This window comes from Propionivibrio sp., from assembly GCF_029255185.1.
GTDB lineage: Bacteria > Pseudomonadota > Gammaproteobacteria > Burkholderiales > Rhodocyclaceae > Propionivibrio.
Genome location: NZ_JAPUVO010000131.1, coordinates 1 through 55696, shown reverse-complemented (window position 1 = coordinate 55696; position 55696 = coordinate 1). Strand labels below are relative to the sequence as shown.

At 56.9% G+C, this 55696-nt stretch carries 57 protein-coding genes; 37 read left to right on the top strand and 20 right to left on the bottom strand.

Annotated features, from left to right (window positions below; all coding sequences use genetic code 11):
• The first annotated feature begins 39 nt into the window (after positions 1-39).
• Genes hscB through Q1J43_RS14120 form a run of 5 tightly spaced genes read left to right on the top strand, consistent with a single transcriptional unit; the run spans position 40 to position 3447 of the window.
• On the top strand, positions 40-567 hold the full coding sequence (gene hscB, locus Q1J43_RS14140; RefSeq protein ID WP_301103148.1) for a Fe-S protein assembly co-chaperone HscB: 528 nt from the start codon (positions 40-42) through the stop codon (positions 565-567).
• 31 nt (positions 568-598) lie between these two features.
• Positions 599-2503, top strand: a complete 1905-nt coding sequence (hscA, locus tag Q1J43_RS14135) for a Fe-S protein assembly chaperone HscA (RefSeq protein WP_301103147.1) — start codon at positions 599-601, stop codon at positions 2501-2503.
• Positions 2500-2841 (top strand): ISC system 2Fe-2S type ferredoxin, encoded by a 342-nt coding sequence (fdx, locus tag Q1J43_RS14130; protein ID WP_301103146.1) that lies wholly within the window; start codon positions 2500-2502, stop codon positions 2839-2841. Before hscA ends, fdx begins: the two co-directional genes overlap by 4 nt.
• Before the next feature lie 25 nt (positions 2842-2866).
• Positions 2867-3061, top strand: coding sequence for a Fe-S cluster assembly protein IscX (iscX, locus tag Q1J43_RS14125; protein ID WP_301103145.1), 195 nt, complete (start codon positions 2867-2869; stop codon positions 3059-3061).
• The gene (locus Q1J43_RS14120) at positions 3058-3447 is read left to right on the top strand and encodes a DUF2237 domain-containing protein (RefSeq protein ID WP_301103144.1); all 390 of its coding nucleotides are present in this window, start codon (positions 3058-3060) and stop codon (positions 3445-3447) included. The genes iscX and Q1J43_RS14120 overlap by 4 nt, the downstream gene beginning before the upstream one ends.
• A gap of 6 nt (positions 3448-3453) precedes the next feature.
• Here Q1J43_RS14120 and Q1J43_RS14115 read toward each other — a convergent pair whose 3' ends face one another.
• From Q1J43_RS14115 to Q1J43_RS14105, 3 genes are all read right to left on the bottom strand, one after another.
• A complete protein-coding gene (locus tag Q1J43_RS14115; protein ID WP_301103143.1) occupies positions 3454-4908 on the bottom strand; it encodes an HDOD domain-containing protein in 1455 nt (484 codons plus the stop codon).
• A 92-nt stretch (positions 4909-5000) separates the two neighbouring features.
• On the bottom strand, positions 5001-7181 hold the full coding sequence (locus Q1J43_RS14110) for an EAL domain-containing protein (RefSeq protein WP_301103142.1): 2181 nt from the start codon (positions 7179-7181) through the stop codon (positions 5001-5003).
• Positions 7165-8160 carry an HDOD domain-containing protein gene (locus Q1J43_RS14105; protein WP_301103141.1) on the bottom strand — a complete coding sequence of 332 codons (996 nt, stop codon included), beginning with the start codon at positions 8158-8160 and terminating at the stop codon, positions 7165-7167. Before Q1J43_RS14105 ends, Q1J43_RS14110 begins: the two co-directional genes overlap by 17 nt.
• Before the next feature lie 199 nt (positions 8161-8359).
• Between Q1J43_RS14105 and zapE the strand changes: the two genes are divergently transcribed.
• The gene (gene zapE, locus Q1J43_RS14100; RefSeq protein ID WP_301103140.1) at positions 8360-9472 is read left to right on the top strand and encodes a cell division protein ZapE; all 1113 of its coding nucleotides are present in this window, start codon (positions 8360-8362) and stop codon (positions 9470-9472) included.
• A gap of 16 nt (positions 9473-9488) precedes the next feature.
• On the opposite strand, the gene Q1J43_RS14095 is transcribed toward zapE, so the two are convergent.
• From Q1J43_RS14095 to Q1J43_RS14080, 4 genes are read right to left on the bottom strand one after another with little or no spacing between them, the layout of a single operon-like run.
• On the bottom strand, positions 9489-12623 hold the full coding sequence (locus Q1J43_RS14095; protein ID WP_301103139.1) for an efflux RND transporter permease subunit: 3135 nt from the start codon (positions 12621-12623) through the stop codon (positions 9489-9491).
• Between the two features lie 23 nt (positions 12624-12646).
• Positions 12647-14227, bottom strand: coding sequence for an efflux RND transporter periplasmic adaptor subunit (locus tag Q1J43_RS14090; RefSeq protein ID WP_301103138.1), 1581 nt, complete (start codon positions 14225-14227; stop codon positions 12647-12649).
• Positions 14224-15495: a TolC family protein gene (locus Q1J43_RS14085; protein WP_301103137.1), complete on the bottom strand. Its 1272-nt coding sequence runs from the start codon at positions 15493-15495 to the stop codon at positions 14224-14226. The genes Q1J43_RS14090 and Q1J43_RS14085 overlap by 4 nt, the downstream gene beginning before the upstream one ends.
• Positions 15496-15529: 34 nt before the next feature.
• Positions 15530-15856 carry a copper-binding protein gene (locus Q1J43_RS14080; RefSeq protein WP_301103136.1) on the bottom strand — a complete coding sequence of 109 codons (327 nt, stop codon included), beginning with the start codon at positions 15854-15856 and terminating at the stop codon, positions 15530-15532.
• 123 nt (positions 15857-15979) lie between these two features.
• On the opposite strand from Q1J43_RS14080, the gene Q1J43_RS14075 reads away from it, so the two are divergent.
• The 10 genes from Q1J43_RS14075 to Q1J43_RS14030 all read left to right on the top strand — a co-directional run bounded on the left by Q1J43_RS14075 (position 15980) and on the right by Q1J43_RS14030 (position 22759).
• The gene (locus Q1J43_RS14075; protein WP_301103135.1) at positions 15980-16663 is read left to right on the top strand and encodes a heavy metal response regulator transcription factor; all 684 of its coding nucleotides are present in this window, start codon (positions 15980-15982) and stop codon (positions 16661-16663) included.
• Entirely contained in the window at positions 16660-18060 is a 1401-nt protein-coding gene (locus Q1J43_RS14070; RefSeq protein ID WP_301103134.1) for a heavy metal sensor histidine kinase, read from the top strand. Before Q1J43_RS14075 ends, Q1J43_RS14070 begins: the two co-directional genes overlap by 4 nt.
• Before the next feature lie 144 nt (positions 18061-18204).
• A complete protein-coding gene (locus tag Q1J43_RS14065) occupies positions 18205-18453 on the top strand; it encodes a type II toxin-antitoxin system CcdA family antitoxin (RefSeq protein WP_301103133.1) in 249 nt (82 codons plus the stop codon).
• Positions 18453-18752: a CcdB family protein gene (locus Q1J43_RS14060; RefSeq protein WP_301103132.1), complete on the top strand. Its 300-nt coding sequence runs from the start codon at positions 18453-18455 to the stop codon at positions 18750-18752. The genes Q1J43_RS14065 and Q1J43_RS14060 overlap by 1 nt, the downstream gene beginning before the upstream one ends.
• A 71-nt stretch (positions 18753-18823) precedes the next feature.
• Positions 18824-19501: a tRNA (adenosine(37)-N6)-threonylcarbamoyltransferase complex dimerization subunit type 1 TsaB gene (gene tsaB, locus Q1J43_RS14055; RefSeq protein ID WP_301103131.1), complete on the top strand. Its 678-nt coding sequence runs from the start codon at positions 18824-18826 to the stop codon at positions 19499-19501.
• Positions 19501-19980, top strand: coding sequence for a ribosomal protein S18-alanine N-acetyltransferase (rimI, locus tag Q1J43_RS14050; protein WP_301103130.1), 480 nt, complete (start codon positions 19501-19503; stop codon positions 19978-19980). Before tsaB ends, rimI begins: the two co-directional genes overlap by 1 nt.
• Positions 19977-20723: a uracil-DNA glycosylase gene (locus Q1J43_RS14045; RefSeq protein WP_301103129.1), complete on the top strand. Its 747-nt coding sequence runs from the start codon at positions 19977-19979 to the stop codon at positions 20721-20723. Before rimI ends, Q1J43_RS14045 begins: the two co-directional genes overlap by 4 nt.
• 89 nt (positions 20724-20812) lie before the next feature.
• Positions 20813-21412, top strand: coding sequence for a LemA family protein (locus Q1J43_RS14040; RefSeq protein WP_301103128.1), 600 nt, complete (start codon positions 20813-20815; stop codon positions 21410-21412).
• A 13-nt stretch (positions 21413-21425) separates the two neighbouring features.
• Positions 21426-22262, top strand: a complete 837-nt coding sequence (locus tag Q1J43_RS14035) for a YgcG family protein (RefSeq protein ID WP_301103127.1) — start codon at positions 21426-21428, stop codon at positions 22260-22262.
• Complete coding sequence (locus tag Q1J43_RS14030; RefSeq protein ID WP_301103126.1) at positions 22262-22759, top strand: TPM domain-containing protein; 498 nt, start codon at positions 22262-22264, stop codon at positions 22757-22759. The genes Q1J43_RS14035 and Q1J43_RS14030 overlap by 1 nt, the downstream gene beginning before the upstream one ends.
• 19 nt (positions 22760-22778) lie before the next feature.
• Here the strand turns inward: Q1J43_RS14030 and lplT are convergent, their stop codons facing one another.
• Positions 22779-24044 (bottom strand): lysophospholipid transporter LplT, encoded by a 1266-nt coding sequence (lplT, locus tag Q1J43_RS14025; protein ID WP_301103125.1) that lies wholly within the window; start codon positions 24042-24044, stop codon positions 22779-22781.
• A 174-nt stretch (positions 24045-24218) separates the two neighbouring features.
• Here lplT and alr point away from each other — a divergent pair, with 174 nt between their 5' ends.
• The 5 genes from alr to Q1J43_RS14000 all read left to right on the top strand — a co-directional run bounded on the left by alr (position 24219) and on the right by Q1J43_RS14000 (position 27742).
• Entirely contained in the window at positions 24219-25307 is a 1089-nt protein-coding gene (alr, locus tag Q1J43_RS14020) for an alanine racemase (RefSeq protein ID WP_301103124.1), read from the top strand.
• Positions 25308-25737: 430 nt separating this feature from the next.
• Positions 25738-26055: a diacylglycerol kinase gene (locus Q1J43_RS14015; protein WP_301103169.1), complete on the top strand. Its 318-nt coding sequence runs from the start codon at positions 25738-25740 to the stop codon at positions 26053-26055.
• A gap of 335 nt (positions 26056-26390) precedes the next feature.
• On the top strand, positions 26391-26822 hold the full coding sequence (locus Q1J43_RS14010) for a hypothetical protein (RefSeq protein ID WP_301103123.1): 432 nt from the start codon (positions 26391-26393) through the stop codon (positions 26820-26822).
• Positions 26823-27161: 339 nt separating this feature from the next.
• A complete protein-coding gene (locus tag Q1J43_RS14005) occupies positions 27162-27419 on the top strand; it encodes an antitoxin (RefSeq protein ID WP_301103122.1) in 258 nt (85 codons plus the stop codon).
• Positions 27416-27742 (top strand): type II toxin-antitoxin system PemK/MazF family toxin, encoded by a 327-nt coding sequence (locus Q1J43_RS14000; protein WP_301103121.1) that lies wholly within the window; start codon positions 27416-27418, stop codon positions 27740-27742. Before Q1J43_RS14005 ends, Q1J43_RS14000 begins: the two co-directional genes overlap by 4 nt.
• Positions 27743-27764: 22 nt before the next feature.
• Here Q1J43_RS14000 and Q1J43_RS13995 read toward each other — a convergent pair whose 3' ends face one another.
• The gene (locus Q1J43_RS13995) at positions 27765-28325 is read right to left on the bottom strand and encodes a hypothetical protein (RefSeq protein ID WP_301103120.1); all 561 of its coding nucleotides are present in this window, start codon (positions 28323-28325) and stop codon (positions 27765-27767) included.
• Positions 28326-28446: 121 nt separating this feature from the next.
• On the opposite strand from Q1J43_RS13995, the gene Q1J43_RS13990 reads away from it, so the two are divergent.
• The 7 genes from Q1J43_RS13990 (at position 28447) to Q1J43_RS13960 (ending at position 33450) form a co-directional block, all read left to right on the top strand.
• A complete protein-coding gene (locus Q1J43_RS13990) occupies positions 28447-28749 on the top strand; it encodes a hypothetical protein (protein ID WP_301103119.1) in 303 nt (100 codons plus the stop codon).
• A 314-nt stretch (positions 28750-29063) separates the two neighbouring features.
• Entirely contained in the window at positions 29064-30221 is a 1158-nt protein-coding gene (locus tag Q1J43_RS13985; protein ID WP_301103118.1) for a phage/plasmid replication protein, read from the top strand.
• A 237-nt stretch (positions 30222-30458) separates the two neighbouring features.
• Positions 30459-30638, top strand: coding sequence for a major capsid protein (locus Q1J43_RS13980; protein ID WP_301103117.1), 180 nt, complete (start codon positions 30459-30461; stop codon positions 30636-30638).
• A 97-nt stretch (positions 30639-30735) separates the two neighbouring features.
• Complete coding sequence (locus Q1J43_RS13975) at positions 30736-31272, top strand: hypothetical protein (protein ID WP_301103116.1); 537 nt, start codon at positions 30736-30738, stop codon at positions 31270-31272.
• Positions 31269-32405: a zonular occludens toxin domain-containing protein gene (locus Q1J43_RS13970; protein ID WP_301103115.1), complete on the top strand. Its 1137-nt coding sequence runs from the start codon at positions 31269-31271 to the stop codon at positions 32403-32405. The genes Q1J43_RS13975 and Q1J43_RS13970 overlap by 4 nt, the downstream gene beginning before the upstream one ends.
• A gap of 344 nt (positions 32406-32749) precedes the next feature.
• A complete protein-coding gene (locus Q1J43_RS13965) occupies positions 32750-33046 on the top strand; it encodes a type II toxin-antitoxin system MqsR family toxin (RefSeq protein ID WP_301103114.1) in 297 nt (98 codons plus the stop codon).
• A 2-nt stretch (positions 33047-33048) separates the two neighbouring features.
• A complete protein-coding gene (locus Q1J43_RS13960; RefSeq protein WP_301103113.1) occupies positions 33049-33450 on the top strand; it encodes a type II toxin-antitoxin system MqsA family antitoxin in 402 nt (133 codons plus the stop codon).
• 325 nt (positions 33451-33775) lie between these two features.
• Here Q1J43_RS13960 and recN read toward each other — a convergent pair whose 3' ends face one another.
• Positions 33776-35431 (bottom strand): DNA repair protein RecN, encoded by a 1656-nt coding sequence (recN, locus tag Q1J43_RS13955; RefSeq protein WP_301103112.1) that lies wholly within the window; start codon positions 35429-35431, stop codon positions 33776-33778.
• Between the two features lie 33 nt (positions 35432-35464).
• Positions 35465-36391 (bottom strand): NAD kinase, encoded by a 927-nt coding sequence (locus Q1J43_RS13950; RefSeq protein WP_301103111.1) that lies wholly within the window; start codon positions 36389-36391, stop codon positions 35465-35467.
• 77 nt (positions 36392-36468) lie between these two features.
• On the opposite strand from Q1J43_RS13950, the gene hrcA reads away from it, so the two are divergent.
• Both hrcA and hemH read left to right on the top strand, forming a co-directional pair.
• Entirely contained in the window at positions 36469-37503 is a 1035-nt protein-coding gene (gene hrcA, locus Q1J43_RS13945; RefSeq protein ID WP_301103168.1) for a heat-inducible transcriptional repressor HrcA, read from the top strand.
• Positions 37503-38606 (top strand): ferrochelatase, encoded by a 1104-nt coding sequence (hemH, locus tag Q1J43_RS13940; RefSeq protein WP_301103110.1) that lies wholly within the window; start codon positions 37503-37505, stop codon positions 38604-38606. The genes hrcA and hemH overlap by 1 nt, the downstream gene beginning before the upstream one ends.
• Positions 38607-38627: 21 nt before the next feature.
• Here hemH and Q1J43_RS13935 read toward each other — a convergent pair whose 3' ends face one another.
• A complete protein-coding gene (locus Q1J43_RS13935) occupies positions 38628-42170 on the bottom strand; it encodes a PAS domain S-box protein (RefSeq protein ID WP_301103109.1) in 3543 nt (1180 codons plus the stop codon).
• Between the two features lie 174 nt (positions 42171-42344).
• The gene (locus Q1J43_RS13930) at positions 42345-44147 is read right to left on the bottom strand and encodes a GspE/PulE family protein (protein WP_301103108.1); all 1803 of its coding nucleotides are present in this window, start codon (positions 44145-44147) and stop codon (positions 42345-42347) included.
• A 204-nt stretch (positions 44148-44351) separates the two neighbouring features.
• Between Q1J43_RS13930 and Q1J43_RS13925 the strand changes: the two genes are divergently transcribed.
• Complete coding sequence (locus tag Q1J43_RS13925) at positions 44352-44789, top strand: hypothetical protein (RefSeq protein ID WP_301103107.1); 438 nt, start codon at positions 44352-44354, stop codon at positions 44787-44789.
• Here Q1J43_RS13925 and Q1J43_RS13920 read toward each other — a convergent pair.
• The gene (locus Q1J43_RS13920) at positions 44773-45942 is read right to left on the bottom strand and encodes a GNAT family N-acetyltransferase (protein WP_301103106.1); all 1170 of its coding nucleotides are present in this window, start codon (positions 45940-45942) and stop codon (positions 44773-44775) included. The two genes, Q1J43_RS13925 and Q1J43_RS13920, sit on opposite strands and share 17 nt — an antisense overlap.
• 25 nt (positions 45943-45967) lie before the next feature.
• On the opposite strand from Q1J43_RS13920, the gene Q1J43_RS13915 reads away from it, so the two are divergent.
• The 3 genes from Q1J43_RS13915 to Q1J43_RS13905 are packed head-to-tail and all read left to right on the top strand — an operon-like array spanning position 45968 to position 47881.
• Positions 45968-46531 carry an FxLYD domain-containing protein gene (locus Q1J43_RS13915; protein WP_301103105.1) on the top strand — a complete coding sequence of 188 codons (564 nt, stop codon included), beginning with the start codon at positions 45968-45970 and terminating at the stop codon, positions 46529-46531.
• A gap of 27 nt (positions 46532-46558) precedes the next feature.
• Positions 46559-47203, top strand: coding sequence for a class I SAM-dependent methyltransferase (locus Q1J43_RS13910; RefSeq protein WP_301103104.1), 645 nt, complete (start codon positions 46559-46561; stop codon positions 47201-47203).
• A 39-nt stretch (positions 47204-47242) separates the two neighbouring features.
• Entirely contained in the window at positions 47243-47881 is a 639-nt protein-coding gene (locus Q1J43_RS13905; protein ID WP_301103103.1) for a YceH family protein, read from the top strand.
• 80 nt (positions 47882-47961) lie between these two features.
• Here the strand turns inward: Q1J43_RS13905 and htpG are convergent, their stop codons facing one another.
• From htpG to Q1J43_RS13885, 4 genes are all read right to left on the bottom strand, one after another.
• A complete protein-coding gene (htpG, locus tag Q1J43_RS13900) occupies positions 47962-49872 on the bottom strand; it encodes a molecular chaperone HtpG (RefSeq protein ID WP_301103102.1) in 1911 nt (636 codons plus the stop codon).
• A gap of 120 nt (positions 49873-49992) precedes the next feature.
• Positions 49993-52176: a diguanylate cyclase gene (locus Q1J43_RS13895; protein WP_301103101.1), complete on the bottom strand. Its 2184-nt coding sequence runs from the start codon at positions 52174-52176 to the stop codon at positions 49993-49995.
• The gene (greB, locus tag Q1J43_RS13890; protein WP_301103100.1) at positions 52173-52736 is read right to left on the bottom strand and encodes a transcription elongation factor GreB; all 564 of its coding nucleotides are present in this window, start codon (positions 52734-52736) and stop codon (positions 52173-52175) included. Before greB ends, Q1J43_RS13895 begins: the two co-directional genes overlap by 4 nt.
• An 88-nt stretch (positions 52737-52824) precedes the next feature.
• Positions 52825-53145 (bottom strand): hypothetical protein, encoded by a 321-nt coding sequence (locus Q1J43_RS13885; RefSeq protein ID WP_301103099.1) that lies wholly within the window; start codon positions 53143-53145, stop codon positions 52825-52827.
• A gap of 198 nt (positions 53146-53343) precedes the next feature.
• Here Q1J43_RS13885 and Q1J43_RS13880 point away from each other — a divergent pair, with 198 nt between their 5' ends.
• Complete coding sequence (locus Q1J43_RS13880; protein WP_301103098.1) at positions 53344-53562, top strand: DUF465 domain-containing protein; 219 nt, start codon at positions 53344-53346, stop codon at positions 53560-53562.
• Positions 53563-53597: 35 nt separating this feature from the next.
• On the opposite strand, the gene Q1J43_RS13875 is transcribed toward Q1J43_RS13880, so the two are convergent.
• Complete coding sequence (locus Q1J43_RS13875) at positions 53598-54605, bottom strand: inorganic phosphate transporter (RefSeq protein WP_301103097.1); 1008 nt, start codon at positions 54603-54605, stop codon at positions 53598-53600.
• Positions 54606-54617: 12 nt separating this feature from the next.
• Complete coding sequence (locus Q1J43_RS13870) at positions 54618-55256, bottom strand: DUF47 domain-containing protein (RefSeq protein WP_301103096.1); 639 nt, start codon at positions 55254-55256, stop codon at positions 54618-54620.
• Positions 55257-55418: 162 nt separating this feature from the next.
• Between Q1J43_RS13870 and Q1J43_RS15945 the strand changes: the two genes are divergently transcribed.
• Both Q1J43_RS15945 and Q1J43_RS13865 read left to right on the top strand, forming a co-directional pair.
• The gene (locus tag Q1J43_RS15945; RefSeq protein WP_366141926.1) at positions 55419-55586 is read left to right on the top strand and encodes a hypothetical protein; all 168 of its coding nucleotides are present in this window, start codon (positions 55419-55421) and stop codon (positions 55584-55586) included.
• On the top strand, positions 55510-55696 hold a 187-nt coding region (locus Q1J43_RS13865), incomplete at its 3' end, for a calcium-binding protein (RefSeq protein ID WP_301103095.1). The genes Q1J43_RS15945 and Q1J43_RS13865, both read left to right, overlap by 77 nt.

Below are 55696 nucleotides of genomic sequence, written 5' to 3'. Positions count from 1 at the left end.
CCGCTCATAAGCGCGTGCAGCACAAGCGCCAGGACATGCATGGATTTCAACGACGATCACTATGCGCTGTTCGGACTGCCGCGCATTTTTCGGCTCGACACCTCGGCGCTCGACAGGCGCTATCGCGAGATTGCCGCTCAGGTCCATCCTGACCGATTCGCACAGGCCGGGGACGCCGAGCGTCGACTTTCTTTGCAGTGGGCGACGCGGGTCAATGAAGCGTATCAGACCTTGAAAAAACCCTTGTCACGGGCACAGTACCTCCTGCTCCTTGCCGGTCATGACGTGGGCGCCGAGAACAACACCGCCATGACGCCCGAGTTTTTGATGGAGCAGATGGAGTGGCGTGAAGCGGTTGCCGAAGCGCGTCTGGCCCGTGAGCAGGGCGAACTGGAGCAGTTGCATCATCGAGTCAAGCAGTGTATGAGCAGCCGCTATGAGCAACTTGCCGGCTTGCTTGATGATCAACATGACGACCTGCTGGCAACTGACCGTGTTCGACGCTTGATGTTTCTCGAAAAGCTGCTGTTTGATATCGACGACGCGATTGCCGCGCTTGAGGCGTGAGCCAAACGATAAACCAGGATCCAGGACTTTAATGGCACTTTTGCAGATTGCAGAACCCGGAGAATCGCTTGCACCGCACCAGCACAAGCTGGCGGTCGGCATCGATCTGGGCACCACGAATTCTCTCGTCGCCACGGTTCGTAGTGGCCTCTCGGTGGTTATCAGCGATGAATTGGGTCGCCCGCTGTTGCCCTCGGTGGCGCACTATCACGCCGACGGCAGGGTCGACGTGGGCTATGAGGCGCAGTCCAAGCAAGCTCTTGATCCGCGCAATGTGATTGCTTCGGTCAAGCGGTTCATGGGCCGCGGCATCAGGGACATCGCCCACCGCGAATCCTTGCCTTACGATTTTGAGGATGCCCCGGGCATGGTTCGCCTGCGTACGATCGCTGGCGTCAAAAGCCCGGTCGAGGTTTCGGCCGACATTCTCCGGACGCTGCGCTTGCGCGCCGAAGCGGCGCTTGGCGGGCAACTGGTCGGTGCCGTGATTACTGTTCCGGCCTACTTTGACGATGCTCAGCGGCAGGCGACCAAGGATGCGGCCAAACTGGCCGGGCTTTCCGTTCTGCGTTTGCTCAACGAGCCAACGGCGGCGGCCATTGCCTACGGCCTGGAAAACGCTTCCGAAGGTGTTTATGCCGTCTATGACCTGGGCGGCGGTACCTTTGATATCTCGATCCTCAATTTATCCAAGGGCGTTTTCGAGGTGCTGTCTACCGGTGGCGACTCGGCGCTCGGCGGCGACGATTTTGATCAGCGCATCTTTTGCTGGATTCTGGAGGCTGCCAAGCTCAAGCCCCTGTCCATCGAGGATGCTCGTCTGCTCTTGACGCGCGCGCGCGAAGCCAAGGAGTATCTGACGTCGCACGGGGTTGCACCGATCGCGGCGCGCCTCAACAGCGGCGAGGTGCTTGATCTCAAATTAACCACCGAAATCTTTACCGAGATTTCGCAAACCCTGGTCGCCAAGACGATTTCCCCGGTCAAGAAAGCACTGCGCGATGCCGGACTGTCGGTTGCTGACGTCAAGGGGGTCGTGATGGTTGGCGGCGCTACACGCATGCCACAGGTACAACACGCGGTTGGCGAATTTTTCAGGCAGGAACCGCTAAATAATCTTGATCCGGACAAGGTGGTTGCCCTCGGTGCTGCAACGCAGGCTAATCTCCTGGCTGGCAATCGTGCTGCTGGAGATGACTGGTTGTTGCTCGACGTTATCCCGCTTTCGCTCGGGCTGGAAACCATGGGTGGCCTGGTTGAAAAAATCATTCCGCGCAACTCAACGATCCCGGTGGCACGTGCACAGGAGTTCACAACCTTTCGTGATGGCCAGACGGCGCTGGCGGTACATGTTGTACAAGGCGAACGCGAACTGGTGAGCGACTGCCGTTCGCTGGCACGCTTTGAGTTGCGTGGCATCCCGCCAATGGTGGCTGGTGCGGCACGCATTCGCGTCACCTTTCAGGTCGATGCCGACGGTTTATTGGCCGTTGCAGCGCGTGAGTTGACCTCGGGCGTTGAAGCGAGCATCGTTGTCAAGCCTTCGTACGGCCTTTCTGACGAAGAGATCGCCAATATGCTTACGGAGTCCATGGTCCATACCCGGGACGATGCGCAAAGGCGTGCGTTGAAGGAAGCGCAGGTCGAGTCGCAACGCTTGATTGAGGCCGTTCAGTCGGCGCTCAAGAGCGACGGAGATCTTCTTTCCGCAGAACAAATGGCGGGGATTGAGGCGGGCATCGCAAAATTGCAGACCACGGCACTGGGCGATAATCGGCGGCATATAACGTTGGCCATGGACGATCTGGAAGCCCAGACCAAGGACTTTGCCGCCCGCCGCATGAATAAATCAATCCACCGCGCTTTTACCGGCATGAGCATTGATGAGCTTGAAAGCAGAACGGATTCATCGAAGAGTCTGGGAGAACCTGCATGACACAAATCATCGTTCTGCCGCATATCGAACTTTGCCCGGAAGGCGCGGTGGTCGATGCCAGGTCAGGTGAATCCATCTGCCAGAATCTGCTCGAAAACGGCATTGCCATTGAACATGCCTGCGAAATGTCTTGCGCCTGTACCACCTGTCACGTCATCGTTCGCGAAGGATTTTCCGCCCTTGAACCTTCCGAGGAGCTTGAAGACGATCTGCTCGACAAGGCGTGGGGGCTGGAACCGAATTCCCGTCTGTCGTGTCAGACCATTGTCAATGAAACACCCTTGGTGATCGAGATTCCGCGTTACTCGATCAACATGACCAAGGAAGGCAAAAGATAGAAAATCAGCGATAGGATATGACACCATGAAATGGACCGATATCAACGATCTCGCCATCGAGCTTGCTGAAGCGCATCCCGGAGTCGACCCGCTGAAAATCAATTTTGTCGATTTGATGAACTGGGTTATTGTGCTGCCCGGTTTTAGCGACGAGGCCAAGCACTGCGGCGAGAAAATTCTGGAGGCAATCCAGCAAGCCTGGATTGACGAAGTCGCATGAAGCCCGATGAATTCGGTGGCGTTCAGCGCAACGTGCTGGGCGGTCCCCTTGGCCGTTGCAGCGACAAACCCCTGACCGGGTTTTTTCGCGACGGCTGCTGCACGACGAGCGACGAAGATGTCGGCAGTCACACCGTCTGCGTCATACTGACTGCGGCTTTCCTGGAATTCTCCAAAGCGCGCGGCAACGATTTGTCAACGCCCCGTCCTGAGTTCGATTTTCCCGGGCTCAATTCTGGCGACCGTTGGTGCCTTTGCGCAGCGCGCTGGCAGGAGGCCCTGCTTTCCGGCAAGGCCCCGCACGTCGTGCTCAATGCAAGCAATGAACGCTCGCTGGAGATTATCGGGCTTGACGATCTGAAGCGTCATGCCATTGACTTGAACTGAAGCCGTCTAGGCAAGCTTTTCGCTTCCCGACTGTAGCGCCTGGATCAACAAATTGCGCCATTCCAGCATGCTGCCTTCGGCCAGCTCCTGCGGGGCGCTGGAGCGCAACTCGGAATAATCAGCGTAAATCATTCCCAGCAACTTTTCCTCGCTGAGCAGGGGTAGCATCACAAAAGACCGGGCTCCGATAACTTCGTGATACCACTCCGGGATAAGTTTGACGTAGGAAGGTTGGCAGATGTCGGCGATGAACATATCGGTTTTGCGCGCCATGATGGCGCGGAACAGATCAGGTTTCGGCCCATAACAGCGAAATTTGGCGGTAACCTGGCTGACGTTTTTTCCAACACCAGCAATCGCAATCAGGCCGGATGAACTGTCCGGCAGGCAGATCAGGGTGTGGTCGAAATTGTATTTGTCATGAATGAGGCGCAGCACCTGCTGAATGACTTCGACCGGGGTTCGTCCGCCGATGCTGTTGCTGTCCTTGGTCAGTCGATCACCAGAAGCGAGCATGTCCAGCACGCGCTCGGAGGCTTTGCGTAACAGAGTACGCGCCTGCTCAACATTGCCAGGGAAGGCTATTTCGGCGAGCAGCGTATCGGTTTCGAGCAGGCATTTGTCGATCAGTTCGCGGATCTCGACGTCCTTGAGGTGCAGGGCGCCGCGGAAAAATTCGATTTCGCGGGCGATCTCGATTTTCTCCCGGTTTTCCGGTAGGCGGAACAGCGCGTCAGTGACGCGGCGACAAAACGAGGAGCACAACTGGTGCCACACCTGCGCGTTGGCGGCAACACGCGGCGGAGCCTTGCCGATATCAGGCGCCAGGCTGTTTTGCAGAACATCCGGCAGGCACCAATGGTGGGCGATGGCCGCGCCAATTTTCTCGAAACTCATGCCCAGGACGTGCAGGATGGCTTCATCTTCGGTGATATTTTTTTCGGCCTGAAGGGCACGGCTGCGCTCGATGTCCGCATACAGATAATACGTCGCCATCATACGGCCAAGATTTTGCATGAGGCCGCACACCTGGGCTTCCTGAGCGCTGAAGCGCGGCGCGTTGAGCCGGGTAATCTCGCAAGCCAGAGTGCCGCAGAAATAGGCGGCGACAATCTCGGAGTGCAATTGGTTGGACTGGGGTTTGTGTGACAGGGAACCGAGCAGCGCCAAGGATAGGGCGACGGACTTAACGGTATTTAGCCCAAGGACCATCAAAGCCTGATCGATGGTGGACACATTGCGCCCGCCGCGCGCGTTGCGGCTTGAATTGGATATGCGCAACAGCTTTGAGGTGAGCGCAGCATCACGCAGGATGGTGGCGGTGATTTTGCGCGTGCCGCCGTCAAGATCATCGCCAAGACTGCTGATGGTCTGAACCGAAGCACCAAGTCCAGCGAAACCAGGACTGCTATCCATGATCTTCAATAGTCTTGCGATGGTGGATTGGTGTTCGCCGTCCATTTGCCAAACCTCTTTTTATCCGTGTTGAACTGAGTGAATTTGTCGCTGCCGCGATTATAAGCCGAAGGCTGATGTGCGGGCTCGACTTATGCTTAGTCGAGGTGCTGGCGCCGTTGCTCCCTGACCATCTGTTCGAAGGCTTCTGCCGCAATGGCTGGGCTGAATAGAAAGCCTTGCAGTTGGTCGCATCCCAGGTTGCGCATGAAAGTCATTTGCTGCATGGTTTCAACGCCCTCGGCGACGATCTCCTGGCGCAGTTGCTTACCCATGGTGACGATGGCCTGGGCGATGGCGCAATCGTTTTCGTCGTCCGGGACGCCGATCACGAAGGCGCGGTCAATCTTCAGCGTGGTAATCGGAAATTTCTTTAGATAAGCGAGGCTGGAATAACCGGTGCCAAAGTCGTCCAGTGAGAGACTAAAGCCCATGGCTACCAGTTCGTTCATGATCGGAATGACTTTGTCCTGGCCAAGGACAAGCAGGCTTTCGGTGATTTCCAGTTGCAGCAATCCGCAAGGGACGCCATGCCGTTCGGTTGCTGCCTGCAGACGCCCGGGAAGCTGGTGATTGAACTGTCGTGCCGAGAGGTTTATGGCGACCGGGATTATTTCGAGTCCCTTGTCCAGCCAGCTTCGGATCTGACGGCAAGCCTCTTCGAGTATCCAGTTACCAAGTTCGAAGATAAGGCCGGTTTCTTCTGCCAATGGAATGAATTTTCCTGGCGGGATCATGCCGTGTTCGGGGTGAGACCAGCGGATCAGTGCTTCGGCGCCAACGATATGCCCACTACGCAGGCTGACCTTGGGCTGGTAATGCAATAACAGTTCCTGACCGCTCAGTGCCTGACGCAGTTCGCCTTCAAGCTGCCATTGCTCCTTGGCCAACTGGTTCATTTCCGGGCTGTAGAAAAGGTAACTGGACTCGCTGTTACCCGCTACACGTTTCATTGCGATATCGGCAAAACGCAGTAGCACAGTAGTATCAAGGCCGTCTTCAGGGAAGATCGCGATGCCAATGCTGGCGCTGATGTGCAGGGCCTGCGCTTCGATCACAAAAGGCTTTTCGAGTGAGGCGAGCAATTTTTCTGCAACCAGACCGCTGTGCTCGCGTTTATGTACGCTAAGCAAGGCTACGACAAATTCGTCGCTGCCGATTCTGGCCAAAACGTCTTCGTCGCGCAGTGCTCGCCGGAAACGCTGGCCGACCTGATGCAGCAATGCATTGCCAACTTCATGGCCGAGTGTTTCATTGACCGAAGTGAAACGGTTAAGGTCGATAACCAGCAGGCTCGCATGATCGTTGTTGCGGCGTGCGCTGGTTAGCGCCTGTTCGACCAGTTGCTGGAACAACGTACGATTGGGCAGGCCAGTCAGGCTGTCGTAGTTAACGATCTGTTGCATGCGATCTTCGGCGGCACGCAACATACTGATATCGGAGAAGATGGAAAAGGCGTGGGTGATTTCGTCATTGCTGTCACGAACGACGCCAATCGTGACGGATTGAGGAAATAACTCGCCATTTTTTCGCCTGCCGATGATTTCACCATGCCAGGCGCCCGCGCCGTGCATGGCGCCGCGTACCTCCGACCTGAAGTCGGCGCTATGAACGCCGGAGCGGAGCAAATCAGGTGTTTCGCCGATTGCTTCCGCGGCCGAATAGCCGGTAATGCGGGTGAATGCCGAATTGACCGAGACAATACGCTCGTTGGTATCAATGATCAGGATGCCTTCGTCGCTATCTTCGATGATTCGCGTGTGCAGGCGCTGCTTTTCTTCGTCTGAGAGTCGATCGGCAATCTCCCAAAGATAGGCCACCATTCCGATCGGTTCTTTATCGTCGTCAAGAATGTGTGTCAGGGAAAGATTGGCGCGAAACGACTCGCCGGATTTCTTGCGCCGCCGGACTTCAATCAAGGGGCTGCCGTGATCGAGAAACATTTCCTGAATTTCGCAATCATGGTTACCCGGAACGTCATCGTAAAGAAACAGGATGTGCTGGCCAATCGCCTCCTCGGGCGTATAACCAAAGAGAATTTGGGCACCCCTGTTCCATCCGGTCAGGTAGCCGGCCATGTCCATCGTGATGACCGGTTCGCTCATCCAGTCAGCGCTGTCGGCTGCTGCAAGCTGAGCTGTTGGAGGCAATCCGGAGTTGTCATTCTGGAGCGATAGCAGTTCCTGCTGCAAATCACTCAGTGGTCGCCTAAGCTCCTCGCCGCCCAGGGCGCGCGCCCGGGCACAAAGCTCAAGGCAGCGATCAATGCGTGTAGACATCAGCAGCACCGTCGTGAACGACGTCCAACATCCATCGGTAGGCCTCAAGGCTTATCAGGTTGAAGTCAGCGTTGGACAAGCTCAGCTCGCCAAGCAGGCGGGTCAGCATGGCGTCGTCAGTCTCTTCTGCGCTTTCAACAGCGTGCAGCAGTCGTCCCAGTTCGCCTTCATGGTGCAGGACGGCACTGCTCAACGATTCGTTGAGTCTGAGCGGACTTAGAATTTCAGCCAACGGCATGCCGAACAGGATTCCCAGCAGCGAGAACATGCCGGCCAGGAATGCCCTTTCCTGGCCGGAGCGATCAAACCCGCAGGTCTTGGCCATTAATTCCATGCTGCGGGCGCGAACCGCCACACGCGCCAGCAACATGGCGGAACGATGGTCGTCACGACTTGCCGCGAACAGCATCAAGTTCAGCCAGCGTTTGAGTTGCTGGCGTCCAAGGATGAGGATTGCTTGCGAGAAGCTGGAAATGTGCCGGCCTGCACCGACTCCCAGGGAATTGACCAAGCGCAGAAGATGGTAGGCAAGTACCGGATCTTGTCGAAAAAAAGCCTCGATCTCATAGGTGTCGGCATCCGCCGCCACCCGTTGCAGTAGTTTGAGCGCCAGAGCCCGCGAGGCCGCCTGACGTACCGATGGTTTGGCCGGCGCGGCCAGATACCAGTTGCCGGCTAGCCACCGTCCCCCGGGCGGGGGCACGGGTTTTGTCTGTTCTGCGGAGTGATGGATCATTTCGCTTGCCAATAACTGGCACCCAGCCGACTGTAGCGCCTGCATGAACTCCGTGGGCAATTGGCCGGCAAGATCGGCATCGATCAGACAGGGGAAGTCTGCCGAGAAAATGCAGAAGCGCTCATCTTCAACCAGGGGGAGGAGGGTGTGCAGATCACCCTGACCAAAATGCAGTTTGACCGCCGCCGGCATCAGCTTTTGATCAGCCAGAAGGTCAAGAAAAAAAAGGGGCGTCAAGCTCATGACGGCTTTCTCAGGAAGTGGGGAAGCTTGGGCATTCTACCTGTAGTGAGTAGCATTATTGCATCAAATGCACGCTCACCATGCTCTCAATGTTTTAGAATTGAAGCAGCATACTGCGGCGTGCCTGACCTGCATGAAAGAGGGCGTGCCATGCCCGATAATCCAGCGGCGAAACTCACCGCACAGCCGAGTGTTACGTATGCCTCACAGAGTGCTAAAAGTTCCTGAGCGTGGAATGCTAGATGCCTACGAGTCCGTTTTGTCGGAACGTGGCTTTTCAGCGGATGCGGCGCAGCGTGCTGCTGCTGATCGGTTGCAACTGCTCTACTACCAGTTGCTGTCCTTCAAAGTCGGTCGTCGCAGCGCCTTGCGCCGGATCTTTTCTGCGCCGGATGTGCCGCGTGGCGTCTATTTCTGGGGCGGTGTCGGGCGTGGTAAAAGTTTCCTGATGGATTGCTTCTACGATGCGGTGCCCTATGTGCGCAAACGGCGCATTCATTTTCACGCCTTCATGCAGAATGTTCACAGCCAATTGAATGTTTTCAAGGGCGAGAGTGACCCGCTGGCAAAAGTCGCCGAGCGGATTGCCGAAGAGTGTCGACTGCTTTGCTTCGACGAATTCCATGTCTCCGATATTGCCGACGCGATGATTCTTCGTCGTCTGCTCGAAGCACTATTCGCCCGTGGCGTGGTCTTTGTGATGACTTCAAATTATCCGCCGGACGCGCTCTATCCGAATGGATTGCAACGTGACAATTTTCTGCCGGCCATTGCCTTGCTCAAGTTGAAGCTCGATGTGCTGGAGGTCGACTCCGGCGTTGATTACCGGCTGCGCACCCTTGAACAACTGGAGATATTCCATTTTCCAGTCGATGCCAAAGCCGAAGCGAGAATGGCCGATTACTTCACTGCCATGGCTGGCGGCGAAGGCGTCCCGGGCAGCAGCATCGAGGTTCTTGGGCGCGTCATTCCGACCCTGCGTCAAGGCAATGGCGTGATCTGGTTCGACTTCAAGTCACTCTGTGGCGGTCCACGCTCGCAAAATGACTACCTCGAACTGGCGCGCGCCTACCATACCGTTCTGCTCTCCGGCATTCCGAAGATGTTGGCCAGCATGTCCTCCGAGGCGCGACGTTTTACCTGGCTGGTCGATGTGCTTTATGACCACAGGGTCAAACTGATTGTCACTTCGGATTGTGCGCCCGAGCTGCTCTATACCGAAGGGACGCAGGCCAGTGAATTTGTCCGTACCGTCAGCCGCCTGACCGAGATGCGTTCCCGTGAGTACCTGGGATTGCCGCATCTATCCTGAGACGCGTCCAAGGCACTTATTTTTCGAATCCGTGATTGATTCGCCATTGCTTGACCAGCGCGTAGATGGCCGGAATTACGGCCAGGGTGAGCACCGTTGATGAGATCATGCCGCCGACCATCGGCGCCGCGATGCGGCTCATCACTTCGGAACCCGTCCCTGTTCCCCACAGGATCGGCAGCAGGCCGGCCATTATCGCAACGACGGTCATCATCTTCGGTCGCACGCGCTCGACGGCGCCTTCCATCACGGCTTCGTAAAGGTCGCTGACGTTTGGCGTGTGTCCAGATTCGTGACACTTGACCTTGACCGCTTCCCAGGCGTGATCGAGGTAGATCAGCATGATCACGCCGGTTTCTGCAGCCACCCCGGCCAGTGCAATGAAGCCTACCGCCACGGCCACCGAGAGGTTGTAGTCGAGCAGCCACATCAGCCAGACACCACCGACCAGGGCAAAAGGCACCGAGAGCATGACAATGAGTGTCTCGGTGACGCGTCTGAAATTCAGATACAGGAGCAGGAAAATGGACAGCAGCGTGAGCGGGATGACAATCTTCATTTTCTCGATCGCCCGTTCCATGTACTCAAACTGGCCGCTCCAGGTGACATAGTAGCCGGGCGGGAAGCTGATCTGTTCGGCCACCGCTTTTTTTGCGTCAACAACGTAGCCGCCGATGTCGCGCTCGCGGATGTCGACGTAGATGTAGGCGGAGAGCAATGCATTTTCGGTGCGGATGGCTGGAGCGCCCTTGGCGATTTCAACCCGGGCCACCTGTCCCAGTGGAATCATGGCCCCATCCATGGTCGGTATGAGCACCTCGCGCGCGATTTGCTGCGGGTCGGAACGCAATTCACGCGGATAGCGCACGGTGACGCCGAAGCGTTCGCGTCCTTCGACCGTGGTGGTCACCATCTCGCCGCCAAGGGCGGTAGAAATCACATCCTGCAATTCGCCGACAGCCAGCCCATAACGGGCAAGCTGCTCGCGGTCCGGTTCGATGTTGAGGTAGAAACCGCCGGTGATGCGTTCGGCAAACGCACTGCTCGTTCCCGGCACCGTCTTTACCACCGCCTCGATTTGCCTGGCCAGCTTCTCCATTGCGTTAAGATCCTTGCCGAAGACCTTGATGCCAATCGGCGTTCGGATGCCGGTCGACAGCATGTCAATGCGGGCTTTGATCGGCATGGTCCAGGCGTTCGAAATGCCGGGAAATTGCAGCGCCGTGTCAAGTTCGGCGATCAGTTTGTCGATCGTCATTCCGGCCCGCCATTCCGCTTCTGGCTTGAGGTTGATGATCGTCTCGAACATTTCGCTCGGTGCCGGGTCAGTCGCGGTGTTGGCGCGTCCGGCCTTGCCGTAGACCGATGCGACTTCGGGAAAACTCTTGATGATCTTGTTCTGTGTTTGCAGGATTTGCGCGGCCTTGGTAATCGACATGCCAGGCAATGATGAAGGCATATAAAACAGCGTTCCCTCGTTCAAGGTTGGCATGAATTCCGAGCCCAGTTGCGACGCCGGATAGAGCGAGAGGAGGAGGGTGAGCAGGGCGATGACGATGGTTGATTTCTTCCAGCGCATAACGCCAGTGATGATCGGCCGATAGACCCAGATGAGGAGGCGATTCACTGGGTTCCTGGCTTCCGGCATGATCCTGCCGCGGATGAAGAGCAGCATCAACACCGGTACCAGTGTCACCGAGAGCATGGCGGCGCCGGCCATGGCGAAGGTCTTGGTGTAGGCGAGCGGCGAGAACAGGCGGCCTTCCTGGCCTTCCAGACTAAATACCGGCAAGAAGGAAACGGTGATGATCAGTAGCGAGAAGAAGAGGGCCGGGCCGACTTCCTTGCACGCGGCGAGCATGGCCGCAGCGCGCTCACTGTTCGAATGACCCTCAGGCAGGCGTTCAAGGTGCTTGTGTGCGTTCTCGATCATGACAATGGCGGCGTCTATCATCGCGCCAATGGCAATGGCAATACCACCGAGGCTCATCAGGTTGGAGTTCATTCCCAGCGAGCGCATGGCGATAAAGGCGATCAGGATACCGACCGGCAGCATCAGGATGGCGACCAGCGCACTGCGCACATGCAAAAGGAATACGACGCAGACTGCGGCGACGATGATCGATTCCTCAAACAGGGTGCGCTTGAGCGTTTCGATGGCGCGGTGAATGAGTTCGGAGCGGTCATAAACGGTTGCGATGCTCACCCCTGCCGGCAGGCCGGGGCCGATTTCCTCGATCTTGGCCTTGAGGTTGTGGATCACCTCCAGGGCATTCTGGCCATAGCGGGCCATGGCGATACCCGACACCACCTCGCCTTCGCCGTTCAACTCGGTCAGGCCACGCCGCTCGTCCGGCGCCAGTTCTACCCGGGCGATGTCGCGAATCAGCACCGGCGTGCCCTTGTCGCTTTTGACAACGAGCATTTCGATGTCGCCCGTGCCGCGCAAATAGCCCTTGCCACGCACCATATATTCGGTTTCAGCCATTTCCACGGCGCGCCCGCCGACATCACGATTTGAGTCGCGGATCACCTGGGCGACTTTCATCAGGGGAATGCCGTAAGCGCGCAGTTTTACCGGGTCGACGGTCACCTGATAGGTCTGCACGAAGCCGCCGATCGACGCTACTTCGGCGACGCCATGCGCTTTGCTTAGCTGGTAGCGGACGTACCAATCCTGGATTGAACGCAATTCGGCCAGCGTCTTGTCTTTGGCCAGCAGGACGTACTGATAGACCCAGCCAACACCGGTGGCATCGGGTCCGATCTGCGGCGTCACGCCCTTGGGCATGCGCCCGGAAGCGAAGTTGAGGTATTCAAGAACGCGCGAACGCGCCCAGTAGATGTCCGTTCCGTCCTCGAAAATGATGTAGACAAAGGAGGCGCCGAAGAAAGAGAACCCACGCACCACCTTCGATTTGGGCACCGACAGCATGGCCGTGGTGAGCGGATAGGTTACCTGGTCCTCGACCACCTGCGGCGCCTGGCCGGGGTATTCGGTGTAGACAATGACCTGCACATCGGATAAATCGGGCAGAGCGTCGATCGGTGTTCTGAGAACCGCGAAGACGCCCCACAGAACAATAAACGCCGTCGCCAGCAGGACGAGAAAACGGTTGCGGCTCGACCACTCGATAATGCTGGACAACATGGCGCGCTTCTCCTCTGTGCCCGTTAATGGTCGGCGTGTGGCTTGGCGGCTGACGGCTTAAGACTCGTGATGACCCATTCACCTGCCTGCCGCTCGACGAACTCGAAGTCAATTGTCGCGCCGGGTTTCAGATCCCTCTGCAACGCCGGGTTGGCCAGCTTGAATTCCATGGTCATCGCCGGCCATTTGAGGCTGGCGACCGGGCCGTGTTCGATGCTGAGCGTAGCGTTTTTGGCGTCGATTTGCTCGATCTTGCCGGCAGCCTGGTGGCCGACCGCTCCTGGCGATCCCGCCGCACTCGTCGCGGCACCGCCGAATCCGCCAATGGCGGCTTTCAGATTGCTTTCGGCGTCGATCAGAAAGTTGGCGGCAACGACTACCAGCTCGCCGCCTTTGACGCCATCGATGACTTCAACATTGCTGTCGTTACGTGCGCCAAGTTTGACCTCGCGCGGTTCAAAACGGCCTTCACCCAGTTGTACCAGAACGATCTGGCGGGTGCCGCTGTCGATGACGGAGGACGTTGGTATGGTCACTACGGGTTCCTGGATCAATGCTGATGACATTTCTGACAATTCGACCTGGGCAAACATGGCGGGTTTCAACAGCAGTCCGGGGTTGGCAAGTTCGATGCGTACCGGCACGGTGCGCGTTGCCGCATTCAGGGTTGGGTAGACATAAGCGACACGGCCTGCGAACAGTTTGTCCGGATAGGCGTTGATCCTGACGTTTGCCTTGCCGCCTTGCTTGATCAGGCCAATGTCCTGCTCAAAGACGTCGGCGATAACCCACACGGATGACAGGTCGGCCACTTGATAAAGTGTCTCGCCCGGCATGAAGCGCATGCCCTGAATGGCTTTTTTATCGGTGACGATGCCCGATACCGGCGAGCGGAAGGTCAGGGTACGTTTGGCCTCGCCGGATGTGCTCAGTGTATGAATCTGTTCTTGCGAAATATCCCAGTTCTTCAGGCGTTGCAGGCTGGCGTCGGCCAATTGCTTCATTCCTGTCTGAGCTAAAGTGCCTGCGTCCTTTAGCGATTCAACGCCTTGTACGGCGAGGGCATATTCACGCTGCGCCGAAATGAGTTCCGGGCTATACACTTCGAACAAGGGCTGCCCCTTGCCGACGGCCTGACCCGTGACGTTCACATGCAGGCGCTCAACATAGCCTTCGAATTTTGGCGTAATAGCGTAGATTTTTCGCTCGTCTGCTTCGATGCGACCGGCAGCGCGAACCATTTTGTCCAGGCGGCGAAGCTGCGCGGCCTCGCTGCGAACGCCAAGCTTCTGAATTTTGTCGGTGCTGATCCTGACCTGCCTGGACGCCGACGGGTCGCTGGCATTTTCAACGTCGTCTTCACCTTCAAAGACAGCGATGTAGTCCATTCCCATCGGGTCTTTTTTTGGCGTTGGCGACGTGTCGGGCAAACCCATTGGATTGCGGTAAAAGAGAAGTTTCCGCGCCTTTTTGAGCGAACCGCTGGCAAGCGCTGTAGCGCCTTTGCCATGGGCTGGCGCTCCTTGGTTTCCAAGCCAGTAGCCACCACCCGCCGCAACACTGACGGCGAGCAGGCCAATGGCCAGTCCAACGCCTTGTTTCATAGGTCGTCTCCAACTATTCTTTCGATTTCTGCGAGGCGAATCTGCGCCTCGGTCTGTGCCTTGATCTGGCTTTGCCTGGCCTGCCTGATTTGCCGCTGGGCGTCAAGCAGGGTGGCGAAATCGACCTTGCCGTTTTCGTAGGCGGCCAAGGCCGAGTTGAAGGTCAATTCGGCCTGCGGCAGAAGGCTGGTTGTCGCCAGCATTTCGCTACGTCGTGCGGCTTCGATGGCGGAAAGATTCTCCGCGAGTTCAGCGAGTAACTGGTTCGCTGCGGCGTCCTTGCGTGACCTTGCAGCCAGCAGCATAGAGTCCGATTCACGCTCCTGCGCCCGGCGTGAGGATTGCTGAAGCGGAATATTGATCTCGACCATCACTTCCCACTCTTTGATGGCGCTCTGGTACTGGATCGGCGACAGACCCAGGGTGAAATCAGGGTAGCGATTCTTGTAGGTCAGCTCGCGGTTCTTTTCGGCTGATCTGATCTTTGCCTCTTCGACGAAAATCAGAGGGTTGCGCGAACGAACGCGCTCTTCAAGCACGTCGTAGTCGAGCTTGGCCGCCGCCGGGATCGGGCGCAGGCGATCTGCTTCGGCAAGCCTGGCCCCGGCAGGGCGGGCCAACAGGCCATTGATCCTGGCCCTGAGCTGGCTACGTTCGTTTTCCAAAGCGATCAGTTCATTGCGCATTCCGCTTTGCTCGATCTGCGCCCGGATCACGTCTTGCTGCACGGCCAGCCCCCCGGCATAGCGAAGCTGGGCGATTTTTTCCAGGCGGAGCATCAGGTCAAGAATCTCGCGCGCCAGTTGTTCGTTGCGCTGAACGTAGTAAAGCTGGGCATGCGCCGATTTGATGCGCGCAGCGAGTTCAGCCCAGGTGCCACGCGCCCGGCCTTGCGCGCCCTCGGCGTCGATTACGGCAATCTCCCGCTTCAAGTCGCGTTTGCCGTACCAGGGCAGGTCCTGCATCAGCAGATATTTTGTGCTGCCGACCCGAGACGGAGAAAGTGTGGCGCTTTGCTCCCCCATCCGGGTGAGATCGCGCAGCTCGGTTCTGAATTTCGGGTCGGGCAGGGCGCCCGCTGGATTGACTCGTTCGTCGGCGGCGTCTGCTTCGTAGCGCATCGCCGCGTATTCCGGATTTTTGCCTTTGGCGAAATCGAGAAGGCTGGCGACGCTTCCTCCCAGGGTATGTTCCTGGGATAACACCGGGGCGCTCAAGCCGGGAGCCAGCAATAAGACTAAGGCCAGCACAGGCAAAGTTTTTTGCATGGATGCTCCAAAGAGGCGGCTTGCAATGTCAGGTCTATTTAGCGGCTTCAAAACGCACGATGGTCAAGGTACCATTGACCGTGTCGGCGAGAAAACGAATCCTGTCGCCCTCCTTCATCTGCTCGATCCATGCCGCCTCCCTGACCCGGAAGACCATGCTCATTGCCGGCATGCCCAGATTGACCAGAGGGCCATGGGCAAGGGTCACCTTTCCGGCCGCGCGGTCCACCTTCTTCACCGTACCTTCGCTTAATGGCGATGTACTGGCCGCTTGAGCAGTCTTTGCGCCATGTCCTTCGTGTGCGCTGGCTGAAATCGGAAAAAGAATGGACAGGGCAATAAGGGTGGCGACAGTTTTCATGGGTTCTCCTGTTGTGGATTCGGCGAGATTTCTCGTACTGTAGCGAGAGCCAGGCGACGGGAAGCTGACTTGTAGATTACATTCCCGTAATCTTCGGGTGTTTTCGCTGTGAGGAGGGCTGGCTTGAAACTACTGATTGTCGAGGACGAACCCAAGACCGGCAACTATCTGCGGCAGGGCTTGCTCGAAGCCGGCTTCGTCGTTGATCTGGCGCGCGACGGGAGAGACGGGCTGCATGATGCACTGAGCATTGATTACGATCTGTTGATCCTTGATGTGATGCTCCCTGGAATCGATGGCTGGGAGGTTCTGCGAGGTATTCGCGCGGCGGGAAAAGAGTTGCCCGTGCTGTTCCTGACGGCGCGCGATCAGGTCGATGACCGAGTTCGCGGTCTTGAACTTGGCGCCGATGACTACCTCGTCAAACCCTTTGCTTTTGCCGAACTGCTGGCTCGTGTGCGCACCCTGCTGCGTCGGGGCGGTCGGGGCAAGGAGCCTGAATTCCTGCGCGTCGCTGATCTTGAAGTCGATCTGCTGCGCCGTCGCGTCACCCGCTGTGGCAAGCGTATTGAGCTGACCGCCAAGGAATTTGCGCTGCTTGAACTACTTTTACGCCGCCAGGGTGAGGTGCTGCCGCGTTCGCTGATTGCGTCCCAGCTTTGGGACATGAACTTCGACAGCGATACCAACGTCATCGAAGTTGCCGTGCGGCGGCTGCGCGCGAAGGTGGACGATGGCTTCGAGCCCAAACTCATTCGTACCGTCAGGGGCATGGGTTATGTCCTCGAGGAGTCAGCGTGCGAGTGAAGCGGCGCCTTTCGCTTACGTTGCGGCTGACGGTTCTCTTTGCGCTGGCCTCGACGGTCGTGCTGCTTCTGCTCGGTTACCTGATTGCCGGCGCCGTCGAGCAGCATTTTGTCGAGCAGGATATGGACGTCCTGACCGGCAAACTTGAGCTGACGCGGCATGCCCTGGAAAAAGTGCGTTCGGATCAGGATATGAACGCCATTCCCCAGCAACTCGACGATTCACTGGTCGGTCATCATGGTCTGGCCGTCGTGGTCAAAGCACCGGACGGCCAGATCCTGTTTGCAACGAGCGGCGCCGAATTTCCACAGACCCTGCTGGAGCACAAGGTCGATTCACTGCGCCCGATGGTGTGGACGACTGCCAACAACACCCCAATGCGCGGAATCGCCGCGCTTGCCGGAACCGGGCTGAAAATCGGACTGAAGGATGCGCCACCTGCCATCGTCGCTGTGGCCACCGATATTTCTCATCACGAACAATTCATGAGCTCGTTCCGCGTCACCCTGTGGTTTTTCGTTGTCCTGGCCGCCTTGATGACCGGTTTCCTCGGCTGGATCGCCGCCCAGCGGGGGCTTGCGCCCTTGCAGACGATACGTCGGGAAGCCGAAGGCATCACCGCGCATCGGCTCGATGCGCGCTTGGCCGTTGATGCGGTGCCTGCCGAGCTGGCCGATCTGGTCGAAACGCTCAATGCCATGCTGTCCCGTCTTAAAGATTCGTTCCGGCGCCTCTCGGACTTTTCCTCGGACCTGGCGCACGAACTGCGCACCCCGGTCAGCAACCTGCTGACGCAAACCCAGGTCATTCTTGCCCAGCCGCGAATGCTCGAAGACTACCGGGATGTGCTGGTGTCGAACACAGAAGAATTTGAGCGGCTTTCGCACATGATTGCGGACATGCTCTTTATTGCCAAAGCAGACGATGGGCAGATTGTTCCCACGCGAGAAGTGATTGCGCTCGACCAGATTGCTGAGGCGTTGATCGACTTCTTCCGCCTGATTGCCGACGAAAAAGGCGTGTCGCTGACAGTCTCGGGAAGGGGCCAAATGATGGGCGATTCGTCGATGATCCGGCGGGCGATCGGCAATCTGCTATCGAACGCCATACGGCATACGAACAGTGATGGCCAGGTCAGCATTGCGATTGATCCTTCGCCCGTGCGGGGCGTGAAAATCGTCGTCGCCAACAGCGGAGAGCCGATTCCGGCAAGCCATTTGCCGCGCCTGTTCGATCGTTTTTATCGGGTTGACCCGTCGCGGCATTGGGAGGGAATGCATTCCGGCCTGGGATTGGCGATCGTAAAATCGATTGTCGAAGCGCATGGCGGAAGCGTCTACGTTGAATCGGCAGCGGGAATGACCTCCTTCATCATGGCGATTCCGCTCGGTGATTGAAGGTTCTCTGCTCGGAGTGGGCGCAGGCGAGAACACCCGAGCGTCGCATTGTCGGAAACGTCCCGCTACAACATTGGGATAAACAAAATGTTGCAAATAATGCGCATTAATGGCAACATTTAAACGCATTCGATGGAGGTTTCTATGCGAACTACGATTTTGGCTACAAATAGCACGCGGAAAGCCGCCAACGTCACTCTGGCTGAATCGTTATTGTCCGAAGCTAAAGCGCTGCGTATCAACGTTTCAAAGGCGGCCGAAGAAGGTTTGACGCGCGCCGTCGCGCAGAAACGTGCCGCGTTGTGGCTGGAGGCCAATCGCTCGGCCATTGACAGTTCGAACCGGTTTGTTGAGCAGCACGGACTCCCCCTGTCTTCGTACCAGCAGTTCTGATGGCACGATTCGGCGTTTATAAGAATCCGGACGGCGAGGGGTATCTCCTTGATGTCCAGGCGGACCTGCTGAGCCATTTTAATACCCGTGTGGTCATCCCTCTGCTGCCCTTAAGCCAGGCGCCCGCGCCCGCCAAAACCTTAAATCCCGTCTTTGACGTCACCGGTACCGCCCACGTCATGGTCACTCAATTCCTGGCGGCCGTGCCGGAGTCCCTGCTCAAGACCTGTCTGTCGAGCCAGGATCACCGCCGGGACGAGATCATTGCGGCCCTGGATTTGCTGTTTCAGGGATTCTGATCGAGAACAGCCAGCTACACGTTTTGGCCTTTTGAGCGACGCCAGCGGAGACGACGGGTAGAATGCGCCTCATGAATATTCTTGCCCTTGAAACCGCCACCGACCCCGGTTCCGTTGCTCTCTGGCGTAGCGGGGCGGTTGTTGTGCGCAGTTGTCAGGACGGGTGTTCGAATTCTGAAACCTTGCTGCCGCTAGCTCAGACCGTCTTGCGCGAAGCCGGGCTGGGTTTTGCTGATCTTGACGGCATCGCTTTCGGCGCCGGTCCCGGCTCGTTTACCGGGCTGCGCGTCGCCTGTGGTGTTGCTCAGGGCTTGGCTGTCGCTCGTGATCTACCGCTGCTTGGCGTCGGAACGCTGGCGGCGATGGCGCTGGCCAGTGGCGGTGAACGCGTTTTGGTGGCACTCGATGCGCGCATGGGGGAGATTTACATCGGTTTTTTCGAACAGGGCGAGCAGCAGGGCGAAATCGGCGTTTATTCTCCGGCATCCGTCCCACTGCCTCAAAGCGGTGGCTGGCTGGCTTGCGGCAACGGGTTGGCGGCCTATCCGCTGTTGCGCGAGCGCTGGTCGCCCTTTGTCGATGTCTGGCAGCCTGAATTGATGCCCAGCGCTGAAGCCGTGGTCCGGCTCGCCGCGCCGCATCTGGAGCGTGGAGAGGGGATCGACGCGGCCGACGCCGTACCCCTCTATGTGCGCGACAAGGTGGCAAAGACCGTAGCCGAGCGCCTGGCAGAAGGCGGTAAAGCCTGATGGATACCGCACTCGAACTGGGCGTTGTTGAATTGTTGCCGATGCGGCAAGGCGATCTCGATGCGGTGCTGGCCATCGAGTGCCACGTTTGTTCTTTCCCCTGGGGGCGGATCAATTTCACGGATTCAATGGCCTGTGGCTACAGTTGCTGGGTATGCCGGGTAGATAACGTCGTGGTGGGTTATTTCGTTCTCATGCTGGCGGTTGATGATGCACATCTACTCACCATCGGCGTCGCCGAAAGCCATCAAAGACGGGGGCTTGGTGCGCGCCTCTTGCGCCAGGCCATGGTCGTCGGGTTGGCCGCTGGGGCCAAGACTTTGCTTCTGGAGGTGCGCCCCTCAAACACCAAGGCGCTGGCGATGTATCAGCATTTCGGTTTTGGGGAAATTGGCGTTCGTCGTGGCTATTATCCGGCCGACGGCGGTCGCGAGGATGCGCTGGTGCTGACCCATCCACTGGCCGAGGTGTCGGTATGAATTTGAGCCGTGATCAGGTGCTTGACGAAATGGGGCTGTCGCCACGGTGGGCGCTGCGCGAGCAGCCCTCGGTCGCCCGGGGCGCGAAGCCTACGCCTGTACCTCAGGCCAATGACGCCTTGGCTGCGCTCACTGTCTCCGCAGCCGAGCGTCCCGAACACATCGCCCGACTGGGTTGGGAGCAGTTGCGGCAAAGCATCGCCGTCTGTCGTTCCTGTGGCCTGTGTGCCGAGCGCAAGCAGGCTGTTCCCGGCGTTGGCGACGAGAACGCCGACTGGCTGTTCATCGGCGAAGGGCCGGGAGCGGAAGAAGATGAGCGCGGTGAACCTTTTGTCGGCCCGGCCGGCAAGCTGCTCGACGCCATGCTGGCGGCCATCGATCTTAAGCGCGGGAATGATGTTTATATCGCCAATGCCGTAAAGTGTCGTCCACCCGCCAACCGCACGCCTGAAGCCGTTGAAATGGCCGCCTGTGCGCCGTATTTGAAGCGCCAGATCGAGTTGCTGCAACCTAAGTTGATTGTTCTGCTTGGTCGCGCCGCCGTGCATGCGCTGCTTGGCGAAACGGGTTCTCTTGCCAGCCTGCGCGGAAAGCCGCTGGCCTACCGTGACGGGGAACGCGAGATCCCGGTGGTCGTGACCTACCACCCGGCGTATCTGCTCAGAACGCTGCCCGACAAGGCCAAGGCCTGGGAGGATCTGTGCCGGGCCCGTGCCTTGATGCGTCTGGAAAAAGCGGGATAAGTTGTCATCTGAGCCAGGCTTGTCTTGCAATCTGGCATAAGGTCACCACATAGCTGTTGTCTTGTTCGTTCCTTTGCGGAGAAAATGTCATGCGCATCAGAATTCTTGCCGTCCTTGCGGTGTTGCTCAGCCTGCTTTCCGGCTGCGGTTACAACAGCTTTCAGACCGGTGACGAGGCAGTCAAATCGGCGTGGTCGGAAGTGGTCAATCAGTACCAGCGGCGTGCCGATCTGGTTCCCAATCTGGTCAGTACCGTCCAGGGCTACGCCGCCCATGAAAAAGACGTTCTCACCCAGGTCACCCAGGCGCGCGCGCAGGTTGGCGGAATCCAGGCTACCCCGGAACTGATCAACAATCCTGAAGCCTTTGCCAAGTTCCAGCAGGCACAGGCCGGGCTTTCGAGCGCGTTGTCGCGCCTGCTGGTGGTTGCTGAAAACTACCCGAACCTGAAGGCCGATGCTTCGTTCCGCGATCTGCAGGCGCAACTGGAAGGTACCGAAAACCGTATCACCGTGGCGCGCAACCGCTATATCAAGTCGGTTGAAGCCTATAACGTCTCGGTACGCACCTTTCCGAACAATCTGACAGCGATGGTTTTCGGCTACCAGATCAAACCCAACTTCAGCGTTGAAAACGAGAAGGCTATTTCCGTGGCGCCGAAGGTTGATTTTGGCAGTACGAAGAAATAGTTTGCAAACCCCCATGCTGCGCACACTGATTGCGCTTTGCTTCCTGTGCTTCTCCAGCCTGGTCGGAGCGCAGCAGTTGCAGGCCGTTCCGAAGCTGAGCGCGCATGTCATTGACCAGACGGCAACACTCTCGGCGGATCAGCTTTCCCGGCTGGATGCGAAGCTGGCTGGTTTTGAGCGCCAGAAAGGCTCGCAGATCGCTGTGCTGATGGTGGCTACGGTGACTCCCGAGAGTGTCGCGGAATATGCGTTGCGGGTTGCTGAAACGTGGAAACTCGGGCGCAAGGGCGTTGACGACGGGGCCTTGCTGCTGATTGCTAAGCAGGACAGGAAGCTGCGCATCGAGGTTGGCTACGGGTTGGAGGGGGCGCTCAACGACGCCACCGCCAAACGCATCATTAGCGAAACGATCAGTCCGTACTTCAAGCAGAGCGATTTCTACGCCGGGATTGATGCCGGAGTCGATGCGATGATCAAGGTCATTGGTGGCGAATCGTTGCCAAAGCCAATGCCGGCGAACAAAGCGGTGGGCGCTGGGATCGATTTTGAATCGCTGATCTTCGTTGGTTTCATTCTGGTTTTTGTTGTTGGCGGTGTTTTGCGCGCCGTCTTTGGCCGCTTTCTGGCCGCTGGAGTCATTGGCGGTGTAGCCGGCATTATGGCCTCCTTGTTCTTTTCCTCAATGCTGCTTGCCATCGTTGCCGGGATTGTCGCCTTTCTTGCTTCGCTCTTTGGTGGTGGCATGGGCGGTCTTGGCGGCTGGTCTTCCGGCGGCGGGTTCAGGGGTGGCGGTGGCTTCTCGGGCGGCGGCGGAAGCTTTGGCGGCGGTGGCGCCTCGGGAGGTTGGTAATGCGGCTCTCCAGACTAGTACAGCATTTGGTGATACCCGGCTGGTGGGTGTTGCGCGCCTTCCCGAAATCGGCGCTGCGCCGCATCGAACAGGCCATCACGGCCTCTGAACGCAGTCACCAGGGCGAATTGCGCTTCGTCGTCGAAGCCAATCTGCCGCTGCCTGGATTGCTGCACGATCAGACCCCACGGCAGCGGGCGACCGAGTTGTTCGCACAGCTTGGCGTTTGGGACACCGAGCACAATAGCGGTGTCCTGATCTACCTGCAGTTGATCGACCACTGCGTCGAGATTGTCGCCGATCGCGGAATTCATCTCAGAGTTGGCGAAGGGTTCTGGCGCGCGGTCTGTGGCCGTATGGAGATGGCGTTTCGCGTAGGGCAATACGAAAGCGGATCGCTGCGGGCACTGGACGAAATCACCCGGGCGCTTGCCGAGCATTTTCCGACGTCCGCTGACAACCCGGACGAACTGCCCAATGCACCACTGATTTGCTGAGGCCCTGATTTTCAGTAGCTCAGTGGCTGCCACCGTCGTCGAGGTGAATGACGTCGTCGTGTTTAAGCTGGTTGGCCTGGTGGCGGCGCTTGACGAGCAGCATGCTGGCGCTGACGAAGAGGCCGAAGAGCGTGATCACCCAGTAAATCGAGAGATCAATCTTGACCATCAGGTAATAGATGCCGGTCATCATGAGAATCGACAGGTTCTCGTTGAAATTCTGGACGGCGATTGAATGGCCGGCGCCCATCAGGATGTGACCACGGTGCTGAAGCAGCGCGTTCATAGGCACGACAAAATAGCCGGAAAGCCCGCCGATGATGATGAGCAGCGGAACGGCCAGCCATACAAAGTGGACGAAGTTCATGACCAGCACGATGAGGCCCATTGCGATACCGAGAGGGATGACGCCGAGCGATTTGCGCAGCGTGATCATTTTGGCCGCGCCGACGGCGCCCAGCGCGACGCCCAGCGCGACGACACCCTGCAGCATGCTCGATTTGGACAGGTCGAGTTGCAGTGACACTTCGGCCCATTTGATCACGATGAACTGCAAGGTGGCGCCGGCTCCCCAGAAGAGGGTGGTGACCGCTAGCGAGATCTGCCCCAAACGGTCGCGCCAGAGCAGCACCAGACAGTGGTTGAACTCACGCATCAGGTACCAGGGGTTTTTGTGCAGCGTCTTGTGATCGACGCCGGTCTCCGGTACATAGAGGTTGAACATCGACGCCAGGATATAAAAGGCACCGACGAAACACAGCCCCATTTCGCTGACCGTGTCGATTCCGGTGTTAATTATGGGGAAGTCAAGCGACAACAGTTTGTAGGCGATTGCCGGCTGGATTAGTGCGCCGCCGATGACAACGCCCAGAATGATGGCGCATACGGTCAATCCCTCGATCCAGCCGTTGGCGATGACGAGCAGGCGATGTGGCAGGTACTCGGTCAGGATGCCGTATTTGGCTGGTGAGTAGGCGGCGGCGCCGAGGCCGACGACGGCGTAGGCCAACAGCGGATGGACGTTAACGAACATCATGGCGCAGCCAACAATCTTGACCGTGTTGCTGATGAACATCACCCGCCACTTGGGCATGGAGTCGGCAAAGGCCCCGACAAAGGCGGCCAGCACAACGTAGGAGACGGTAAAGAAGGTTTTTAGCAGTGGCTCATAGGCCGCCGGCGCGTGCATTTCGCGCAGGGCGGCAATAGCAACAATGAGCAGGGCATTGTCGGCAAGCGCGGAAAAAAATTGCGCCGCCATAATGATGTAAAAGCCAAAAGGCATCTTGGAATCGGGTCGCGCTCTCATTGAGTGGCGGATTTATACCATGAAAGCCCGGAAGTTGTTAGCGTGCCTGATCCGCATTTTTTCCCGGAGCGGACGTGCGCCTTGTGTTGAGGCAAAATGCGGTTGATACTCCTGATCCCATCAACAAGCAGCCAAGGAAGCATTCATCCCATGCCGCGTCCGATTCAAGCACGCATCGACCTCTCGGCGCTGCGTCACAATTACCACGTCGCGAGAAGACGGCTTGCAACTGCGCCAAGGCCGGCCAAGGTATGGGCCGTGGTCAAGGCCGACGCCTATGGGCATGGTCTGCCGCGCGCGGCGACGGCGCTGGCCGATGTGGCCGATGGCTTCGCACTGCTCGAACTGGAAGCGGCGGTGGCTTTGCGTGATGCCGGCATCCGTCAGCCCATTTTGCTGCTTGAGGGCTTTTTCGAACCCGACGATGTGACCGTCTGTGCTCAGTACGGGCTGATTCCTTGTATTCACCGCAGCGAACAACTGCAAATGATCCGTGCCGCCGCGCTGCCGTTGCGTCTGCCAATCTATCTCAAGCTTAATACCGGAATGAACCGCCTCGGCTTTACCCCGGCCCAACTGCCGGCCGTGCATCGCGAACTGGCCGCGTCAACGGCAATTGGCGCGCTGACGCTGATGGCGCACTTTGCCGAAGCTGATGGCGGCCGCGGCGTCGACTGGCAACTTGAGCGCTTCGCCGCCATGCGCGCAGGCTGGCCTGAAGATACTCCCGTTTCGCTCGCCAATTCAGCGGCCATCCTGCATCATCCGCACACCGCGCACGACTGGGCGCGGCCCGGAATCATGCTCTACGGCGGCAGCCCCTTTGCTGACATCAGCGCTGCCAGCCTTGATCTGAAACCGGTGATGACACTGCACAGCAAAATCATGGCCGTACAGGAGATCGGCGTCGGCGAACGCGTCGGCTATGGCGGTACTTTCGCCGCGCAACGGCCGACGCGGCTGGGCATCGTTGCCTGCGGCTACGCTGACGGCTATCCACGCCATGCCCCAAGCGGTACGCCGATTCTGGTCGCCGGTCGGCGCAGCGCAACCCTGGGCCGGGTGTCAATGGACATGCTGGCCTGCGATCTGACCGACCTTCCTGAAGCCGGCGTCGACAGCCCGGTCGTGCTGTGGGGCGAAGGCCTGCCCGCCGACGAAGTCGCCGCCGCCGCCGGGACCGTCAGTTACGAGCTGTTTTGCGCACTCGCCCGGCGCGTGCCGGTGGTCGAGGTCTAGCAGCCTGTCGAACTTGATGGGTCGAAGCGAAAAATGTGGGGGGCGAGCGCAGTTTTTCAAGCGAATAGTTATTCTATTCGCGCAGAAACACGGGCGAAAATGAGCCGTCTTCCCACATTTTGCAGCCGACTTGGTCAAGTCCGACAGGCTGCTAGAGCAGGTTGTACAGGTGCGAGACAGACAGCGTGGCTAGGCGCTCATAGCGCGGATCGTCATAGTCCCGGTAGGCCCGCCGCAGAGATGCTCGATCGCCGGTCCGCAGACGTCTGCATGGGCCTGGTCCATCTGGACACGTTGGACAAGGCTTGGATTTGAGCGGTCACCGGCGAGGCCGGTATACTTGCCACTTCATATTCCTGGCGAGGAGAAGCTGGTGTTTGAAGAAAGCCCCTTCAAGGGAAAAACCGGTGTGCAGCGAATCTGGAATGCCATGCACTATTCGCTGGCCGGATTGCGTGCGGCTTTCACCTGTGAAGACGCTTTTCGTCAGGAGGCACGGCTTGCCGCGCTGCTGATTCCCGCCAGCTTTTTTCTGCCGGTGAGCGGCCTTGGCCGGGCTCTGATGATCGCCAGCATTTTGCTGGTGCTAATTGTCGAGTTGCTCAATTCGGCGATCGAAGCCGCAGTGGATCGGATCTCCCTTGATCGGCATCATCTGTCCAAACGCGCCAAAGACATTGGCAGCGCGGCCGTCCTGCTGGCGCTGATCAACGTGGCATTTGTCTGGTTTTGCGTCCTCTGGGGGTAAGTCCGGCAGGCGCTGGGCCTCGTCCGCATACGCGCACTGGCCGCCGTGGTCGGTACAGCAGCCCGGATAGCGCGGCGTGTTCGCGACGCCTTGATCATTACCGACGCCGGAAATGTTTGCTCGCGGTGGCAAGTTTGCGAAAGCGATCCGCTTCGGGCAAATCCTTATTGTCCTCGAAAATTCAATCCGCCGCGTCGAGGGCGACACCTTTTGGTTGCGGCCAGCGGCCGCGCTAAGCTGATGGAAATGTCATCACGGTACAACCCCACTCACGCCCCATCCTGTGTCGCGTGAAGTGATCGAACGGCGCCCATTTTCTTGGCGTTCAGAAACTCATGACCCCGGCGGATTACGTGGCGGCCTATCAACCCCGGGTCCAGTGCCTGGCCTACACGGCGCCGATCTACGATAAATTGACTGAACCGGATGAGGTTCCGCTCCCGACGGCCTGCCTGAGTTCTAAAAACCGGGGCTGTAAATGCTATAGCCAGCAGGCGACGTTGCTCGATATGCTGCAAGAGCTTTGCCAGCAGATCGTCAATAATGGATTTTTTCAGGCGTTTGGTAACAAAGGCAGGGGAGGTGGGCAGTTGGTCAGGAATGAACCGCTCAAAACTGATCCGGTCAGGCTCGCCACCACGGAGCCGCCGCCGATGGGCCTGCCGCCTACGGATAAAATGTCCTTCCTGCCTGAGGGTATGAGGCCAGTGGCCAACGACTCGACCAATCCGCGCTTCAATCCTGCCCTTCACATCCCAAAATACTGACATCGTGCCGCGGGGCGCGACGTAGGAGCGACACGGGCACGATGCTTTTAAGCCTTTGTTGTCTTTTCTCACCGTCGTCGCGCGCAGCATCGTGCGCGGCCGGGCCGCCACCACGGAGGATCGGTGGGTTCACCCGGTCTTTCCTACCGAAGGGCACTGGGTATCCGAGCCGGCAGGCTCAACCCGATGGCCGTGTCCCGGGTTGACGCCTTTCCCTACAAAACCGCTTTTTATCTGTGGTGGATCCAAGTGAACAGGTGGTTTTCGACAGACCGAAGCTTGCAGTGCTGATCAATCACGGTTATACTTTAATATAATTAAACTCGATGGAGGTGCATTATGCACACAACTAATTTGCGCAAGGTCGGCGGCTCGGTCATGCTGGCCGTTCCGCCAGCGTTTCTTGACCAATTGCACCTCCAAGTAGGGGCCACCGTAGGCGTGGCGGTCACTGATGGCCGTCTGGTGGTTGATCCTAAGCCTCGGCTGCGTTACACGCTTGCGGAACTTCTGGCGACTTCGGATTATTCACAACCACAACCGGCGGAAGAACGCGAATGGGTTGATGCGCCGGCTGTGGGTCGTGAACTGATATGAGGCGCGGTGATATTTACCTGGTCTCGCTTGATCCGACTGAAGGGCGTGAACAACGCGGTAGCCGTCCCGTTCTGGTTGTGTCGCCTGTCGAGTTTAACGAGGCAACCAAGTTACCGGTGATTTGCCCGATCACCACTGGTGGTGACTTTGCCCGTCGCATTGGGTTCGCTGTTCCTTTGACGGGTATCAAAACAACCGGTGTTGTTCGCTGTGATCAGCCTCGTGTGCTTGATCTTGGTGCTCGTAATGCGCGCAAGGTCGACACCGTGCCAGTTTCGATCATGGAAGAGGTTCTGGCAAAACTCGCCCCGATTTTTGAATGAAGCCTTTAAAGGCAGCGTTTCTTTAATCCCTTGCCACCAAAGCACACGCCTCAGTGACGGGGCGCTTTATCCACAGAAACCGGGGATAACTCAGGCTGGGGCGAATGCGTTGGATCTGATGCCAAAAATCCAGCGACCAAGTAAAGCCAGAACTGAAGCCAAAAATCCACAAAAGTCGCATAATTTGTATTCTGTTCACTTCACTTTCGCCGCTCTGAATCCCTTGCTGCGTCTGGGCTTTTGCTTCTCCTGTCATTATCAGGGTCGTACTTGACAGGCCGAGCAATGCGGCGATCATAAAAGAAGCGGCGATTCTGACGAGCTTTTTTGCGTATCGTTTCCACGCCTCCCGCCGTGTCTCGTCTTTCTCTGATTCGCTTCTGACGTTCGCGATTACTACGTCAAGCGGTATTTCCAATATTTCTGCAATTTTCATGCAAGCGTATTCATCTGGAATGCGCTCGCCTTTGTAGTAGTAATGTACTAAGGCTCTAGGAATTCCTAGCTCTGCGGCTAATGCATAGTCTGTTTCTATTCCTTTTTTTGCTTTAGCACTGTCTAGTAATTCTTTTATTTTTCCCATCGTTCCTCTCCGTTGACTCCCTTAGTTTAGCTTCGTTTTGTAACTTGACAACGTTACGTTTAGTAACTATTGTTTGATTCGTTACGAATTGTAACGCAACCTAACCAAGGAGGAAAACCAAATGAGAGTTAAAGCCTTAGGGGCCTACCGCATGACAGGAATTGCGAAGGCTAGTGGCAAAGCTTACGACATGGGCAAGCTGGTGATTGAAGTTCCGGTAGAGAACATGGCCACACCGAAGATGACGCGGGTGGGTTACGGCTCAACCACGAATGAATTGGATGTTGCGCCAGAATCTGTTGCCAAGTTCAATTTTCATTATCCGCTCGAACTTGACCTTGAAGTTGATCAGGTTATTCAGTTTGGCAGTCTTCAAGCAATCATTGTTGGTGCAAGACCGGTCGCGGTGGTTAAGGCGGCGTAATTGTCCATGCCGCCTGTCAGGTCTTTGTCCATGGGCACAGATTTCCAAAAACATGGGTATAGCGTGTTCAAAAGTGGTTTTGGGCAGGCGGTTTATTTTTTCCGTGGCGTGTTATTCCTTTTGCATATTTTTTGTGATTTTCCGTTTTTTGTGGTTTTCGGTTTTGGAGTCCCCCTCCCCTATAACAATAGGGGGACGAGTGCCAAAATGGCAGTAAACCTACTCATTATAACAATAGGGGGACGAGTGCCAAAATGGCAGTAAACCTACTCATTATTCCACATTGTGAAATCTCATATGGCATATAAAATGATATGACTACATTCGTAGATGGGATCGTTTTGACGCAAAAACACTATCAATGTGATGGTGTTCGTGAGTTGGCCGGGGTCCGTTCAATGGCTTACCGAGAAAAGGGGGATATTTGCCGTGATGGGTCCGAATCGATCGGACAGGAGATTATTGGCGAACAATTCCGTCCGGCGTGGATTCAAGGCAGTCACTCAACGGCAATTCGCGTAAAGAGTGAAGACGGCATGGTGACCTTGGCTGGCAATCCTGGACGGTGGGGCAGGGCGGATAACTTGTTCAATCTCGATTTGGCTGGAACGGTCGAGGCTTCGAATAGGATTGTCCAGTCTCAAGGCTTGCCTGGCTTCTCTGGTGGCGAGCCAATCGGTTCGGCAAGGGTAATGCCTACTTTGACCGATCAGGGTTACATGATGGCCTCAGGTGGCAATCTGGATGCCGTGGACTATGTCTTGGTCCACCCGGATGGCACTTTTCGTCAGGGTGCGCGGGTTTGGTCGATTCATGTCACCCGAAATTATGTGACCGGATCGGAAGCTAATGCCGTAGCAGTGCTTAATTGGTTGGATAGTCAGAGTGTGGCTAGGGTTAAGAAAAAGCGTTTTGGCAAAAGCACTGTTGTTTGGGGAAACCTCAATTACTGTCAAGTTGAGGCTTATTTAAAAGCTGATGAGTTAATGGATCATTGCAAAGGCGACCTTGAGCGCGAGGCGATGCGTCAGAACCCGGCTTATCAATGGTCGAAAGAAAACGGAATTGTCCGAATTGAAGTGAAAGCGGCAAAGGATTACTTGCGTGATCGCGCCCTGACTCACCTAGGAGCATGGACTATGGAAAAGGTAATTGATCTATTTGATGAACGTACCGAAGTTCTTCATCGGGTTAAAACTGATATTGAAGAATTTGACCCGGCAACATTGCCTTCTAAGTTGGCTTGTACGGCTTCGGCATGGCTTCGTGGTGAGGATGTTTCTCGTTTGTTGAGTGTTAGAACGTTCTATCGTCATGCAAAGGCATTGCGTGACTATGGCATCGACATTTCTGAAAAACGAAACATCACGGTCATGCCGTACAAAATCCGCACCATTGAAATGCATGAAGCTAGCATTCCGGATTGGTATGACCTTAAGCCGACGTTTCCAGCTTTAAAGGTGGCGGTTTAATAAATGCCGCTATGCGCCACCTACAACGTAGTCGGCCAGGTCCTTATCGTCATCCCGCCACCGGCTGACTTGAGTACCTGTGCCTTACTCATTCCAACGGCAGACGATGCAGCGAATAATCCCTTTCTTTTATCGCCTGCTGATGGTGTTGCGGTTGCTTTTGCAATCGTATCGGTTTGGGCCGTTGGCTTTGGCTTTCGTGCCCTGATTCGCTCTCTCAATGTTTAGGAGATTTTTATGTTCAAGAAACTAGGTTTTTCTGTTGTTGCTGTTTTGACTTCACTGTCTGTTTTTGCTGCGGGTCCGGATGTTTCGGCAATTACCGCCATCCTTCCCGATATTGCTACGGTTGGCGCCACTGTTTTCGGTGTCTATGTCGCGATCAAAGCGGTTAAATTTGTTCGTCGTGCGCTCTAATTGATAACCAGAAAAGAGGGCGTCGGCGATGTCGTCGCCTTTTTTTCAAAGGAACAATCATGGGCTTCTGGATTTTGATTGCTGTCTTGGGTGCGGCGTGGCTGATTTTCAACGCATAACGCAATCAGCGTTTTGTGTCCTGCTTTTTGTTTTTCTGGCCTTGTTCTCGATTTTGGCCAGATCAGAAACTATGACACCAGTGTTAACGCAAAAGTGGATTGTGGCTAATTATCCGTTGATTTCTACGGCGAATAGTCAGGTTGAGTCTTGTCAAAAATGGCTGATTGCCCGTGGTGCAGATTATATTTACGAAGGTGTGATTGACAGTGGTAGCAATGGCCTTTGTAAATATCACTCAAGCTTTGATCCAGCATTTCATCAATGGATTTCTCTCGAACGTTTTGGTATTCCGTTTCTTGCTTGTGATGTATCGCAAGCATGGATTTTAAGTGGGTCGGTGTGTACTCGGCCTGATTGTGTTGCACCACAAATTCGTAATGCTTCTACGGTCGCCGGCATGATGGGTGTGCTCCAGCTCGACACCTGTTTATCGATCTTCACTGCCGCGGCCCTAGCCAAGCTTGCCATTGCCGGCGCCACCTCGGGCACCATCAAACGGCTGGCGATCAAATGATTTCCCTTTCTACGGGCCTTCCTGGGGCGGGCAAGACCCTTTACACCATTGCCTACGTCAAGGATTTGGCCGAGAAAGAGAATCGGCCGGTCTTTTACTCTGGCATCAAGGACCTGGTCCTTGACTGGACCGAGATCGAGGCTGAAAAGTGGATGGATTGCCCGGAAGGGGCGATTATCGTCATTGACGAGTGCCAGCGGCTTTATCGCCCACGCGGTAATGGGTCCAAGGTGCCTGATTACGTTAGTGCGTTGGAGACGCATCGGCATAAAGGGCACGACATTTTTCTGGTGACCCAGCATCCGATGTTGGTTGATTCCAATGTTCGCCGGCTCACTGAACGGCATTGGCACATTAGTCGCCGCTTTGGCATGCACCGCACCACGATTTTTCAGTATGAATCGTGCAAAGATCAGCCGCTGGCCAAGATTGCCGATGCCCAGCGGCTCGAATGGAAATACCCGAGAGAGGTTTTCTCCTACTACAAGTCGGCTGAGGTCCATACCGTCAAGCGGCGCTTGCCGATGCAATACTTCTTGATGTTCATCATCCCGGTCATGATTGCTGGATTGGTCTGGTACTTCGTTCAGCGCCACTATAAAAATGGGGAGATTGTGATTCCGGGAACCGAGCAATTGACGCAAAAATCACCTGGATCTAAATCGGAAAAAGCAGCCGTACCAGAAAAATCAAAAATCATGACGCCGACTGACTATGTTTCGGCCTATCAGCCCCGGGTTCAGGGCCTGGCTTATACCGCGCCGATCTACGATAAATTGACTGAACCGGACGAGGTCCCGATCCCGACGGCTTGCTTGAGCTCGAAGAATCGCGGCTGCAAATGCTATAGCCAGCAGGCCACGCTGTTGGACATGCCGCAAGACCTTTGCCAGCAGATCGTCAAGAATGGATTTTTTCAGGCGTTTGGCAATAAGGGCAGGGGGGCCGGCCAGCTGGTCAGGAGTGATGCGCTCAAAAGTGATCCGGTCAAGCTGGCGACCACGGATCCGTCAACGTCGATGGGCTTACCGCCAACCGATAAAATATCCCTGCTGCCTGAGGTTATGAAGCCCGTGGCCAACGACTCGACCAATCCGCGCTTCAATCCCGCACTGCATAGCCAAAGGTTCTAAAAATCGTGCCTCGGGGCGCGACGCAGGAGCGACACGAGGGCACGATCTAAGCCCTTTTGCTGGCGATTGAGTACCTGCACGTCACCTTGACTCGATTTGCTGCCGTAGTCGCGCGCAGCACCGTGCGCGGCCGGACTTCTGCTACGGAGGATCGGTCGGTTCACCCGGTCTTTCATGCCGACTGGTGCGGAGCATCCGAGCCGGCAGGCTCAATCCGAAGATCGTGTCCCGGGTTGACGCCTTTCCTTGCAAAACCGCTTTTGATCTGGCGGGTTGATTGCTTTTGACTCCCGTGCAGATTTAACCTAGTTGCTAAATTCAACCTATTAGGTTAAATTCTGCCTATGGAAAAGCGGAAGCCTCACTGCAAGCTATTTGTGGTTAAAGCCCTGATTAAGGCGGGCCAAGTTCGCACAACAAAAGCAGCGCGTGAAGGGGCTGCTGCGTTGGGTTTTGATTTCGATGCAATGCTTGCCGTGGTGATGGCCTTATCGGCTTCTGATTTTTACAAGAGCATGACAACTCATGCTGATCATCGTTTATGGCAAGACGTGTATCGACCGATGACGCACGCTGGCGAGGTATATCTGAAATTAACCGTGATCGATGACGTGCTTATTGTGTCGTTCAAGGAGATGTGATCATGAAATGTCAAAGCTGTGGCGCAGCAAAACTCGTGCATGACACGCGTGATGTGCCGTACACCTACAAGGGTGAAACAACCTTTTTCCCAAAAGTGACGGGTGACTTTTGTTCTGCCTGTGACGAATTGATTTTGAATGCAGAGGAATCTCGGCGCATCATGAATTTGATGCTGGAATTTAACAAACAGGTTAATGCGGCGATTGTTGACCCGGCGTTTATTGTTAACGTGCGTAAGAAGCTTGATCTGGACCAACGTGAGGCGGCTAGCATCTTTGGCGGGGGGGCCAATGCGTTCTCACGTTACGAGAAAGGAAAAACGAAACCTTCTTTGGCTCTGGTGAAATTGCTTAAGTTGTTGGATCGTCATCCTGACTTGTTGGCAGAGGTCAGAGCCGTTTGATGTAGCGTAGCTGGACGTTGTATAGATTGCTTGTAAAAGCAGCGGCGCTTGAATGCCTTGCCACCAAACAAAACGCCCCAACTACGGGGCGCTTTATCCACAGAAACCGGGGATAACTCAGGCTGCGGCGAATGCCTTGGGCCTGATGCCAAAAATCCAGTGACCAAGCAAGGCTAGGATTGAAGTCATAAAGTCGCATAATTTGTATTATGTTAAATTAAGACGACGATACTGTTCTTCAATCTCGATCGTGGGCTCCAGCAGGTGCTGCCCCTTCTTGTCGATGGTGCGTTCGACGACCCGGACGAATTTGCCGCCAGTTGCCTCAGGAAATACTTAGCATCTCTCCCGCGTGCTGGCGGGTGATGGCCGTGATGTCGACACCACCGAGCATGCGGGCAATCTCTTCTATCCGGGCGGCATCGTCGAGCGCTACGACCCGGCTGCGCACCTGCCCGTCCTGCGCACTCTTGATCACTTGCCATTGCCAGTTGGCACGTGCGGCCACCTGGGGCAGATGGGTCACGCACAGAACTTGACGTTCGCAACCCAATTCACGCAGCAAACGGCCAACGACCTCGGCCACACCACCGCCAATCCCGACATCGACCTCATCGAAAATCAGCGTCGGAACACTCGCTGCCTGACTCGTTACTACCTGAATGGCCAGACTGATTCGTGACAGCTCGCCGCCTGAAGCGACCTTTGCCAGGGAACGGGACTCGCTGCCAGCCAAGCCCGCAATGCGAAACTCGACCTGCTCCAGGCCATAGGCACAACCAGCTTCAATAGGCACCAGGCCAACTTCGAAACGTCCGCCACTTAGTGCCAGTTGCTGCATGACCCGACTGACATCAAGGCCAAGTGCACCAGCAGCCTTGCTACGGCGCTTGGAGAGATCTTTGGCCAGATCTTCGTACTGCTGGCGTGCCGCCGCAACGCGCACTTCCAGGCTGGCGATATCAGCGCTCTCCCCGAGTGCCGTCAGCCGCACCTGCCAACGTTCGAGCAGGGCTGGCAAGCCTTCCGGAGTCGAGCGGAATTTTCGCGCACACCCGAGCACGGCCTCAATCCGGCGTTCGGCCTCACCCAGACGTTGCGGATCCAGATCAACCCGATCAGCATAACGGCGAAGTGCCGAAACGGCTTCAGCGAGTTCCGCCTGTGCCGATTGCAGCAAGGCGGCAACTTCGGCCAGCGCCGGGTCGTGCTCTGCCAGACTGTCGAGGCGGCGGGCAACGGTATCCACCTGCACTGCGCAAGCCGCATCGCCTTCCGCCAGAAGATCCAGCGAGAAGCGAGCGCCTTCGACCAGACTGGCCGCATGCGCCAGACGCCGGTGCTCAATGTTCAGCGCGTCCCATTCGCTGAGCGAGAAACCCAGCGATTCTAGTTCCCGAACCTGCCACTGTAGCTGTTCGCGTTCCTGCGCCAGCGCCTCGACGCCACCTGCGGCAGCGTCAAGCATGACACTGGCTTCGCGCCACCGGCACCACGCTGCAGAAACCTCATCAAGCACGGGGTTGAGTCGAGCATGAGCGTCGAGCAATGCCCGCTGGGCATCACCGCGCAGCAAGGATTGATGGGCATGCTGCCCGTGGATATCGACCAGCGACTGGGCCACTTCGCGCAACTGCGCAAGGGTTACCGGCGAGCCATTAAGATAGGCCCGCGAACGACCGTTGCTATCGACCACCCGGCGCAGCAGCAGGCCTTCACTGCTATCGATGTCTTGCCTGAATAGCCAATCAGCAGCTTCCGGCGCCCCCTGTAGATCAAACTCGGCAGCCACTTCGGCACGCTCGCAACCGACACGGATCAGGCCGATGTCGGCACGTTCCCCCAAAGCGAAAGCCAGCGCATCAACGAGAATCGATTTCCCGGCGCCGGTTTCACCCGTCAAGGTTCCGAAGCCTGCCTTGAACTCAAGCTCCAGGCAGTCAACCAGCACAAAATCTCGAATTGTCAAACGACGCAGCATGGGCAGGCAGTGAGCTTCAGATGGGAAATGAGTTTACGGGGCGATTGGTTTCTCGCTCCAGTGCAACTTCTGGCGCAGCATGGAGAAATAGCTGTAACCCGGCGGATGCAGGAGGTGGATCGAAAAATCAGAACGACGGATGCGCACCAGGTCTTCGGGTTTCAGATCAAAAGTTACCTGACCATCAAAGTGCACCCGAGAATCCGTGGCGTGGACAATGCGAATTTCAATTTCGTTACGGTCGCCGACAAGAATCGGCCGATTGGTCAGCGAGTGCGGGCACAGCGGCACCAGCGCAATTCCAGAAACCTGAGGATGCAAAATGGGGCCATCGGCCGATAGCGAATAGGCCGTCGAGCCGGTCGGGGTCGAGACGATCAGGCCATCCGAGCGCAGGCTGTAGATAAATTCGCGATCGATAAACAGCTCAAACTCGATGAGGCGACCGATTGAGCCTTTGTCGACAACAACGTCGTTGAGGGCCAGATTAGAAGCGATGCTTTGCCCGTCACGCAAGACTTCGGCAACGAGCAACATGCGGTTTTCTGAGGTGAACCTGCCGCTGAGCAGATCGTCAAGACAGCTTAGCATGTCACAGCGCGCGATATCCGTCAGGAAGCCGAGGCGACCTTGATTCACGCCAACCAGGGGTACATCAAAACATGCCAGTTGCCGTGCCGCATTGAGCATGGTTCCGTCGCCGCCAAGCACGATCGCCAGATCAGCCCGCTCGCCAATCGCTGTAAAATCGCAACTCATCCAATTGCGCAAATCGACGGGCGCCTCTGAATGGCTGGCCGTCACTTTCTCGACAAGAACCCCAATTCCACGATCGTGAAGACTATTTGCCAGAAGGCAGAGCGATTCGGCAATCTCGCGACTGTGGTACTTTCCAATCAACGCGATGGTTTTGGGGGAAACAGGACATCCGCCGGATGAAGAAACTGGGTCATCATTCATGCTCCGAATTAAACCACAAATTAAATCGTTCTCTGCGTGTTCCTTTTTGGTTAAACCTTCTTTCTTTTTGTAGAATCATCGTCATGCTTGATGAACGCTCCAGAACACTGCTCAAGACCCTGGTCGAACGCTACATTGCAGACGGTCAGCCTGTCGGTTCGCGAGCGCTGTCAAAATTTTCCGGGCTCGATCTATCGGCAGCCACCGTCCGCAATGTCATGGCCGACCTTGAGGATATGGGTCTCATTGCCAGCCCGCACACCTCAGCCGGACGTGTACCGACACCGCGTGGTTATCGTTTCTTTGTCGATAGCCTGCTCATCATGCAACCGCTGGACAGTGAGAAGATTCACGCCATTGAAGGGCAACTCCATCCCTCGCAACCGCAACAACTGATCAGCAGTGCTTCGCATCTGCTCTCAGGTCTCACGCATTTTGCCGGCATCGTACTGACACCACGGCGCAAAACGCCAAGAATCCGGCAGATGGAGTTCGTCAGCCTATCCGACAAACGTATCCTGCTGATTCTGGTGAGCACCGATGGCGATGTACAAAACCGCATCTTGTTCACCGAACGCCCCTATTCGCCATCTGAACTCGTTGTCGCCACCAACTATCTCAACCAGTACTTTTCCGGCCACGAACTCGAACATATCCGCAGCCGGGTCAGAGACGACCTGCTCAAACTGCGTGGCGACCTGCATGGCTTGATGGAAGCTGCACTGACCGCAGGTGACGAAGCCATGAACCGAGCCGATGAACATTACATCATCTCTGGCGAACGCAATCTGCTTGAAGTGGAGGAGTTGTCGTCCAACATGAGACGGCTGCGCGAATTGTTTGATCTCTTCGAACAACGTACCGCCCTGATGCAACTGCTCGACATCTCGCACCGTGCCGACGGCATCCAGATTTTTATCGGCGGCGAGTCGGGGCTGGCGCCGCTCGACGAATGCAGCGTCGTCACCGCGCCCTACGAAGTCGACGGTCAGATCGTGGGGTCGGTCGGTGTCATTGGCCCGACGCGAATGGCCTACGAGCGCGTCATTCCGATTGTCGACATCACGGCCAAACTGCTCTCCTCCGCCCTCACCTACCGAGCCGACTCCTGATGTCACGCTACCTGCCTGAACCTGCCTACCGTCATGGCACAGCGGGAAAAACCGCCGTTTTGCTGATCAACCTGGGCACTCCCGAAGCACCAACCGCTCCGGCGGTGCGCTGCTATCTCAAGGAATTCCTCTCCGACCCACGCGTCGTCGAAATTCCGCGGGCGATCTGGTGGCTGATTCTCAACGGCATCATCCTCAACATCCGTCCCAGAAAATCGGCTGAAAAATACGCTGCGGTATGGATGCGCGAGGGTTCGCCATTAAAAGTGCATACCGAGCGACAGACCAAACTGCTGCGTGGCTTTCTCGGTAAGGCAGGACATCAGGTGGTGGTCGACTACGCCATGCGCTATGGCCAGCCATCGATTCCCGCAACCCTCTCCCGGCTTAAGGCCGAGGGTTGTACGCGCATCTTGCTGCTGCCGCTCTACCCGCAATATTCGTCGAGCACAAGCGCCACCGCATTCGACACCGCCTTTGCCTGGGCCGCCTCGATCCGCAACCAGCCGGAGATGCGAACGACAAGGAGTTTTGCCGACCACTCGGGCTACATCGAGGCCCTGGCCAATAGCGTCCGCGAGCACTGGATGAGCAATGGTCGCCCGGCCACGGCATACCGGCTAATCATGAGCTTTCACGGTGTTCCACGCCATACCCTCGACAAGGGCGACCCCTATCACTGCGAGTGCCATAAAACGGGGCGTCTGCTGGCCGAAGCCCTGAATCTTGGCGTTGATGACTACCAAATCTGCTTTCAGTCACGCTTTGGCCGTGCGCAATGGCTACAACCTTATACGGCGCCCACGCTCGCAGCGCTCGGCAAACAGGGTGTGCAGCAGGTCGACGTCATCTGCCCCGGCTTTCCTGCCGACTGCCTGGAAACCCTTGAAGAAATCGCCATTGAAGGCAAAGCCGAGTTCATCCAGGCCGGCGGCAAGGTTTTCAACTATATTCCCTGTCTCAATGAGCGTGATGACTGGATTCACGCCCTAGCCGATCTGGCCGCCATGCATCTGCAGGGCTGGCCAACCCGCAGCACGCCCGACCCGGCCACGCTTGAAATAACCGCCCTGCGTGCCAAAGCGCTTGGCGCCAGCAATTAGAGTCGCCCAAACTGAGCGCACTCAGGCCATCGCAGCATAAAACCGGATCAAATTACGCCCGGCTTCCTTGGCCTCATACATTGCCGTATCCGCCCGGTTGATGATGTCGTCCTGACTGGCATCATGACTGTTGAACAAGACCACGCCAATGCTCGCCGTGCACTGATGTTCGACCGTCGTTTCGGCTTTTCCGTCACGCTTGACGACCAGCAGATAGGGTTGCGCCAGGGCGATACGAATTTTCTCGGCAATGTGGCTGACCTGTGAAATAGACTCTGCCCTGTCCGCGACCAGCTCGCTGATCATCACCACAAACTCGTCGCCGCCGACGCGCGCCACGGTGTCCATTTCGCGGACACAGCTCTTCATGCGGGCGGCCACCTCGATCAGCAACAAATCGCCGATTTCGTGTCCGTGCGAGTCATTGAGCGGTTTGAAGTTGTCCAGATCAAGAAACATCACTGCACCATAACAACCCGTACGCGTGCTGGCAGCCATGGTCAGGCTCAGACGGTCCTTGAGCAGCCGGCGATTAGGCAGTTTGGTGAGCGGGTCATAGAAGGCCAGTTGACGCACCTGGTCTTCCATCTGCTTGCGCTCGGTGATGTCCTGAAAGAAACCGGAGACTCTGCGTTGTTCATGATCGGGTTTGCCTATGGCATGAACGCAGCGCAGATTGCCTTTGGCTGTAATGATTTCCAGCTCCAGATCGAAAGGCTCGCCATGCTCGATGGCGCGGCGCAAGGCCGACTCGATGAGCGGCCTGGACGTTGGAGTATAGAAAGCGATTCCATTTTCTACGCTCGGCTCGAAGTCACGGCCCACCTCATGAATGTCATAGATTTCCTCTGTCCATGTCTGCTTTCCGCTATCCATATTGAACTCCCAGCCGCCGACCTTTCCAATCCGTTCGGTCTCCTTAAGCAGGCGCTGGACCTTATCGATTTCCGCCTCGGCTTGCTTGCGTTCGGTAATGTTTCTGCTGATCCCGTGGTAGCCGGTAATCGTTCCCTGGGCATCACGCTCGGGGGTGGAAAGAATTTCAACCCAGATCAACCTGCCGTTTTTGCAACGCTGCTGTAACTCGATGGTCGACGCGCCGGTCCGCACGCCCCGCTGTTCAGACTCCTGCCGCCGGCGAACGCTTTCGCCGAAGGCGGCGACTCCCTCTGCGGTCAGGAATTCAGATACGTGGTGGCCAATGACTTCCTCGGCGCGGTAGCCGCGCAGCCATTCATCCGCCGGGCTGATATAGGTGAAACGGTTCTCGCAGTCCTGCTTCCAGACTACGTCAGACACGTCCTCGGTCAGTAGTCGATAGTGTGCCTCACTCTCCTTGAGTTTTTCTGCGGCAAGATTTCTCTCGATAGCGATACTGGCCAGACGGGCGGACTGTTCGATAATCGAAATATCGTATTCCGTAGGAGCGTGCGCATCACGATGATAGATGGCAAAAGTGCCCAGCACCCGATCAGTTGATGCACGAATCGGCTGCGACCAGCAGGCGCCAAGGCCGGCGCTGGCCGCCAGTGTCCTGTAGGGCGCCCAGAAGGGATGCGTCGCAATATCCTCGACGATGACACGCTCGCCGGTATAGGCCGCCGTGCCACAGGAAGCGACAGCCGCGCCAATCTCGATTCCATCAATGACGGCGTTGTAGAAATCAGGCAAGCTGGGCGCCACTCCCTGGCCCAGATGCTGACCCTGACTATCGAGCATCAGGATGCTGCATAGCATCGCTGGCTGGATCTGCTCGACACCGCGCACCAGCGCCTCAAGAATGACCGGCAAAGGCTTGCCGCCAGCCAGCAGTTCGAGAATACGGCTGCGAAACTGTTCATACTGCTCAGCTTGCTTAAGCGCGGTGATGTCAGTATGCGTTATGGTTACCCCGTGCTGCAAATCCTGCCCAAGTGGCGTAACGATCATCGAGAACCAGCGTTGCTGGCGCGTTGAATGACAGGGATACTCGAGGCTGAAGCTGGGGAGGCGACCGTCTAAAACGGCCTGGATGCCATCGCGGGCCTTGCGTGCACTCGGGGACGATGGGTCGGCCTCACACACTGCCAGATAGTTAGTGCCGATGTCGGCATGGGAAACTGGATGACCAGGCTCAACACTATTCTCAACGGAAAAGTTCCGCCAGCGTTCATTGACCGCCTGAATGACTCCAGCGCGATCAATCACCGCAATTTCGGCAGCTACCGAATTCAGGACAACGTTCTTGAAGGCCTCGCTTTCCTTCAATGCTTTTTCCGCAAGTTTGCGCTTGGTAATGTCATGAGACACGACAACGACGCGTGTCACTCGGCCTTTGCCATCCTTGATCACGCTGCCCCGCGATTCCATTTCGCTGATGCTGCCATCCGCCTTCAGGAGGCGATAAACGAGCTGGCGACCGATGCCGGTTTTCATCGTTTCCCTGAAAACCCGTTTGACACGTTTCCGATCCTCCGGATGAATTTCGGCAAAGGAATCCGTTCCGCAAAGATCGCTTGTCGCCCCCAGAAATTGCAGGAATGAAGGGCTGTTGTAAAGTCGTTTTCCCTTCGGATCGAGAACGGCAATAAAATCGCTAATGTTTTCGGCGATTAGATGAAAAAACTCCTTCTGCTCACGCAAAACCTCGTCCGCATGTTTGCGCTCGCTGATATCACGCACAAAAAAGAAAAATTCCCCGCCCTCAATATCACGGTAGGTGACGCTCACTTCGGCGAACCAGATTGACCCATCCTCGCGGCGGTGTGTCGATTCAAACTGGCCGCTCCCGGTACCGACGATGTGCTTGATGTGCATTGCGGTTTCGGCAGCACTCTCCGGTGTTTCCAGATCATGAATGTGCATGCCCAGTAGTTCTTTGCGCGTGTAACCAGACTGCTGGCTGTAGACCGCATTGACGTCAATCAGCACACCCTCCGAATCAACGTGCCAGTAACCATCTCTAGTGGCCGCCAGGATGCTGCAGAGGGTTTCGTGGCTTTCAAATAGTGCGCTTTCGGCCTGCTTGCGTTCACTGATGTCGATCAGGGCAAGGCTCACCCCGGTAGAGCGTCCTGCCGCTGCGACCGAATCAATATCCGCTTCGGAGCATATTCTCTGGCTAACGCAATCAAGTTGGGCTTGTAAAACCGTGCCGTCGCCACGTGACAAAGCCAGTTCTATCGTTTTTTTCTCGCCGCATTCTTGCACCTTGAGGAACAAGCGCTCCCAGCGATCCTGGTCCTGCGGAATGACGAACAAGGCAAAGCGCTTGTGCAGAAGACTATTTCGATCCCACTTCAGGAGCCTGGCGCCAGTGAGGTTGATTTCATCAATCTGGCCCTCGGGCGTGAGGATCAGGTAGCCGACCGGGGCGAACTCATAAAGATTGACATAACGGTCACGCGCTTCCTCAAGGGCAAGCTGCATCTGCCGCAATGCATCGTTCTGCATTTCAAGCTCGATCTCGTGCGCTCGCAGATCGTTTAACCGTTCATGCGGCAATTCCCCGACCGGTCGCGCAGGAACATCAGCCGCCGCACGCCGTTGTGAGTCGTTTTTTTTCTTATTGTCGGGTAGGTTCATGGGCCTCCCTTCCTGATCGGGACGCCACGGTTTTCAAGTGTCAAATCAGTTGAAACTCGTGCAGCCGATCATTTCTACGCCAAGCATGGGATACATGCTTGGCTATATATTACGCTTGCCAGACCGATTTGTTCACAGATACACACCGACATAGAATAGCGATTGCGCAGTCAATCAGGAACGTTCGGACGGCGGCGCGACCTTGAAGATTTCCGCCAGCGTGGTAACCCCCGCAGCGACCTTCATGGCGCCAGAAATGCGCAGGGGTTTCATGCCTTCGCGATACGCCAGATCGCGAATCTTGGCCACATCGGCGTTGTCGCTGATCGCCTGTTTCATGTCCGGCGACAGCATGAGGATTTCGTAGAGACCAACCCGCCCGCGGTAACCGGTCATGCGGCAGTCAAGACAACCGACCGGATGCTGGAACTGTGCCGGGCGATTGGCTTTCCATGGTGCGACCAGGCGATCCCACATGGCCTCATCCTCGGCACTCGCCGGACTCGACTTCTTGCAATTCGGGCAAAGCACGCGCACCAGGCGCTGGGCCATGACGCCAAGCACTGTCGCGCTGATCAGATAGGATGGCACGCCCAGATCAAGCAGACGCGTTACTGCCGCTGGCGAGTCGTTGGTATGCAGGGTGGATAGCACCAGATGCCCGGTCAGTGCGGCCTGGATGGTCACCTCGGCAGTTTCCAGATCCCGTATTTCGCCAACCATGATGATGTCTGGATCCTGACGCATCAGCGCGCGCACACCCTGGGCAAAGTCCAAGTCAATAGCGTTCTGCACCTGCATCTGGTTGAACGCCGGCTCGACCATTTCAATCGGATCCTCGATGGTGCACACATTGACCGCAGACGTCGCCAGCTGTTTGAGCGTCGAGTAAAGCGTCGTCGTTTTTCCTGAACCGGTCGGGCCGGTGACCAGAATAATACCGTTGGGGCTTTCCGACATGACCTTCCAGCGCGCCTGATCATCTTCGGAAAAACCCAGGTCGATAAAATTGCGCACCAGTACTTCAGGGTCAAAAATCCGCATCACCATTTTTTCGCCAAACGCCGTCGGCAGCGTCGACAAACGCAGCTCCGCTTCCTGCCCGTCGGCGGTTCGCGTCTTGATGCGCCCATCCTGCGGGCGACGCTTTTCAACGAGGTCCATGCGGCCAAGAATCTTGATGCGGCTGACCATCGCCGCCATCACGCTCATCGGTATCTGGTAGACCTGGTGCAGCACACCGTCGATGCGGAACCGCACAATACCAATCTCGCGTCGCGGCTCGATGTGGATATCGCTGGCGCGCTGCTCAAAGGCGTACTGCCAGAGCCAGTCAACAATATTGACGATATGCTGGTCGTTGGCGTCGAATTGGCGATTGGTTCGCCCCAATTCGACGAGTTGCTCGAATGAAGAAAGCCCTGAACTTTGTCCGCCAAGTTGCGTCGCCTTCTTGACCGAGCGTGCAAGGTTATAAAACTCGACCAGATAGCGCGCCACATCAACCGGGTTGGCAATGACCCGACGGATGCCCTTTTTGACGATCGGCTGGATCTCTTTTTCCCAGTCGCGCAAATAGGGCTCAATGGTCGCCACCACAACTTCATGGGCAGTAACCTGTACCGGAAGAATGCCAAAGCGCGTGGCATAGGCGCTCGACATAACGTCGGTCACCGCCGTGAAATCGATTTTCAGCGGGTCGATGTGGTAATACTCCAACCCGATCTTGCCGGCAAACCACTCCGAAAGGTCCTCCAGCGTCAGCGAACGATGCGGCGCCAGTTGCGATTTCCATTTCTGATCGGCAACGATCGCCAGCGGATGCGCGACCAGACGCTTCAGGCGACTCTCGGCAATCAGCGTGTCCGCTTCGGGTTGGGCAACCAGCCCATCAGCCACCAGCATACCGAGAACCTCGGCCATCGTCAGGCGGTGTTCAGGAACGGTATTCGCCATCTGGTCGGACATAAGGAGCATTCAAATGTGGTGATTCATGGACTATACCCGACAAGACGCAGGCGGCTCAATGGTGATGACAATGCCTACGCGCAGGCGAAGGGCATGAAAAAATGGGGACCACTTTGCTCCCTTGTTGCTTGGTGCTTTGTCTTGGGCAGACTACAATGACCGGTTGATATAAGGCTCGAAACCCCGGGCAGCATTACCCATGAGGTCCCCTTGATGAAAACCCTGCTTTTTGTTGTTTCACTGGCGGTCGCATTGATCGCCATGCCGGTCATCGCCCAGCAAGGACCGGCCGGCGTTCCCGGCGCTCCTGGATTGGCGCCACTGCCGCCGTTCCCACACTCCCCGCCGGCCCCACCCGTCGCACCGAGCCAGCAGGTCAAGCGCAGTCCGGCAGATTGCAGCAAGGCCAGGGACATCGAGCAATGCCAGGCACGTCAAGAAGCGCGCCACAAGGTGCTCGAATCCTGCAAGGACAAGAGCGGTGTGCAGTTCAAGCAGTGCGTGGGGGAAAAAATGCCGCCCACCGATTGCAGCAAATCAGCCGATCCGGCGCGCTGCCAGCGGCACCAGAAAGCACGTGAGTTGTGCAGGGACAAGCTCGGCAATGAGCACCGCCAGTGCCTGCGGGACAATCTCATGCCGAAGAAGTAGAAAGCGCCGCTGCGTAGCGGAACGGCAGATGATCATTCGCGTCATCCCGATACGCTACGACCGCGCTGCCCTGCCGCTCGAGATGCCGACCGATCAGTTCGCGCATCGCCGGATCGACGATCCAGTGCGCTGAGTGCACCAGCGTTGGCGTGAAGCCACGTGCGATCTTGTGCTCGCCGCCGGCACCGGGCTCGAAGCGGCGTAGCCCCTCGCGCAGACAATAGTCGATTCCCTGATAGAAACAGAGTTCGAAATGCAGGCTGTGATAGTGGCCATTGCAGCCCCAGTAACGGCCATAAAGCGCTTCATCGCTGCGAAAACAGAGTGATAGCGCGACCGGAGCATGCCCATCACGGGCAATGAAGAGAACCATCCGCCGCCCCAGGGCCAACGCCAGTTCGGCGAAACACGCTGGCGACAATACCGCAAGGTTGTTGAATTTTTCAAAGGTTGACGCGTAGAGCGCATGAAGAACAGGCCATTCGGCCGGGTTGACGTCGTCGCCGTGACGCACTTCGATAATCAGGCCACTGTCCCTGACCCGTCGCCGCTCGGCCTTGACTTTGCGCCGCTTGTCAGCGGCAAAGGTCGCCAGATAGCCGTCAAAATCGCCGCATGCGCTGTCCAGCCAGTGAAACTGAACGTTATTGCTGGTCAACAGGCCGGCCCCTTGCAGTGCCGCCCGGTCTTCTGCGCCGGGAAATGCGACGTGCCACGACGAGGCCTCATATTCAGTCGCCAGAGCCTGCGCGCCGGCTATCAGCGCACTGCGAATCCTCGACGCATCGACGCCCTCGGCCACCAGCAGGCGCGGCCCCACGGCCGGCGTATGCGGCAAGCCACTGAGCAGTTTCGGGTAATAAACCCGACCAAGCTGCTGGTACGCCGACGCCCACGACCAGTCATGGATAAAATCCCCGTGCGAGTTGAACCTGACGTAGAGGGGCAGCAGACCAAGCACCGTCCCCCGCTCATCAGAGGCCACCAGATGACGCGCCAGCCAACCGCAATCGCGCCCGGCCGCCCCGTGCCGCTCAAGGATCGTCAGAAAATCGGCATTAAGGAAGGGGTGAGCAGGCGGGCAGAGGCGAGACCAGACCTCGCGCGGGATCGTTTCGGCGCCGGAGTGAGGGGTAACCGTAATGCGGTTCATAGTGGCGCACCTTCAGAGTCAACCCATGGCGGACCACGGGTCGGAACTTCGGTTCCCTTGCCTGAGCCGTTTAACGACAAGACAAAATCGGCAAACCTTTGGTAAGCAGGTACAATTCTTCACCCATTACATGCTGAATGACCGTCAGCATTATTCCGATCACTACCCTTGCGCAGAGCACATCATGAAACAACTTGAAATGTCCCTCCCGATGGCCCTGATGGCCACCGCCTTAATCCTGATCAACAGTGGCTGTGGCAAGCAAAGCAGCGCCCCCGCCGAAAGTAAGCCCGTAGCAATCCAGGCAGCCGCTCCGATCAATGCTGATGTCCTGTCGCTGGTCGAGTTCAAGATCGCCAAAAACCAAGCGGGCAAGTCCGTATTGAAGGGCAGCGTCAGCAACTCATCCAGCCAAGCTATCGTACACGCCACGGCGGAATTCAAGTTGCTCGATAAAGACGGCAAGGAGATCGGCACGGCGATGCCCAGTGTGGATAATCTCGGCGCCAAATTCTCGTGGAATTTTGAAGTGGAAATTACGCCGGAAGACGCCGCCTCGGCCAAATTCTCTGGCTTTACCACAAAGTAAGCGGCAGTCAGGACGCTGCGACCACCGATGTGCAGCAGCCCCGCCGTGGCGCACATCGACCTCGAACAGATCAGCACGCTGACGCTGGCGCATTACAACCAGTGCGCCGAAGCGTACCGCCTGGGTACGCGCGAGCACGATGTGCGGCAAAACATTGACGCCTTGTTGCGGCACATCCCTGGCCCGCCGCCGTTCACGATTCTTGATTTTGGCTGCGGCCCGGGACGTGACCTCAAAGTTTTCGCCAGGCTCGGCCACCGGCCGATCGGGCTCGATGGCGCCGAGCGTTTCGCGCAGATGGCACGCACCGAAAGCGGCTGCGAGGTATGGGAGCAGGATTTTCTCAAGCTTGACCTACCCGACGAGCACTTCTCCGGCGTATTTGCCAACGCTTCGCTGTTTCATGTGCCGAGCCAGGAACTGCCCTGCGTGCTACGCCAGTTGCATAGCGCGCTGAAAGCCGGCGGCGCCCTCTTTTGCTCCAACCCGCGCGGCGACAATAGCGAAGGCTGGAGCGGCGGGCGCTACGGCGCCTACCATGACCTTGAAACCTGGCGCAGCCACATGACCGATGCCGGCTATGTCGAACTTGAACACTATTACCGTCCGCCCGGATTGCCCCGCGAGCAACAACCGTGGCTGGCCAGTGTCTGGCGCAAGCCAGCGACCTGAACCACAACCAAACCAGAGAACAAGCCCATGAGCCACGCCATGCCCCCGCTGACCCCCCTGGAAGCCCGACTGCTTGGCGTCCTGGTCGAAAAGGAAAAGACAACACCCGATGTCTACCCTTTGACCGTCAATAGCCTTGCTTCGGGCTGCAACCAGAAGAGTTCGCGCGAACCGGTGATGAACGTCAGCGAAAGCGAGATACAGGCTGCGCTCGAGGACTTGCGTGGCCGCCTGTTGGTACTGGAAACCTATGGCGCTTCGGGCCGCGTGCTGCGTTATGCGCAAAACTTTGGAAAAATCTATGGCCTCCCGTCAGCCAGCGTCGCATTGCTCACCGGACTGATGTTGCGCGGCGCGCAAACGGTCAGCGAGTTGCGCGCCAATTGCGAGCGGCTGTACCACTTTGACGATGCATCTTCGGTAGAGGCCTATTTGGAAGAACTGGCGCAGCGCAGCAGCGGCGCGCTGGTGAGCAAACTGCCCAAGCAGGCTGGTTCAAGGGAGCGTCGCTGGGCGCATCTGCTGTGCGGAGATCATCCCTTGCAGGCGGCGGCAGCGGAAGGGAGCAAGGATGGCGAACCGGGCAGCCTGCAACAGCGGGTTGAACGGCTCGAACAGGAGATGAGCGAACTACGCGCCGAGCTACGCGCCTTGAGCGGCGAGATAACCCGGCTATAGTCGACCTGTGAGGTTTCCGGCCTTGATGAGCTTGGGCACTCCGTGCCCAAGCATCCCAAGCGTCGGACAGAGTACTCGACCTATTTAGCGGATAGCGCCAGCATCAGGTCGTTGATGCGCTTGACGAAGCCCGCCGGATCGTCAAGCGTGCCGCCTTCGGCAAGGGTCGCCTGTTCAAGCAGCAGGTTGGCCCAGTCATCGAAACGCGACTCTTCGTATTTCAAACGCTGCACCGCCGGGTGCTTCGGGTTGATTTCAAGAATCGGGCGACTTTCCGGCGCTTTCTGCCCGGCGGCCTTGAGAATGCGTGCCAGATTGCCGCCCAGGTCGTGCTCGTCAGCGACGATACAGGACGGTGAATCGGTCAGACGATGTGTTACGCGAACGTCCTTGACCTTGTCGCCGAGCGTTGTTTTAATCCTGTCGAGCAGATCCTTGTACTCGTCGGCGGCCTTTACGGCCTCTTCCTTCTCGGCTGCATCTTCCAGCGTACCCAGATCGAGACCACCCTTGGCCACGGATTGCAGGGACTTGCCGTCAAACTCGGTAAGGTTGCCGGTAACCCACTCGTCGACGCGGTCAGACAGCAGCAGCACTTCGATACCCTTCTTGCGGAAGATTTCGAGATGCGGGCTGTTCTTGGCGGCAGTGAAGGTTTCGGCGGTGACGTAATAAATCTTTTCCTGGCCCTCCTTCATGCGAGAGACATAATCGGCCAGCGAGACGACTTCATCCGGGGTGTTGGCATGGGTCGACGCGAAGCGCAACAGCTTGGCGATACGATCCTTGTTGGCAAAGTCTTCGCCGGTCCCTTCCTTGAGCACGCGGCCAAACTCTTTCCAGAAGGTCGCATATTTTTCCTGCTCGGCAGCGTCTTCCGATTCCGCAAGGCCTTCAAGCAGACTCAATACCTTCTTTACGCAACCGCCACGGATCGTATCGATGTCGCGCGACTCCTGTAGAATTTCGCGCGAAACGTTAAGCGGCAGGTTGTTGGAGTCAACGATTCCGCGCACGAAGCGCATGTAAACCGGCATCAACTGCTCGGCGTCGTCCATGATGAAGACACGGCGCACATACAGTTTCACGCCATGGCGCGCACCGCGATCAAGCAGGTCAAACGGCGCTTTCGACGGGATGTAGAGTAGCTGGGTGTATTCCTGCTTGCCCTCGACCTTGGCATGCACGTAGGCCAGCGGATCTTCAAAATCATGGGCGACGTGCTTGTAGAACGCTTTGTACTGCTCGTCGGCGATTTCCGACTTGGGTCGCGCCCACAACGCCGAGGCCTGATTGACGGTTTCCTCCTCGTCGGTAGTGATCTGCTCACCCTTCTCCTGATTCCACTCCTCCTTTTTCATGATGATCGGCAGAGTGATGTGATCGGAGTACTTACGCACTGTCTGACGCAGCTTCCAGCCGGAAAGGAATTCGTCCTCGCCCTCGCGCAGATGCAGGGTAACCTCAGTGCCACGTCCGGCCTTCTCGACCATCTCGACCGTGAATTCGCCCTCGCCAGCAGATTCCCATTTGACAGCCTGGTTGGCTTCCAGCCCGGCGCGACGGGAGATCACGGTGACCTTGTCGGCGACGATGTACGAGGAGTAGAAGCCGACACCGAACTGGCCGATCAGGTGTGCGTCCTTGGCCTGATCACCGGTCAGCGCCGAGAAAAACTCGCGCGTGCCGGACTTGGCGATAGTTCCAAGGTGCTCGACGGCTTCGTCGCGCGACAGGCCGATACCGTTGTCGGAGATGGTCAGGGTGCGCGCCGTTTTGTCAAAGGCAAGGCGGATTTTGAGTTCGGAATCATCGCCATAAAGCGCGCTGTTATTGAGCGCTTCAAAGCGCAAGCGGTCGCAGGCGTCGGACGCGTTGGAGACGAGCTCGCGCAGGAAAATTTCCTTGTTGCTGTACAGCGAGTGAATCATCAAATTCAATAGCTGTTTGACTTCGGTCTGAAAACCCAGTGTTTCCTTGTTGGCGCCCATTAAATACTCCGTTGAAAATAGTGGTCTGAACTAGGCCGGAGGCGCGTGCACACCCGGCGACGCGAGCTTACATTGGGTCAAGCTCGGCTATTTCAAGCCCTTGGTTTCAGTGCAGGCTAATCAGCCGCATTCAACGCGGTTGCGACCGGCGTGCTTGGCGCGATAGAGCGCGTCGTCAGCGCGCGCCAGTAAACTGTCGAGGCTGTCGCCGGCTTGCAGCAGTGCAACGCCGATACTGACGGTAAAACTGATCGGCCCGCTATCCTGAAAAACAAAACTTGTCAGCTCAACAGCTCGGCGCAAGCGTTCGGCGATCTGCAAGCTCACCTCACTACCGGTTTCCGTCAACACCACTGAAAATTCTTCGCCGCCGATACGACCGAGCAGATCAAAGGCCCGGGTTTCGCTGATCAGCACCCTGGAAAAAACACGCAAAGCCTCATCCCCGGCGGCGTGACCATAACGGTCGTTGACCCGCTTGAAAAAGTCAAGGTCGATCATCAACACCGCCAGATCGCGCTTGAAACGACAGCTACGGCGCAACTCGGCCTCGGCACTCTCCATGAAATGAGCACGATTGCTAAGCTCGGTCAGTTGATCGGTCGTCGCCAGACGCTTGAGCTCGGAAATCTGTTGCCAGCGTTCAACGGCTACCGAGGCCAGCCGGGTGGCATGCCCAATGACCGTCAAATCATTGTCATCCGGATGTTTTGTCTGAGTGTAGTAAATGGCAAAGACACCCAAGAGCTGACGAGCAGCAGAGAAAAACGGAGTCGGCCAGCAAGCGTTCAGGCCGCACCGCCTGGCCAGATCAGCATGGCTGGTCCACAGCGAACTGCTGGCGATATCTTTAAAAAGCACCTGCTCACCGAAGAAAACATCCGCGCCGTAGGAACGGTCTGCAGGCCCGACAGACGCAGCCTCAGCCACCTGCAAATACTCTGGCGGCAAATTCGGTGCAGCGCCGAGACGAAGAACGCCATCGTCGGCGAGTAACAGGATCGAACACAGTGCGCCGGGCAGATGTATTTCCATACGCCGGCACAGCGCCTCAAGAATAACCGGCAAATCGCTGCCACCGGCAATCAGTTCAAGAACATGATGATCGCTGACCATCAGCGCATCGACACGTTTCCATTTAGTGACATCCATGGAAGCGCCAAGCAGCAGAGGGGCACCTTCGACCTGAATCATGCGCTTCTGACCCAGCAGAGTTCGCCCATCGGCCAACAGCTCTTCGCGGATCAAGGTCTGATTGCTCGAGCGAACCTTTGCGTCATCGTCAATCATGGGCCCGGCTATTTCAGCCGGAAACATCTCGGCATCGCATTTCCCGATAATTTCGGCCAGTGGCCGACCAATCGTCTGTGCTGTCATTTCGTTGGCAATAATCAATCGTCCCGCCTCATCCTTGACGAAAACATTAATCGGCAGGGCGTTGAGAACGGCTTCGGTCAGGCTCGCCTGACGCACGAGTTCGCGTTGCGTCTGGAGAAGTTTCTCGGTTTTCAGTTCCAGCGCGGGAAGCAAACTATCGACATAGGCGTGCTCGATATTTTCGAAAAGGTCACGAAAGGTCAGCAGGCCAACCAGCACCTGCTGATCGTCAATCACGCCCAGATGCCGAATCCGATTCCGGGAAAACAGACTGCGCGCCTGAAACAGCGTGGCATCTCGACGAATCGTCAGCAACGGGAAACTGGCCAGCTCGCCGGCACTCGCCGTCAACTTTTTCGCCCCCAGCGCCCCGACCACGTCGCGCATGGTAATGATCCCGTAGCCTTGCCCGGAACGAATGACGACAGCATCAATATTGAGATTGCGCATTAATTGACGAACATCATTGAACGAGGTGTTCGCGTCCACACAAACGGGGTCTCCCGGGACCAGGGACGCCACGCTATTTGCAGGAAGAAAAAATTCTGCGGCCTGGTTGCAAACCACGTCAGTCTGCGAAATGATGCCCAGAGGGCTGCCCTGGGAATCATTCACCAGAAAGTGCCGCACCCCCGCCAAACGAAAGCTGCGGGCCACTTCACCCAGAGTGGCCTGCGCCGCAATGCTCTTCACCGGAGCACTCATGAAGGCTGACACCGGCTGCTCAAGATCATTTACCGAACGCCATGCTCCCGCCAGCACGTCTGTTTCGGTCCAGATTCCGACCGGCTTGCCTGCGTCGACAATCAGGATCGACCCGCAATGCGCATCATGCATGCGCGCCGCCGCCTCACGCACGGACATTGATGGCGCACATTCGAGCAGATCACACTGCATGAACGCATGGACGGGCAAATCAACACTCAAGCTTCGATACTCCGATAGTCAATTTCAAGCACTTCAACCTCACGCCAACCAAGCGGACTCTGGAAACGCACCCGATCGCCTGCTCGTGACTTGAGCAGCGCCCGCGCCAAGGGCGACACCCAACTGATTCGTCCGCGCATGAAGTCAGTCTCGTCGACACCGACGATCTGATAAATCTGTTCATGCCCCTGCTCATCTTCGATCGTGATCGTGGCGCCAAAAAAAACCTGATCCGGATTTTCCTGGCGCGCCGGATCGACGACCTCGGCCAGATCCAGCCGCCTGGTCAGAAATCGGATGCGCCGGTCAATCTCACGCAAACGTCGCTTGCCGTAAATGTAGTCACCATTTTCCGAGCGATCCCCATTCAACGCCGCCCAATGCACAACCTCGACAATATGCGGACGTTCTGTCCGCAACAGTTGATCGAGCTCGCTCTTGATCCGTGCATAGCCTCCTGGCGTGATGTAGTTACGGCTTCCCTGCGGCAGGGTCAGCCCAACCTCGGGTTCATCCGCCTCAGTGTCGCCGTCAGCTTCCTTGGTGAACGCCTTGTTCATGAAATAAGGGCAGTTAATTCAAAAGAAACGTCTCAATAAAAACGGCGCAGGCCGAACAACCCGCGCCGCATTGAGTCGCGCCGATCGATCAATAACCGATATTGAACGCCTCAACGTCAACGCGAATAGTGTCGCGCCCCAGGGCCAGTGCGGTGTATCGGGCAAACTGCGTAGCCCACATCTTGCCATCGATAAAGCGCTGTTCGCCGCCATAGCGGGCAATGTTGAGTATCTTGTCGATGATCAACACCTTGCCCACCGGGTTACTGGGTTCACATTTCAGCTCGGAAAACTCCTTGTCAAACCAGCGACGCGCTTCCTCCGGCGAGCTTTCAGAGAGTTCGGCCTGAGAAAACCTGAATTGATATTGTTTGTCTTTACCAAACGAAACGATCACGTGATAAAGCATTTTCCTTCTCCAGCAGATGGCAACGGTCGTAACCTTGAGCCACCATTCTATTCGCAAAAACTCCTCAATGCTGCAAGTCTCGAATACGCGCACTGAATTAATTGTCGGAATACGCGCCTTCGTATCCTTCAGTTACCCCCGCGTTGTTTTTCCCCCGAGCCGAGCCTACTATACCGAATGTCAACAATGGACCCCCGGATGATGCTAACCGAAGAAGAAATAAGCTATGCACGCACCAAACTGAATGAACTTCAGGTAGAGCATCGCGACCTCAATCTGATCATCGAACACCTAATCAGCACGCCATTGCCTGAACAGGACCAGTTGTTGATCCATCGTCTAAAAAAACGAAAGCTGCTACTCAAGGACAAAATCTACCAGCTTGAAAAAATGCTGGTGCCGGACATTCCGGCATAAGTCTGGGCGGGCTTGGTGAATACGGCGACCTCATCTCACAAGAAGAAGTGGCCAAGATACCAAAAAACGGCGGCAATCAAGGCGCTGCATGGAATGGTCAGAACCCAGGCCCAGACGATGGTTCCGGCCAGTCCCCAGCGTACCGCCGAGAGCCTTTTCGTGGCGCCTACCCCAACAATGGCGCCAGTGATGGTATGCGTTGTTGACACCGGGATACCGAGCGCCGTGGCAAAAAACAGCGTCGCCGCCCCGCCAGTCTGCGCACAAAAACCACCCACCGGGCGCAGATTAGTGATCTTCTGCCCCATCAGCTTGATAATTCGCCAGCCGCCAAAAATCGTCCCCAGGCCAATTGCAGTGTAACAGGACGCCACCACCCAGAAGGGCATAGGATCGCCGTTCTGCATAACTCCTGCGGACAGCAGCAACATCCAGATAATACCGATGGTCTTTTGCGCATCATTGCCGCCGTGACCCAGGGCGTAGGCCGACGCTGAAATCAACTGCAACCGACGCGACCAGGTATCAACGCGCCGCGGCGTACTTCTGCGGAAGACCCAGGAGACCAGGATCATCATCAGCGAACCGAGCGCCATACCCAGCAGTGGCGAAATCAGGATAAAGGCGACCACCTTGATGACGCCGGACGTAATCAGCGAACCTGGCCCGGCATGCGCTATCGCGGCGCCGATCAGGCCGCCGATCAGGGCGTGCGATGACGATGAAGGGATGCCGTAATACCAGGTAATGACGTTCCAGGCGATGGCGCCAACCAGGGCGCCAAAGACAACGTAATAATCGATGGCCGAAGGCTCGATGGTTCCCTTGCCAACGGTTGCCGCGACCTTGAGTTCAAAAATAAAAATGGCCGCCACATTGCAAAAAGCGGCCATGGTGACTGCCGTATGGGGTTTCATGACACGGGTCGAGACCACCGTGGCAATGGCATTGGCGGCGTCATGAAAACCATTCATGAAATCGAAGGCCAGAGCCAGAAAAACGAGGAACACAAGGACACCCAGACTGATGGTCGAAGTTGCCATGGCTGGTGCCGCTCAGGAATTCTCGAGGACGATGCCTTCGATGATGTTCGCCACATCCTCGCAGCGATCCGTCACGGTTTCAAGAAGTTCGTAGATTGCCTTGAACTTGATCAATTCGCGAACGTCCGGCTCTTCCCGGAATAATCTGGACATGGCTCCGCGCATTTCACGATCAGCCGCCGATTCGAGCTGATCGATCTCGTGGCAGATCTTGAGAATTTCCGGCCCGTTGTCCATCGACGGCAGCAGAGCCACCGCGGCACGTACCCGCTCACAGCAAGAGCGGCAAAGTTCACTAAGGTTAACGGCTTCGGTCGTTATGTGCCTGACATTGTAAAGCGTCACCGTATGCGCGACATCCTGGATCAGATCGAGGATGTCATCAAGGCGGGTAATCAGTTGATGAATCTCTTCGCGATCAAGCGGCGTGATAAAGGACTTGTGCAATTGCCGCATCGTCTCGTGGGTAATGCCATCGGCACGATTCTCGATGACATCAATGATTTCGCAATGCTTGGCCGCATCCTCGTCAGAGTCGTTCAGCACCGACAGCAAAGCAACCAACGCCTCGCTACCCAGCACAACCTGCTCGGCATGTGCGTTGAAGAGTTCAAAAAACTTGCCCTCCTGGGGCATAAAACGAGCAAACATGGATTCGCTTTTGGAGTATGGCAACGGCGCAAATTTTACCATTTCACAGCGCCGTGCATACGGGAATGCGAATCGAAACAGCTACTACCTCAACCCCTTGCATACGGCCTGCATCAAAGACAACTATGACTAAACGGTGGCGCAGGGTCCGGGCAGGACGTTATCGACAACACCGACACCACGCCAGACAAGACCGACACCCTGCTCATCGATGGCCTCGCCGGCAACGACACGATTCGCAGTCTGGGCGGAAATGACACGATTTCCGGTGGCCCCCGACATCGCCCCGAGCGACGTAGTGCTGGCACGTTTCACGGGGGGCGGCGTTGAATACGATCATCTGCAGATCGGCATCAAGGGCAGCACGAACACCATCAGCCTGCACAACTACTTCACCCGGCAGGACGACTACTACAAAATCGAGCGCATCGAATTTGCCG

What these genes read in the sequence shown, in the direction of transcription:
- Q1J43_RS14115 (WP_301103143.1), bottom strand. Translation starts at nt 4,908, where the DNA reads ATGGACGGCGAACACCAATCCACCATCGCAAGACTATTGAAGATCATG.
- Q1J43_RS13915 (WP_301103105.1), top strand. Translation starts at nt 45,968, where the DNA reads ATGGCGGACCACGGGTCGGAACTTCGGTTCCCTTGCCTGAGCCGTTTA.
- Q1J43_RS14080 (WP_301103136.1), bottom strand. Translation starts at nt 15,856, where the DNA reads ATGAAAACTGTCGCCACCCTTATTGCCCTGTCCATTCTTTTTCCGATT.
- tsaB (WP_301103131.1), top strand. Translation starts at nt 18,824, where the DNA reads ATGAATATTCTTGCCCTTGAAACCGCCACCGACCCCGGTTCCGTTGCT.
- Q1J43_RS13875 (WP_301103097.1), bottom strand. Translation starts at nt 54,605, where the DNA reads ATGGCAACTTCGACCATCAGTCTGGGTGTCCTTGTGTTCCTCGTTTTT.
- hscA (WP_301103147.1), top strand. Translation starts at nt 599, where the DNA reads ATGGCACTTTTGCAGATTGCAGAACCCGGAGAATCGCTTGCACCGCAC.
- Q1J43_RS13960 (WP_301103113.1), top strand. Translation starts at nt 33,049, where the DNA reads ATGAAATGTCAAAGCTGTGGCGCAGCAAAACTCGTGCATGACACGCGT.
- Q1J43_RS13995 (WP_301103120.1), bottom strand. Translation starts at nt 28,325, where the DNA reads ATGGGAAAAATAAAAGAATTACTAGACAGTGCTAAAGCAAAAAAAGGA.
- Q1J43_RS13920 (WP_301103106.1), bottom strand. Translation starts at nt 45,942, where the DNA reads ATGAACCGCATTACGGTTACCCCTCACTCCGGCGCCGAAACGATCCCG.
- Q1J43_RS14120 (WP_301103144.1), top strand. Translation starts at nt 3,058, where the DNA reads ATGAAGCCCGATGAATTCGGTGGCGTTCAGCGCAACGTGCTGGGCGGT.
- Q1J43_RS14000 (WP_301103121.1), top strand. Translation starts at nt 27,416, where the DNA reads ATGAGGCGCGGTGATATTTACCTGGTCTCGCTTGATCCGACTGAAGGG.
- Q1J43_RS14090 (WP_301103138.1), bottom strand. Translation starts at nt 14,227, where the DNA reads ATGAAACAAGGCGTTGGACTGGCCATTGGCCTGCTCGCCGTCAGTGTT.
- rimI (WP_301103130.1), top strand. Translation starts at nt 19,501, where the DNA reads ATGGATACCGCACTCGAACTGGGCGTTGTTGAATTGTTGCCGATGCGG.
- Q1J43_RS14015 (WP_301103169.1), top strand. Translation starts at nt 25,738, where the DNA reads ATGCACTATTCGCTGGCCGGATTGCGTGCGGCTTTCACCTGTGAAGAC.
- Q1J43_RS14060 (WP_301103132.1), top strand. Translation starts at nt 18,453, where the DNA reads ATGGCACGATTCGGCGTTTATAAGAATCCGGACGGCGAGGGGTATCTC.
- Q1J43_RS13885 (WP_301103099.1), bottom strand. Translation starts at nt 53,145, where the DNA reads ATGCTTTATCACGTGATCGTTTCGTTTGGTAAAGACAAACAATATCAA.
- Q1J43_RS13870 (WP_301103096.1), bottom strand. Translation starts at nt 55,256, where the DNA reads ATGTTTGCTCGTTTTATGCCCCAGGAGGGCAAGTTTTTTGAACTCTTC.
- Q1J43_RS14095 (WP_301103139.1), bottom strand. Translation starts at nt 12,623, where the DNA reads ATGTTGTCCAGCATTATCGAGTGGTCGAGCCGCAACCGTTTTCTCGTC.
- greB (WP_301103100.1), bottom strand. Translation starts at nt 52,736, where the DNA reads ATGAACAAGGCGTTCACCAAGGAAGCTGACGGCGACACTGAGGCGGAT.
- zapE (WP_301103140.1), top strand. Translation starts at nt 8,360, where the DNA reads ATGCCTCACAGAGTGCTAAAAGTTCCTGAGCGTGGAATGCTAGATGCC.
- Q1J43_RS14010 (WP_301103123.1), top strand. Translation starts at nt 26,391, where the DNA reads ATGACCCCGGCGGATTACGTGGCGGCCTATCAACCCCGGGTCCAGTGC.
- Q1J43_RS13880 (WP_301103098.1), top strand. Translation starts at nt 53,344, where the DNA reads ATGATGCTAACCGAAGAAGAAATAAGCTATGCACGCACCAAACTGAAT.
- Q1J43_RS13980 (WP_301103117.1), top strand. Translation starts at nt 30,459, where the DNA reads ATGTTCAAGAAACTAGGTTTTTCTGTTGTTGCTGTTTTGACTTCACTG.
- Q1J43_RS13965 (WP_301103114.1), top strand. Translation starts at nt 32,750, where the DNA reads ATGGAAAAGCGGAAGCCTCACTGCAAGCTATTTGTGGTTAAAGCCCTG.
- Q1J43_RS13985 (WP_301103118.1), top strand. Translation starts at nt 29,064, where the DNA reads ATGACTACATTCGTAGATGGGATCGTTTTGACGCAAAAACACTATCAA.
- alr (WP_301103124.1), top strand. Translation starts at nt 24,219, where the DNA reads ATGCCGCGTCCGATTCAAGCACGCATCGACCTCTCGGCGCTGCGTCAC.
- fdx (WP_301103146.1), top strand. Translation starts at nt 2,500, where the DNA reads ATGACACAAATCATCGTTCTGCCGCATATCGAACTTTGCCCGGAAGGC.
- iscX (WP_301103145.1), top strand. Translation starts at nt 2,867, where the DNA reads ATGAAATGGACCGATATCAACGATCTCGCCATCGAGCTTGCTGAAGCG.
- Q1J43_RS13935 (WP_301103109.1), bottom strand. Translation starts at nt 42,170, where the DNA reads ATGAACCTACCCGACAATAAGAAAAAAAACGACTCACAACGGCGTGCG.
- Q1J43_RS14105 (WP_301103141.1), bottom strand. Translation starts at nt 8,160, where the DNA reads ATGAGCTTGACGCCCCTTTTTTTTCTTGACCTTCTGGCTGATCAAAAG.
- recN (WP_301103112.1), bottom strand. Translation starts at nt 35,431, where the DNA reads ATGCTGCGTCGTTTGACAATTCGAGATTTTGTGCTGGTTGACTGCCTG.
- Q1J43_RS13905 (WP_301103103.1), top strand. Translation starts at nt 47,243, where the DNA reads ATGCCCCCGCTGACCCCCCTGGAAGCCCGACTGCTTGGCGTCCTGGTC.
- Q1J43_RS14040 (WP_301103128.1), top strand. Translation starts at nt 20,813, where the DNA reads ATGCGCATCAGAATTCTTGCCGTCCTTGCGGTGTTGCTCAGCCTGCTT.
- hemH (WP_301103110.1), top strand. Translation starts at nt 37,503, where the DNA reads ATGTCACGCTACCTGCCTGAACCTGCCTACCGTCATGGCACAGCGGGA.
- Q1J43_RS14030 (WP_301103126.1), top strand. Translation starts at nt 22,262, where the DNA reads ATGCGGCTCTCCAGACTAGTACAGCATTTGGTGATACCCGGCTGGTGG.
- Q1J43_RS13910 (WP_301103104.1), top strand. Translation starts at nt 46,559, where the DNA reads ATGTGCAGCAGCCCCGCCGTGGCGCACATCGACCTCGAACAGATCAGC.
- Q1J43_RS14085 (WP_301103137.1), bottom strand. Translation starts at nt 15,495, where the DNA reads ATGCAAAAAACTTTGCCTGTGCTGGCCTTAGTCTTATTGCTGGCTCCC.
- hscB (WP_301103148.1), top strand. Translation starts at nt 40, where the DNA reads ATGGATTTCAACGACGATCACTATGCGCTGTTCGGACTGCCGCGCATT.
- Q1J43_RS13930 (WP_301103108.1), bottom strand. Translation starts at nt 44,147, where the DNA reads ATGCTCCTTATGTCCGACCAGATGGCGAATACCGTTCCTGAACACCGC.
- Q1J43_RS13925 (WP_301103107.1), top strand. Translation starts at nt 44,352, where the DNA reads ATGAAAACCCTGCTTTTTGTTGTTTCACTGGCGGTCGCATTGATCGCC.
- Q1J43_RS14110 (WP_301103142.1), bottom strand. Translation starts at nt 7,181, where the DNA reads ATGTCTACACGCATTGATCGCTGCCTTGAGCTTTGTGCCCGGGCGCGC.
- Q1J43_RS13970 (WP_301103115.1), top strand. Translation starts at nt 31,269, where the DNA reads ATGATTTCCCTTTCTACGGGCCTTCCTGGGGCGGGCAAGACCCTTTAC.
- Q1J43_RS14065 (WP_301103133.1), top strand. Translation starts at nt 18,205, where the DNA reads ATGCGAACTACGATTTTGGCTACAAATAGCACGCGGAAAGCCGCCAAC.
- Q1J43_RS14045 (WP_301103129.1), top strand. Translation starts at nt 19,977, where the DNA reads ATGAATTTGAGCCGTGATCAGGTGCTTGACGAAATGGGGCTGTCGCCA.
- Q1J43_RS13950 (WP_301103111.1), bottom strand. Translation starts at nt 36,391, where the DNA reads ATGAATGATGACCCAGTTTCTTCATCCGGCGGATGTCCTGTTTCCCCC.
- lplT (WP_301103125.1), bottom strand. Translation starts at nt 24,044, where the DNA reads ATGCCTTTTGGCTTTTACATCATTATGGCGGCGCAATTTTTTTCCGCG.
- Q1J43_RS14005 (WP_301103122.1), top strand. Translation starts at nt 27,162, where the DNA reads ATGCACACAACTAATTTGCGCAAGGTCGGCGGCTCGGTCATGCTGGCC.
- htpG (WP_301103102.1), bottom strand. Translation starts at nt 49,872, where the DNA reads ATGGGCGCCAACAAGGAAACACTGGGTTTTCAGACCGAAGTCAAACAG.
- Q1J43_RS13990 (WP_301103119.1), top strand. Translation starts at nt 28,447, where the DNA reads ATGAGAGTTAAAGCCTTAGGGGCCTACCGCATGACAGGAATTGCGAAG.
- Q1J43_RS14035 (WP_301103127.1), top strand. Translation starts at nt 21,426, where the DNA reads ATGCTGCGCACACTGATTGCGCTTTGCTTCCTGTGCTTCTCCAGCCTG.